We start from the raw sequence: 54,410 nt of genomic DNA on the forward strand, positions 1-54,410 counted from the left end.
GCGCTCCTGGGTGGGGGTGGTGGGCGGAATTACAGTGTGTGTGATTGGCCCCGGGCGAGGAAGGAGGGGGCTTGGCGGGATGTGCCGACGCGGAGTCTCCTCGCTGCGTCCGCTGGTTCTGCCGGAGGCACCTCCCCTGGTGGCGGGCTGCTGGCTGGCACGCGGTACCTTCCGAGGGGCTCAGCGGGGCTCAGCCCACGAGACTGGCGAGCACCGCCATCGCGCGCTCGGCCTCGCCCGGAGTGCCCTCCGCCAGCTCCAGGTACACGCGGCCTCCGGAGAAGATGAGCACGTCCGGGAGTTGCTCGATGCGCACGTCCCAGCGCTCACTCTGCGGGGTTGCCATCTCGACATCGGCGTAGAGGCGATGGAGGGCGGCATTCAGCGTGCGCTGGCGTGTGTCCTTCGGGAAGCGCACCTCGATGTACGGCTGGGGAATCCCATAGCGCGCGGTGCGCTGTCCCACCATCATTGTCTGCTGGCTCGTCGCGGCCATCGTCGTCCTCGCGTTCCGTAGGGAGTGTTGCCCGTTGCGAAAGACATACGCGCTCTTGTGGGCGCGTGATGCAAGTTGAGTCTTGAGAGTCGGCACTGGCACGCGGTGCGCCCGCGAGAGGGGGCGCTTTCGTGTGGCCGGGAACCCGCGCGGTGCTGCGGCGCGGACTCCCGCTGTCTTCTCTGCTCAGCACAGCAGGGTGTTGAGGAGCATCATCCCGCGCATGGCCTCGGCATGGTCCCCTTCGGCCAGCTCCAGGTAGATGCGGCCGTGGTTCGGCTCCGAGAGGCGCTCGCTTTGCACGATCCACCGCTCGCTGGCGGGCGTCCTCAGCTCCAGGTCGGCTGAAAAGGCGTGGAGCGCCGCACTCAGATGCCGGTGGGTGGAGCCGCTCGGGAGGACGATGTCCAGTTGCGGCTGAGGCGTGCCGTACCGATTCTTGGCAAGGACCAAGTTCAGGGCGGCGTTCTGGAGATCAAACACCGTTATTTGGACAATGTGGGGGGAGGGGTTGGTGGTCGCCATGGTGTGCATTCCTGCGGGTTGGCGCGGTGCTTTGTTGTCCGTCGCGAAAGGCATACACGCTCTTGTGGGCGGGCGTATCAAGTCCTCTGTGCTGTCTTTTGGGTGTATGTTCTGCCCGGGGCGTTGGCGTTTGGGCTGAGGGCGCTGTTCCTGATGGGCCATGTGTCTGGCGGTGAGGCAGGGCGAGCGCGCCCGGGTCCTATTTCGGCCGCTTCGAGTGGCTTGCCGGACGTGCCTGTCGCAGCCCGGCAAGGCCCTCGAATGGCGAGGGGCTGCGGCTAGGTTGCATCCTTGGAGGTCGGGGTGGGCTTCGTGTCCTCCCGCTCGGCTCGAAACTTCATGAGCTTGTCGATAATCTCGGCCTTCTTGGTTTCCCCCAAGTAGGGGAAGCTGTTTCCGGTGTCGATGACGTAGCGGCGCAGTTTCTTGACGGTCATCGTTTCCAATTCTTCGCGTGTCTTCATGTTGTTCCCGTGGGGACTGCGTTGAAGGAGGGGCCGGTCGAAGGTCTCGGGCGGTGTTTCACTTCACGGCGATGTTGGCGCCCGCCTCGCGTGTGGACGGCGGGGCGGAGCGCGTCCGGGTTGGGAGGGCCTCTCGGCCTATTCGGTGTCCTGCTGGGGCGAGTGGGTGCGGGCCTCACTCCTCTTTCGGAGCGAAGCGCGCGGCGGCCTCGGTGGCGCCCATGGCCGTGAGTTCTCGGTGGACCGCGCGCATGAAGAAACGAGTCCGGCTCGGGATGCCCGCGTCGCGCCAGGCCTTGTCCAGGACCGCCAAGTCCTCCGCGTCGAAGGAGAGGGGGATGACGCGCTTGCCGTCCTCGCGCACCTTCACCTCGCGCTCGGGACGGGGGCCCACCGGCACGCGTCCGGCCTCCGCCTCCCGAATCTTCCACTTGAGGTAGGGGATGTCGCTGCTGCCTGTCGGGCGTCCCACGACTTCGCGGTACTTCGCCTGCAACGCCTCCAGCGACATGCCGGCGAAGCGCCCGTGCTGGCTGGCAGGCTGCGTGCCCTCGTCCGACGTGGCGGCCCGTGCGGCAGGCGCCGGAGGCGCGCTGGGGGCGGCGGCCGTCGCCCGGCGGGTGGGGCTGCGCCGCTTCTGGGCGGCGAGGGACTCCTCGATGCGGCGGATGAGGAACTTCTTGTTCGGGCTGCGCGTCTCCTCGCCCACCACTTCGCGGTAGCGGGCGCGCAGCTCCGTCAGGTTCATGGACTCCAGCTTCTTCGTCTTCGGTGCGGTGTTACGGGGCATGGCGGTGTTTTCCTTTTCGGGCCGTGGGTACACGTCTGCCATTCACGAGGGCGGCCCGGCGGCCCTCATGCGCGGCTGCCCCGCTGGGCGGGGCGTCGGTGGTGAGTGGGGGACTACGTGCTGCGGGGGCTGTTGGCGGCGCGGATGCCGGCTTGGTAGGCCGCTTCGAGGGCGTCCCTCAGTTGCCACACCGCCACCTCGTGGATGTCGAGGCTGTCGCTGTTGCGTGTCTTCAGCGTTTCGATGTTCATCTCCTCGCGCACAATGCGCTCGAGGGTCTCTGCGGGCGCCTGGGCGGGCTTCGAAGCGTTGGCGGGGCGGGGCTTGCGGGGTGTCATTGTTTTGTCCTTTCGTGCGCCTTGGGCGGCGCGCGTGAGACATACGCGCTCTGTTTCGCGCGTATGGCAAGTCATTGTGCGCTGGGATTGCGCAGGTGCGCGAAGCACTCCAAGTCGACGGCGCGCGGGTCGACATGCACGAAGGAGGTGGTTCCGTCCGGGTGAATGGGAGCAGCGTCGATGCAGTCCTCGGCCGTGACGCCCCCGAGGCGCGCCAGCTTCTCGTCGTCATTCACGTAGTAGTCGTCCGCGTCCGGGTTGGCGTCTGGGCGGAGGCTGCCGCGCAACACCGCGAAGATGCGGACCTTCTGCCCCCGGAGGCCGGGGATTTCGTTGCCGAGGTAGGTGGTGTCGGTGCCGATAAGCATAGGTGTCTCCCTGGCGCGCAGTTGGGCGGCGCGCGAAGACATACATGCTCTGTCTTCGAGACATATCAAGTCGAGGAGAGAGGGATTTGGGACGCCCTGGGCATGGCGGGCGCAGGGGTGTTTGCTGGCGGTGTATGCCTATTGACTGGACTCTCCCGGGGCGCGGGGCTGCTCGTCGGGGGGCACCGCGATTCGGAGGCCCTGGGGGAACCAGCGCTCGCGAGTCTCCTGCGACAGGGGCCGCACCACCACCTTGCCGGCACCGCCCCCCTTGGGCTTGAGCACCGAGTGCAAGCGCCCGCGCTGGACGAGCTCGGCGTGGAGGTGGCCGACAAGGAGTCGGTGCAGGTGGCCGAAGCTGCCTGGCGCCGGATGCTCCGGCTCGCCCTCTGTCTCACGGATGAGGAACTCGGTGGAGCGGCAGGCGGGACAGGGAGGGAGTTGGACGAGGCCGTCGTCCACGTCCTCGCGACGGGCGACGCCCACCTCCAGGGAGTCAAGGGAGAGGCGATTGCCGCTGCCGCACCGGGCGCAGCGCTGAAGTACGTCCTCGGTGGTGACTTCGTGAATGGCCATGGGGGCGCCCTTACGCGACAGCGGTGTACGAGCCGAACCAGTACGTCGCGGCGAGGCCTGGGAGGGTTTGGTGGCTGTAGAAGGCGAAGCCGTCTCTGTCCGGCACCATGACGGTGGGATTGCCGACGAAGCTTCCGGCGAAGGCGTAGGGGCTGAGGGTGATGGAGGAGGGCGCGGTGGGGAAGCGACTGCGGAACGTCACCGAGCCGCCGCCGGACAGGTTGTCGTGCGCGACGGTATCGCTATTGCTGTACTGGAGGCCGAGCCGGCCCACCTCGCGGACGCTGCCCGCCAACTCGAAAGAGGTGTTGCTGGCGGTGCTACTCAGCGGGAGTCGCAACGTGCGCGTCCAGGAGGCGAAGGTGGCGGTGAGGCTGGCGTCATGGAGGAACTCGGCCTCGTTGCGTGAGAGGCGGAAACCGCTCGCCGCCGCCCCGGTGGTGTCGCGGGCCCAGGCGCTCCCATTCCAGGCGGCGTTGAGGGTGAACCACACCGAGTCGCTGTCGGCATAGAGGCGCAGCCGCGCGGCGGCGCCGCCCGCGCCCTGGGTGTCGAGGAGAAGGACACGACCGGCGCCGAGGACGGGCTGGAGGATGGCCCTGTGCTGGCCCGCCGACGTCTCGTTGCCGCGGAAGTGCCCGCCGCTGAAGGCCCCGAGGACTTCGGCGAGGGCGGCTTCCACGGTGCCTGCCGTGAGGAGGTCGCCCGTGTCCGCGACGGAGACGGCGGAGGCCGCGTGGGCCCCCGCTCCCTGGGTGACGTGCCCGTTGAGGAAGCCCAGCAGCGCGGCCACCTGCTGCCGCAGGCTGCTGGCGGGGAGGGCGTGGGGCGTCCCGGCCAGCGCGTCTCCTCCGACACGAGAGGCGCCGGGACTGTTTGCCGTTGTCTCTCCGAGGCGAGTGACGACCTCCTGGAGTTGAGCCTGCACGCTGGTGCTGCTGACGTAGCCGTGGGGGGTGGCGCCAATGGCGCTGGCGTGGTGGGCCCCGGTGGCCGCGCCCTGGTGGGCGTTGAGGAAGCCCAGCAACGAGGAGAGCTGCGCGTCCACGGTGCCTGCCGGCATGAGGTTGGGTGTGCCGGGCACCGCGTCCGCACCCACGCGGGAGGCGCCCGGTGTGCCAGCAGCGGCCGAGGAGAGCTTGTCCGCGACTTCGTCCACGGCCTCCTGCACGTTGGTGGAGGTGATGAAGCCGTGGGGCGCGTAGTCCACGGCACCGGCCCCGTGTCGCCGGGCGGCGCCGGAGAAGTGCCCGGCCAACTCACCGTCCACCTCGTCCAGCGTCGCCTGCACCGTCTCGGCGCTGGGGCTCAGGACGTCCCAGGTGCCGCTCTCCACGGCCACCGAGGTGCTCCTCGCGAAGATGAAGGCCTGGCGGCGAGAGGTGTCCAAGTCCGCGGCGAGAAGCTGCGTCTGCCCGGGGCGGCGCCGGACGTCACACAGCAGCAACTCGTCGGGCTGGAGGGCGGGCTTGGGCGCCTGGCCGACGGGGCCCTCCGGCGCCTGGCGCACCACCAGCTCGAAGGACTCGTCGCGGCGGAAGTACACCTGCTGGGAGTTGCCGTCCGTGCGCGGCTCCGACAGCAGGCGGGTGAAGCGCAGGAAGATGCCCACCCACCGCTCGCTGCCGGCCGTGGAGACGTCGGTGGGAATGCCGGAGACGTCCACGGCGCAGTCCACCGTCTGGCCGGTGCCGATGAAGATGCGCTGGCCGAGGTTGTCGTAGGCGCGCGCCGGGGCCGTCAAATCGACGGAGAGGCTGGCCACGGGAGAGTGAGGCGCAGGCACGGCCCCGGAGATGACGCCGTGGACGCCCAAGTCCGAGGCGAGGTTTCTGTCCGCCTGCTCCAACTGCGCGAAGGCCAAGTCGAGTTCGGCCTCCGTCACCTTCTGCCTGAAGAAAAAATCCAGCCTGTTGGCCATGCCTGCACCCTCCAGTGGAGGGCAAAGGCAGGCCGCGAGAAATCGGGGACATGCCGGGCGGACGTCAGTGCAGCGTTGTCGTCTCGCCCAGCTCGCTGAGTCCCAGTTCCCAGTGCTCGGGGACGACAGGGGGCAGGGGCTCCACCAGGTCCACGAAGTGGGTGTGGGCGGGCTTGAGGTACTCGACGAGGGTGCGCAGGCGCTGGCGCTCCGCGGGCGAGAGGAGGCGCTCCACCTCGACGTTGAAGGCGTAGCGGGCGAAGCGCTCCGAGGGGCCCAGCACCCAGTCCACGCCCAGCTCGGACTCACCCAGCACGAGGGTGTCCGAGGCGAAGGGGGAGATGGCCCTCACCTCGATGCCGAGGAAGAAGCGGATGGCGTTGCGCAGGCCCAGCGCGGTGCCCTTCTGGCGGTACATGTCCACGAGGACGGCGGCCAGGCGGCGCCGGGCGAGGACGTCCAGCTCGAAGGCGAAGGGGTTGCCCAAGTCCACGAGGATGGCGTCCAGGAAGGCCTCCGGCGCGCGCTCCAAGTCGAAGACGTCGGGGAAGGCGTCCAAGTCGGCGAGGAGCAAGTCCGTCACCTCCTGGAGGCAGGAGATGAAGCGGTGCAGGTCGCCCGTCACGTCGTCGCGGCGGTTGTGGCGGGGCAGCATGTCCCAGAGTTGGAAGCTCCGGGAGGGCGGCCGGGCTGGACGGAAGCCCGAGAAGGTGGCGCGGTGGTAGGGGGCCAGCACCGGGTTGCCGTGCGCGTCCGTCACGCCTTCCACACGCACCTCGTAGACCACGTCCGGCGTCAGCTCCGTGTCGAGGACGAGGTGGACGAGGAGGCCGTCCGCGGCAGCCTCAAGGGAGGCCACTGGGACTGCGGGCGCACCGCGTGGCGTGAAGGTGAAGCGCGCCGAAGGCGGCACTCGCACCGCTTCGTCGAAGGCGAGGCGCACGGACTTCGGTCCCACGGCCTGCGCACCCACGAGGCGGGGCGCTGTCCTGTCCTCCACGGTGAAGGTGTATGTCTCATCGAGGTGGTGCTCGCCGCCGGCCGTCGTGGAGTTGACGCGCACGGAGACGGTGGCCTGGCTGGCCAGCGGCACCGCCGGGTGGAGCACCACGCGCAGGGTGTCCGCCGTCTGAGTCACGTCCGCCAGGGGCCCGGCGAAACCAGGGAGCACCTCGACGCTGGCCCCACCCTCGAAGGCGAGGAGTCCGTCCACCCAGACGCGCGTAGCCGCCCGGGCAATGCCGTCCGCGCCGACATCCACCAGCACCAGCTCCAGCGTGGTGTCGACGGGGACGTCTGTCTCCCCAGTGGCCGGAGCGCGGTTGAGGAGGAGGGGGCGGCGCGTCTCGGCGAAGAGGGAGACGGTGTCGACGTAGAGGGTGGGCAGCTCAACCGTGGCCATGGGGCTTCCTCACGGGGAGACGAGCTCCAGGCGGACGCCCACCGTGTGGACGCCGGAGAGCTTCGAGACGTTGGCGACCAGGTCCGCGACGAGGCGCTCGCGGCCGGGGCGTCCGAGGAGGCGGGCGTACTTCACCCCGCCCACGACGAGGGACGCTTCCCAGGCCAGGCCCGCCGGGGCTGCTGAAGGCACACGGAGGCGCAAGGCGGTGCGGACCAGGTCCACGCCGGTGACGTCCACGGCTTGCGTCACCTCGGCGAAGTCCCCAGGGGCCAACTCGAATCGGCGCCCGGGCTCCTCGTCGCCGAGGACGAAGAGGTACTCGCCCGAGGCGGGCGTGGCCTGCTGGGGCCGGATGCGTCCCTGGCCCAGGCCGAGGCGGCTGGTGAAGGCGGTGAGGGCCATGGTCTTCACACCTGCCGGGACAACTCGAGCGAGTCGAAATAGGCGCGGCGCGTGACGTCCTTCACCGCGAAGCCGAAGCCGCCCCGGCCGGAGGTGAGGGGCTGGCTGCCGGAGTTGATGCCGAGGGCGTCGTCGATGAAGTCGGCCATGCCCGGCACGGGCTGCCAGTCGGGAGGCGTACCGAGCGGGTGCGCGGCCAAGTCATTGTGGAAGGCCTTGAGGACGATGTCGCCGTTGGCGTTGACGACGACGTCCAGCCGCAGGTGCAGCCAAGTGCCCTGGGTGAAGCTGGCCGAGGACTTCAACAGGACGCCGGGGCCGTCCGCGTCGGGCAGGCCCGTGGCCACCGCGCCCTTTCGCAGGACCACCCGGTGCGGCTCGTCGTCGGAGAGGCCCAGGAGGTAGGCGGAGTCGTTGACGGAGGTGCCCTGCCCGCAGAGAAAGAGGAAGGGGGAGAAGCCGGTAGGGCCGCCACCGGGCCCTCGCTGGAGGCAGCCGCGGATGCTGCCTCCCTTGGCCATGGGGGCGAAGTCGGCGAGGTTGGCGAAGAGACCCACTGCGCCCTGCGCGGCGGTGAGCGAGTTGAAGGCGAAGAGGAAGTTGCCGCCGCCCGGGGGACGGGCAATGCCCGCCGTCACCCCCCTGTCCACGGTGGCGATGTCCAGTCCGCCGTTGAGGTAGGTCCAGTCTGCGAGTGCCATGGTGTCCTCACTGCGTGGTGGCCGTGGGCCACCCGGTGTCGAAGTCCTCGGTGGGCTGCGTGGTGTTGAAGGGGGCCACGCGCGCCGTCACGTCCTCCCAGCGCCAGGCGTAGGCCTCGTTGGTGTGCCAGCGCTGCTCGAAATCCTCCCGCGGCGACTCGCTGAAGAGGCCCTCCACGGAAGCTGCGTCCACCCAGTCCGTGAGGAAGGGCCCCTGGCCCCACGTCTCGACGACGTTCCCCTCGAAGCGGTGCGGGACGAGCTGCGCGGGCGGCAGCTCGAAGAGGAAGCCGTCGTTGTCCCAACCTCGGGAGAAGTCCTCGAAGCCGTCGCGCTGGCCGAAGAAGGCGAGGGCCACGGAGACGTCGGAGAGGGAGGCGCGCCACACGTGCCAGCGCTCGAAGTCCTCGCAGGATTCCTCCGGCACACCGAAGCCTGCCAGGGCTTCGAGGCGCGTCACCGCCGTCAGCGTCCAGTGCGCAGCCTCGCCGGGCCGAGCGCCCGCGTCCTCGAAGCTGGGGTTGAGGAGGGCCATGTCAGAGCATTCCCCCGGTATCGCCGTCCTGGAGCGTGACGCTGCCCAGCACCGGCAGCTCGCGCACCGTCAGCTTCACATCCGCGGGCAGGCCGTTGAGTGCCAGGTCCATTCGCGCGTCGCCCAGCTTCCGTACTTCGGGCACATCGCGGATGACGTTGAAGACGTCGGACCAGGCCACTTCCCCGGCGGGGAAGCCCTGGGCGTCCTTGAGGTTGAAGCCGAAGTCGATGCGCGGGTTGGGCGTGCCGTCCGGCTCGCTGACGCGGAAGTACGCAGCCAGCGCTTGGCGGACACGCGAGGCGACGTCCTGGGCCGAAGCGCCCTGGCGCAAGAAGAGGCGGGCGGAGACGTCCACGCGCCGGTACACCGGCTCCTGGACTGCCACCTGGAAGGTGAGGGTGCAGGGGTAGACTTCCGTCACTTGGCGCAGCACCTGGGCCTTGAGCGCGGGCGTGGGGACTCCGCCGCCCTGGGGCACCACGTAGAGGATGCCGGCATTCTCCCCAATGGAGGCGTCCTCGTTGGACGTCAGCATGAGGGCGCGCGCCACGCCGGGCAGGCGCCGAGCGTTGATTTCGAAGTCCTCGCGGGACACGGTGCGCGTCAGGGCCCGGAGGCTCTCGGGGGCCAGCAGCTTCGCGGAGGCCACCGTCTGCCTGTCCGCGCCACCCGAGGCGGGGGCGGGGTTGTGCACGGACACCTGCACCGCGTGGCCGTGGGCGTCCCTGAAGCTGCCCTCGACGACGACGAGGCGGCCTGCGTCCACGTTGCCCGCCGCGCCGCCGCCCGTCTTGTACACCACCGCCACGGTGCCAGCGGGCGGCAGGCCGTTGACGCCGTTGCCGAAGCGGACGGTGGCCCTGTCTCCCTGATCCACCGAGACGAGGAAGTGGGCGTCGGGGACGCGGGAGTTGAGGAAGGTGTCCACCTCGGTGAAGGCGCCCTGGGCGGTGGACACGCGGGCGGAGCCGTCGAGGTAGGGGGCGAAGTCCAGGTGCGCTTCGAAGTCGGCGAGGCCGCGGGCGTCGAAGAGCTGGGTGTGCGTCTTCGAGTGCTCAGCCACAGCGAGGACTCGCGGCGGGTTGGCGCCGGCCGGAATGGTGACGGACGAGAGGAGCTGGAAGCGGACGGCCTCTGTCACCTCCTGCGTGCGGACGACGATGCCGGCGGGGAAGATGACGGGGGCTGCGGGAGGTTGGGCCAGGCGAAGCTCCACCTCGGCCGTGGCAGCCTGGGCACCATGAAGCCGGTAGCCCAGCATGCGCGCCAGGGCGATGACGTTGCGGCGCTGGGTGGCCGTGGAGAGGCGCGACTCACGGGCGAGGTTGTCCTGGTAGAAGCCGAGGACGTCGCCGATGAAGGCGTGCATCTCCAGCAGGACGTTGCCGAAGCTGGCGACGTCGAAGTCGCTCCAGTCAGGGAAGACACTCTTCGTCAGCGCCACGAGGCGCGCGCGCAGGGCGTCGAAGTCGCGGTGGGTGTAGTCGGTGGACGCGGGAAGAAGTGGCACGTCGGCGAAGGCCTCCTCCGGGAGACAAAGGCCTTGGGCGAGAAGGCTTCGGGGACATCCCAGCTGGCTGCGGGCGGCGCCGCTGCGGCAAGACAGTGAGTCGGAGGGGACTCGGCAATTCTCCCGCTTCTATGTTTTCTGTGGGGCGGTCAGACTCATTGGCGACATGACGCTTGCCCTCTTCAGTCGCCGTCCTCGTGGATTTCCTGTTGCCGCTGTTGCTGTCTCCACGCTCGGGCTGGAGGAGGCGCCCCGATTGAAAAGCATCTCCGTCGTCGTCCCTGTTCGTGACAACCCACATGGACTCGCTCGGTTGGGAACTTGGTGGCGAGGACTTGGTAATGACCAACGGCCGCTAGAGCTCATCGTTGTGGATGACGCCTCTCGGGTGCCTGTTGAGTTCGTGGCCGAGGAGGTTCGCATCCTCCAGGGGGGAGGGCGTGGTCCAGCATGCGCTCGCAATGTGGGGTGGCGCGCAGCGAAGGGGCCGTGGGTGGCCTTCCTTGACTCGGACTGTCTGCCTGCTGCCGGGTGGCCCGCTTGCTTTGCGACAGGGTGGAGGGGAGAGGTAGCTGTCCAGGGTGCCGTCCGTGCGATGGGAACGGACTGGCTGTCGAGTTACTACGAGAGTCAGGGCGTCCTCCGTCCCATGGCTTGGACCGAAGATGGCCGCCCTCAGTACCTCATTTCGGCGAATTGCCTCGTGCACCGGGACACATTGGAGCGCATAGGCGGGTTTGGAGAGCGTTTCCCTCTTGCTGCCGGGGAGGACGTAGACCTGGGCCTGCGGCTGTCTCAGATAGGGGCGTTGAGGTGGTGTGCTGACGCCAGTGTGGCTCATGACTTCGAGCCTTCAATGCGCGCCTTCGTCAGACGCTTTCTTAGGTATGGACGAGGCAATCGGATGCTGGCGGAAGGGCAACCGAAGTCCGCCGGAGATTTCTTCAGCCCGAGACCATTCCTGCCGTTGTTGCGTAGGCCAGAGAATTTTCTGCTAGCTGGGATCGCGTTCGCGGCGCTCGGTGCGGGATGGCTCCTTGGAGGCCACGGCACCAAGCCTCCTTCCAAAGGTTCTCTGTGGGGGGACTGAGAATCATCTCGACCGTGGCCGCCTGGGCGCCGTAATGCCGGTAGCCCAGCATGCGCGCCAGGGCGATGAGGTTGCGGCGCTAGGTGGCCGTGGAGAGTCGGGCCTTGCAGGCGAGGTGTCCTGGTAGAAGCTGAGGACGTCGCCGATGAAGGCGTGCATCTTCAGGATGAGGTCGCCGAAGCTGGCGACGTCGCAGTCCGTCCAGTCCGGAAAGACGCTCATCACCAGCGCGATGAGGCGTGCGCGAAGGGCATCGAAGTCGCGGTGGGTGTAGTCCGTGGACGCGGGAAGAAGTGGCACGTCGGCGAAGGCCTCCACCGGGAGACAAAGGCCTTGGGCCCACTTCTTCAGGGGACATGGGGGACTGGGGGACACCTACCGCGTGCGGTGGCGTCCCAAGCTACAGTTCAAGACTCTCGAACGGGTTCTAGCGGCGGCCGAACTCACCCTCTGGAAGGAGCGATCTCTGGGGTGTCCGTTACGAGCAGCAGGCTGGAGTGGACAGACACTGCATGAGACGGTCGGCGGGTCGATAGTGGTGATTGCGGCATGACGAGGTCTTTCTACTGGCCCCAGGCGGTTGGCCGGTGGGTAGATCTGCGCCATTGCCCAACGTGCAGCGCATCCGCCCCAGGAGGGTCGCGCGGCACCCTCGTTCAATGAAACGCCGAGGGGCCGCATACGTAGTCGCAGTTTACGTCGATCGGCATATGCTAGATTTGCCCTAGGTCTAGACAGGTCAACAGTCTCCTGTTGATCTGTAAGCTGCCACGTCTTCAGTGATTCCATCGAAGGAGCGCTAACGTGTCCAATCAACAGGACGACCTCATCCTTGCTGCGCAGAAGCTGGTGCCGGTCCATAAGTTAAGCACATCCTTGGCGGCCGTCAGCGAGCCGTTGGCTGCCTTCCTGCACGGCGCCAATCTTCCGACAGAGGGCGTGCTGGTAGAGGCATCCGAGCGACATATTGTGCTTAATGCATTCCATGATGCCATCTCTATTCTGCCGGATGGGGATAGAAAGGGGTCGTTCTATCTCAGTAAGTATGTTGTTGCGATTAGCCTCGGTCTTTTTGATGCAGCGCTCAATTATTTATGGAACGAGACTATTGCTGCATTGAGAAGGCTTGTTGCGCGCACGGATCTTGAGTATTTTTATGATGCCGTTGAAAAGCGCCCCGATGTTCGAAAGAAATTGCAGACTGTGGATGATCTTCCGGAAATTGGCGAGGCATTGCTGATTGAAGGGTGCTATCGAATTGGGCTCCTTACGAACGTCAATCATGAGCGCCTGAAGCATGTTAACTTCATGCGAAATCATGCGAGTGCCGCGCATCCGAATCAAAACGAGATAAATGGCGCCGAGATGGTTGGCTGGCTCTCCAACTGCCTGCGGTATGCAATTACGGCTGAGCCCAGTCACGAGGTCGTCCAGGTTAAGAAGTTGCTGGAGCAACTCCGCGCGAATCCGATCCTCCCTGGTGATGCTCCTATAATCAAGAATGGAATCCTTCATCTCCCCAGAGAGCGCATTGATGATTTGTTGTGGACCCTGTTCGGGATCTACTGCGACATGAATCAGACGGCGCAAACCAGGGCCAATATTGAGCTGATCGCGAAGACTGTCTGGGGCGCGTCGGCGGAGGCCCGGAAGTATGAAGTCGGTATTCGGTATGCGTCTTTTGTTAAGCATGCTGAGAACGGCAAGAAAGCGCTCGCGCATCAGTTTCTTACTGCGACGGACGGTCTTGCGTATCGATCGGAAGATGTTCTTGTTGTCGAGTTGATCGACAAGCTTCGCACGCTGTATGGCGCTCATGTCGAGTATAATAATTTTTACAGTGAGCGCAGCCATGCTCGGTCGCTGGAACAGTCTCTTCCTCCCAATGGACAGGTGCCGGTTGCAGTTCGAAGTGAGTGGGTTAAGGTCATATGTGTTTGTTATTTTGGAAATGGCCTTGGGTACAAGGAGGGAGTCGACGAAGCTGCCGTGCCATATTATGTGGTCCACATTAAGAATTTCTCGGAGACTGAGGTTGTTGAATTTCTTCATCTTTTCGGCGATGCTCAGTTTGTCTCTGACCTTCACTTGCCAAAGCCCGATAAGCGTGCGCGCGATGTGGCGGCATTTCTGAAGGCGCGCACAAAGCATGTTCACGCTCTCTTGGCGCTCGATCAGATTGTTAATGCTGCACCCAAGATTCTTGGGAAGATACATAGCGCAACTGCGTTCCAGCAGGCCCTTGCTCAGCTCCCTCGGTGAGTTGCTGCTCGAAGCTCCCAAATGAGGATGGTGGGCAGTCAATTGGGGGCCGGGAGACGGCGCGGTAGATGCGCTCTCCGGTCAGCTCTGTGTGCAGAGAAATCTAGGTGCTTGGGAATGAGAGCAATTGCATTCGTGCCACAGGCAGAGGGGTGCTTCATGTCTGGAGTGTCTAGACTTGTGCTCCGAAGAAGGCCTCGGATCGGGTTTAGCGCGTGGCTGTCTTTGACTGCTCAGGCTTCGTGCCGAAACGGTATGATCAGCCTCGCCGTTGTGGTCCCCTCTCGGATGCGGAGGCGCACTGCAAGGGCCTCCCCGTCCTGTTTGACGTCCACCTGCACCAACTGCACGCCGGGCAGCCAGCGAGCGAGGGCGTCACGGACGTACACTCGTGCCAGTTCTGCCAGCACGGTGTCATTGCGCTGATGGCGAAGGCGCGAGAGGCCCGCGCCGAAGCTGGTGCGCCAGGGCAGCTCGCCGGTGGAGTGGGGCGTGGCGCCTTCCGTCAGCAGCACCTGCCGCACCTTCGAGGTGAGCAGCTCGGCCCCGGTGCCTGAGGCGAAGTCGCGCTTCTTGTCTCTGCGGAAGGGGACGAGGAGATTCTGGGGCGCTCGACTCATGACGTCCTCCTCACGGTATGGGGATGGCCGCGCGCACCTGCTGCAGCGTGCGGACGATGGCGTCGAGGGGCGCAAGGGCCTCTTCCAGCGCGCTTCCCTCGAGGCTGGAGAAGTCCGGCACCTGGGGGCCGCCCACCAGCCCCAGGAAGACGTTGAGGAGGGCCATGAGCTGGGAGAGGGCCGCCAAGGTCTTCCCGACGTTGACGGCCTCCTGCGCGACGTTGGCTTCCGCGCAGCCGGCCACCGCCAGGAGGCCCGCGTCCCCAAGCTGCGCGGCGCGTTGCCGGGCCCGCGCCACACTCGATAGGCGCAATTGCAGGTGCATGAGCTGGCCACGGGCATGGCCCAACTCGCCCAGGACGATGTCGATGACACCCACCACTGCGAGTGGCACCGAAAGCTGAGGGACGAGGCGAAGCAGCTTGGACACCTTCTCGGCCAGGTTCGGCAGGGCCGCGGCGATGGCGGTTGGGTCAGGCGGGGGGCCCAGCGCGTCAGGTATCGCTTTCACGACTTCGACGAGTGCCAGCACCGCGCCGATGATGTCGAAGAGAGGCGTGAGCGGCGCGAGTGCCGGCTGGACAGCCTGCAGGATCTGGTGGTGCTGCAAGGTGGCGCCGCCAGGCAGGGTGAGGGTAGGCGCCTCGGGAAGCGGGGGGATGTGGATGCAGATGGGCAGCGCCATGGGCTTCCTCAAATCGGCTCGGCGATGGGGCGCACGACGCGGCCGGCGATGGTGACCTGGGCTGCCTCCAGCGAGATGGCGCCCACCGCGCGCAGAGTGAGGGCGGTGGTGGCTTCCAAGGTAACGGTGTTCTCCTCTGCGTCGAAGGTGAGGCAGTCGCCCGTCTTCCGGTTGGTGAGCTTCAGCTTGCGGTGGCTCGCGGACTCATCGAGTTCGACGCGGAAGGTGGGCGTGGCGAGGACGCGGTTGTCGGGCGGAGACACCTGGGCTTCTTCGGGCACCTCGCTCTGACCGCCCGGCTTCCCCCAGTGCGCGCTGAGGTAGTAGGGGGCGTCGACGTCGCCCTGGTTGAAGAAGACAGCCACCTCGGCGCCCACGTGCGGCACCGCGAAGAAGCCAGTGTCCTTGGCGCCGCCCCCGGAGGTGCCGAGGGGCCAGGCCCAGGCGGACTCGGGCTCGAGGACGCCGGGGATGCACACGCGGACGCGGCCGAGCTGCGCCTCGTCGTCGCGGCTGGTGACGTAGCCCACGTACATGCCGAGGAGGCGTGTGTCGTGGGTGAGGATGTCGTCGTCGAAGGTGCTCATGGTGGGCTCGCTACCTGGGGAAACTCATTCCAGCTTCCGGGTCCTCGACACCGATGGGCTGCCCGTCACGGTGGTACTCGACGTACCGGGTGCCGGTGCGCTTCTCGAATGCCTCTACTTCCTTCAGCGCCCCCGTTGTCGAGGGGGCGGTGGTGTTGGACTGGCCGCCTTGGGGCTGGCCCTGCTTCTCGGCGCTGGCTTGCTGACGCCGTCCGGTGCCGTCACGCGACAGCTTCAACTCGCAGGTGTAGCCGGAGGAGGAGAGGACGTGCTTCGCCTCGGTGACGTAGTACCGGCCGGACAGGAAGCTGGAGATGCCGCGCACCTCCACGACGGACTTCGCGCGCAAGCTGGGGTTGCCCACCACCTGGAGGGACAGCTTCACGGTGCCGGCTTCCGCGCGCCGGAAGCGGGCCTCCGACTCGCGCTGGGCTTGGGCAGGTGTCGAAGCCGAGGTGGGCTGGACGCTGGTGGTGCTGTTGCGAAGCTGCAGCGACGTGGTGCCCGTGCGCTTGTCCACCACCTCGAGGTAGTCGGCGAGCGTGGTGCGCTCCACGGTGGCACTGCTCGCCTGGGCTTCGATGTTCGCCTTGGCCATGGCGTCCCGGCCACGCACGTCCACCTTGCCCACTCGGCGGCCCAGCTCCGACTCGACGTTGACCGAGAGGATGTCGCCCCTGCCTGAGTCGGCGTACCACCACAGCACATGGGTGGGCGCGGCGGCCTGGTTGCGCGGGCCGAAGGCGAGGCCCCTGTCGTCGACGTGGAACTGGAACTCCTCCCGCGCGGCCAGGCGCCGGAGGAACCTCGCGTCCGTCTCCCCGGCCTGGTGGATGGTGTCGAAGGACTCGCCGGTGTCCTCGACCTGGATGGAGTCCTCCTCATAGCCGTGCTCGGCGGCCACCTCGCGCACTACCTGGGCGCGCGTCTTGCCCTTCCAGGTGCGCGTCTTCGCTTCGCGGTGCATGAGGGCGCTGAGGGCCTGTCCCTCGACGGTGAGCACCTGAAAGCCCTTCAGCTTCTTCACCACCACTCGCCGCGGAGGCGCCATGAGCCCCGGGTAGCCCCAGGACACCTCCAGCACCGCGCCGCCCACCAGCTCCGCCCTGTCGAAGAGGGACAAGTCGAAGTTGTCCAACTGGAGGGACAGCTTGTCGGCCTTCGTCGCGGAGTCCTCGAAGGTGAGGCCGAGGACCCGACCCTCAAGCGAGAGGAGCTCGCCGCCGCGGGCCCTTTCGTGTGCCAGCAGCGTGAGGCGCACGCCAGGCGCGCTCCTGTCGAGGGGCCGCGTCACTCGCTGGCCCTCCGCCGCTGCTCGCTGAGGATGACGTCGGTGAGGACGCGCAGCGAGGGGATGTAGACGCGCCGCCCGGTCTCCAGCTCCAGCGTCGCGTCGATGATGGGCTCCGGCTGGAAGTCGGCGATGGCCCACCAGAAGCCGCAGGCGCGCGGGAGGGGCGCGAAGTAGCGGCCGGCCAGCCCCCAGAGGGAGTCGCCCTCGGCGACGAGGTGGACGCGCGTGTCCACGTGCGGCTGGAAGCCGTAGGGGACCCTCTCGGTGAGGAAGAGGTGGCCAGCCTCGTCCCGGAGGCCGAGGGAGAAGGAGTAGCGGCTGCCGGCGTGAGGGGCCACTACGGCACCTCCTGGCGGAGCTGCTCGGAGGTGACGCGCGTGTCCAACACCTCCTCGAAGGTGACGGTGGCGGTGTAGACGAGGACGCGGCCGTCGACGGCGAGCTGGCGGTACTGGAACTCCACGCTGGCGACGACGCACTCCACGGTGAGGACGCCGGGCCAGAGGACGAGGACGCGCGGTGGCGCCGTCGCCAGCACACCCTCGGTACCCGCCGGAGGCACGGTGAGCGCGCGCAAGAAGGCGCGGAACGCCATGATGTTGGACGTGTCGGCCTGCTGCGTGGCGAAGAAGGCGTCGAGGTAGAACTCCACGCCCGAGAGCTGCCGGTTGGAGGTGCCCTGAAACTGGAGCACTTGGTGGGAGAGTCCCGGCACCGTCAGGCGGTTCCAATTCACCTGGCACTTCTCGGTGAGCTGCGTGGGGTTGAAGAGGCACTCCATGGCCTCGCCGGTGAGGACATTCACCAGCACGCAGCGAGGAGGACGGGCGAGGCCAGCAGCGAAGGACACGCGGGGCCTGCCTTTCAGTAAGACGCCATGGGGGAGAAGCTGCGGGAGGCGGCGTCCCTCTCAGCGCGCGCCGTGGCCTGGGCAAGCACCTCTCCGTCCACCTGGACACTCACGAGGACGGGCGGCGCGGGAGGCGCGTCCGGCTGCGAGGAGAGCACCTCTGCCTGGGGCAGCGAGGCCTGGAGGGCGGCCACCGCCGGCATGGACGAGGACTCCAGGGGCCACTCCACCGGCGAGGTGGAGGCCGTGGAGGCGACGGGCGCCGGGGCCGAGCCGGGGGAGTCCTCGAGGCCGAAGGCGACGGACAAGTCCCGGTGGAGGGTGAGCCGGGCCGTCCGCAGCGCCTGCTGGAGGCCTGTGTCCTTGCCGAAGAGGCTCGCCACGGCGTCCACGACACCGAGGATGGCGCCCACCAACTCCAAGAGGACGCCGGAGATGGCGTCCACCACCCCGAAGACGATGAGCTTCAGGCCCGTCCACGCCTCGGCCCAGTTGCCGGTGAGGGCTCCGCTCAGCGTCAACACCACGCCCCAGAAGACGTCGACGATGCCGGAGAAGGCCGCCAGGGCCGCGTTGAGGATTCCCCCCACCACCGACACCACGAGGGAGACGGCGGACACCAGCACGCCCACGACGGTGGTGATGTTGCCGATGGCAAACCCGATGGCTTCCCCCATGAGCGTCCACCCACTGGTGCCCTGCTGCACAGCGGAGGTGGTGCCAAAAAGGCCCGAGAGTGCCCCGCCGAGGACGCGGCCCAGGTGCGCCAGGCTGCCCAGGAGGACGTCGACGCCGGCCTTCATGTAGCCCCACTGTCCCGCCAGGCCTTCCACCACCTCCGCGGCTGCCGTCATGCCGAGGACGACGAAGTCGAAGACGCGGGCGAGGGCGCGGCCCACCGTGGCCCCCGCGTCGCCGAAGGCGGCGAACTTCGCCGCTGCTGTGGCCGCGTCGTCCCTCTCGGAGAGGAAGCCCAGCGCTTCGCCCACCCGCCCTAGCGTCGCCTGGAAGGCCTCGAGGGTGGGGCGCGCGGCTTCGAGTCCGGAGGAGAAGCCGTCGGCGAGGCCCGAGAAGAAGCTGTGGATGCGATGGCCCCACAGGTAGAGGTTGATGAGGAAGTCCTTCAGGCCGGCGTTTTCAGCGCGGCCCAACTCCTCGCGCGCCGCGCCGGAGAAGCCTCCGTCCTCGAAGAGCTGGACGAGGCCGCGGAAGGCGAGCGTCACCTGCTCCTGCACACGCCGCGCGAAGTCGCCCAGGCCCCCGAGGTTGTGACGGAAGGCGTAGGCGAGGCCGGCCACGGCGACACCCAGGAGGACGACAGCGCCCACGGCTGGAAGCACCGTGGCCAGGAGGCCGCCCAGGGTGAGGCCCAGCACCTTGAGGCCCACCACCATCAGCGCCAGGCCCACCTTCGCAGCGATGACGGCGCCGACGAGAGTGAGCAGGGCACCAGCTCCGAGCGCGAAAGCTGCGAAGGCGCGCTTCACCGGGCCGGGCAACGCCTGGAAGACACCCAGCACCTGCTGCACCGCGCTGGCGACGAGGGTGACGAGAGGCTTCAAGACTTGGGAGAAGGGCTCCCCGAGGACGATGGCCAGCGTCTCCAGGTTGCCGGACAACAGCGTCTTCTGGCCCTCGAAGGTGTCCAGCATCTGCTCGCGGAACTTCGTGGCCGTGCCGCCCGCATTCTCGAACTCATCGCGCAGGTGCTTGAGGGCCGCGGCGCCGCGGACGACTTCGCCAGTGTCCTTGCGGATGCCGTTGCTGAACTGCGTGAGGATGGCATTCACACCGCCGAGTGCTTCGCGGCCGAAGGCCTTCAGGAGGAAGGCGCTGCGCTGCGCCGCCGTCATGCGCTCAAGGGCGGGGGACATTTCGTTGAGGATGCCGAGGAAGCTGAGGAAGTTGCCTTTGGAGTCGGTGACGGCGACGCCCAGGCCGCGCAGGTGCTTCTGCACCTGTGGATCCGCCATTCGCTCCATGGCGACGGCCACGGCGGTGGAGGCGCGCTCCACGCCGGGGACGACGTTCTTCACGAGGCCCAGGGCGATGAGCGTCTCGGGCAGGGATTGGTTGAGGGCCTGCGCACCACGCGCGGCGGTGCCGAGGGCCAGGGGGAGTTCATTGGCACTGAGGGCGAAGACGTTGACGGCCTGGAGCATCTGGTCGACGGAGAGGGCGGCCTTGTCGGTGGAGATGCCGAAGGCCTTCATCGCCTGGGAGGCCAAGCCTGCGGCGCCCTGGGGCGTCAGCTCCCCCAGCGAGCCACCGGCCAAATCCAGGACGGGCTCCAGCAGCTTCATCGCCTCAGCGGCGGTGAAGCCGGCCTGGGTGAGTTCGCGCAGGCCCAGCACGGACTCGGTGGGAGTGAACTGCGTGGCGAGGCTTGCCTTGATGGCCGCGTCACGTAGCTGCCCAAGCACCTCGGCCGAGGCGCCAGAGACAGCGGCCACGCCCGCCACGGCCTGCTCGAATTGGCCGGCGGTGTTGGCCAGGGACAACGACGCGCCAATGGTGACGGCGCCCGCCGAGAAGAGGGCCATGGCGACGCCGAGCCGCTGGAATGCGCCCTCGATGCGCGCGGTGCCCAACCCCACACGCCTGTCCAGGCGCGTGAAGTTGACCTCGAGCTGGGTGAAAACGCCGGAGGCCAAGTCTCTCGCGGTGAAGATGAAGCCCAGGCCGAGGTTGTTGAGCACGCGCTACCTCCGCTTCGCGGACTTCTCCAAGGCCTTCGCCTCGCGACTGCGTTGCTGGCCGATGCGCTCAAGGAGCCAGTCCCTGTCCGAGGTGGGCAGCTCCAAGGCGTCACCGAGAGGAACTGCGAGGCCGCTGCCGCCGTGCTGGTGCCAGCACAACTGGAAGAGGCCCTCGCGCCACGTCTCCAGCGTCACGCCGGGGAAGAGGTGGAGCGCTCCCGGCGCCTCGTCGTCCGCTGCTTCCCCGGAAGGAAGAAGCCCCGGTCGAAAGGGAGCTCCACCTCCTGGCGCATGAAGCACTCGGGGCACTCGACCTCGAGCGTCGTATCCACGCCGCAGTCGACGGCGTCAAACTCGTCAACGAGGAAGTCCGCGTCGCGCAGGCTCAAGTCCTCGAGGAAGCGGCGCTTGTCGCGCGCATCCACACCGTCGACGTCCAGCACCCGGTAGGCGAGGACGGAGGACAGCAGCTTCTCGGGCGCCGCGCGCTGGAGCTGCGGCAGCCGCCGCTCATCCTCACCCGTCAGAAGCTTGAAGCGCACGCGCTTGCTGGCGTCGGGCAGGCTCGTCTCGAAGCGGTTGCCGGCCATGAAGGCCGCGCGGCTGGCGTCCGAGAGGACGCGCACCGGCAGCTGCGTCAAATCCAGCTCCCAGTCGATGCGGGCGCGGCAGGCGGCATTCTGGCATGGGACGGCGAAGACGTACTCGGGGCCGTAGGTGAGGACGCGCACCTGGAGGAGTGCGTAGAATCGGTCCCCCTGCAGCACCTGGCCCCAGTCCACCTTCCCGTCGGCGAAGGCGTAGGGGCCTGCCTCCAGCATCTCCTCCCAGCACGCAGAGAGCAGCTCATCCACTTGGCCGCCGCTCTTCGCCAGCTTCCTGTCCGCGAGGACGCGCTCCTCCCGCACTCGCATGCCGCGAACGCGGCCCGTCAGCCCCGAGGGGCACGAAATGGTGTCCGCCATGTCCTTCCTCCGGGAAAGACAAAGCCTTCGGGATATGGATCGGGGACACGCGCTTCGCAATATAGGTAGAAGGTGCGATAGTTGATCGAATGAGATCTCCTATTGCAGTTATTCCCCCCGTCTGGGCGCTGGCTCGTAGATGGGGTGCGGTTGCTCTGTCGATCTGGACGGATAGACGGAGTTGGAATCTTGAGGCGCGGCGCTTTCCACCCCACTCTGGTGTGTCAATCCCTGCGATCGCACATGCTCCTTTGGTCCGTCTGCTCCTTGAGGCTGGGATTGCGCTTACTCCCCCGCAGTCCATCTTCTCGCCTGCAGCATCATTCGCGATACTGCGCTACGCCGAGGCATTTGCATCGCGCTCTCAGAAGTTACGCTTGGTTGCGAGCGCAAGAGACTGGGATCCTCGCTTGACGACCATTCTTGCAGAGGAGATCGGTGTCGGAGTTGCAGTGCATCTCGCACGCACCTTTCTTGATGTGGTTCATGTTGCGGACGTAGCACCCTTGCTCCAGGCTGGTGACTTGGCATTCACAACTCCGCCCGTATCGCCAATGTCCCCTGAGGCTCGGCCCGACTACTTGGGAGTTCTCAAGTCCGGAGAGTGCATCCTATTTGAGGCGAAGGGTGCTGTTGGAACTGCGGGTCGATTGAAGAAGCCGCTTGAGAAGGCCGAGATCCAGGTCGACAATGTGCAATTCGTTAAGCACTCTCCTCGCACAGTCAACGGGCAGCCTTGTGGTGATCGAATTGTGATGGGTACACACTTTTGTGTTGATGGGGCCCATGCTAAGTCAGAAACAACAACCATTCTGATCGACCCGCCCGGAAGGGGACGAGTTGGTGATGACTTCCCACCTAGCGATCTTCCGTTGCGTGTGGCGTATGCCAAGGCGTTCAATTTTGGAGAGAGACCGTTGGTTGCGGACGCGCTTGTTCGTCGGGTTGACCTTTCTGGAGTATTTGGGGCTCCGGAGTTTGAGGTGAACGGGTTGTCGGTTCGAGCGGTTGGGCCATTCTTATGGGGCGGGGTGCTTGTAATTGATGCAAGGCTCGCTGCGATCCTTGAGCAGGGCGCACGGGGAAATCTCAGTGCTGCTGTTGCAGAGAGGACGAATCGCCTCCAGGAGGAGCTCAGCACTCTGGAGGAGACGCCCTATTTTGTGATGCTCAATAATGGCATTGGCGTGCTGTTGGATGGTTGAGCTGATCTGAAAGTGAAAGCTAAAACGTCAGCTCGAAGAAGTCGTAGGTGAGCGTGACGGACTCGATGACGTTCTCGTCGGACTCGTTGTCCCACTCGCCCGCGACGAACTTCACCGGCCAGACGCGGGAGAGGCTCCACCGACGCAGCGTGGTGCCGTCCCTGTCTTGCTGGACGATGTCGAGGTTGCGCTTGTAGAGCGCATCGGGCAGCCCCAGTCCGCTCGTGGTGTGCACGACGTCTTGGAACCAGTCGAACAGTTCGTGATCCTGCGTGGCGCCGCGCTCGAGGGTGACGTCGGAGAACGTGAGGCGCCCCGGGGACTTGTTGGGGATGAGGCTGCCACCCTCGAAGTATTGGACGTTGGCGACCTCGACGGACAACTCGCTGCACTTCTGGAAACCGGAGTGCCCGAGGCCGTCAGCCTCACAGAGGAACTTGAAGCGCTTATGGAAGCTGCGCGGCTGTCCGATGATGGCCATGGCCAGTCTCCTTAGAGGCCCGCCGAGGCCAGCTCGGCTTCGAGGGCGCGGGTGTCCTGGGCGATGCGCAGGACGATGAACTCGGCCGGCTTGTTGGTGGCGAGCCCGATGCGCGCCACCAGTTTGCCGGCGAAGACCACGGACGGCGGATTGAGCGCGTCCGAGACGTCAACGAAGAAGGCCTTGGCGGGCTCCTGGCTGCGGAAGGCGCCGTTCTTCATCTGCGCGAGGAGGAAGGCGGCAATGGAGCGCCGCACCTGGGCGCGCAGCCCCTCGGTGTTGTTGCGGTGCCGGGCGAATTGCAGCCCCGACTTGAGGCTGCGCTCGATGAAGGACACCCCGCGCCGCTCGGCGACGTAGGGGAAGTTCCCGCTGGCCTTCAGCGTGCGGCTGCCGTCGATGAATCGCGGCAGGCCGGGGCCGGTGGTGAGCGGATTGATGCGGCGGGGGTAGACGATGTCCCGCTTCTTCTCTTCGAGGCACTCCTTGGACTCGAAGCCCAGGACGCCGAACATGCGCCCGGCCTCGATGCCCGCGGGCGCTTCATACACACCCCCGGAGCGCGCCCCGTCGTTGCGTGCGAAGACACCGGCGATGATGCCGGAGGGCGGGACGACGAGCTGCTCCACGTTGCCGAAGACGCCGCGGGCGGGGTTGAGCACCTTGACGCGGGGCCAGTAGAGGGCCGCGTGCTCAGAGAGCCCTTCGAGGGCGGCCTCCTGCGAGACGTAGGACACGATGTCCGTGGCGCTGTAGCCCGCGGGTGAGTCGAGGACGGCGAAGACGAGGCCGTCGCGCGCCACCTCGCAGTAGCGCACCATGGCGTTGTGGACGGCGGGCGTCGCCCGGCCGGGCACCAGGAGCACCGTGAGGTCCTGCACGGCGTCGAGCGCGTAAAAGACCACTCCGGCCAGCCTCGGAGCCGATGAAGTCCGTGTCGTCCAGGCCGACGAGGCCGTCCGCACCACCCGAGAGGGCCACCGTCTGTACGTCCGGAATCGCGTCCGGTTGCACCATGAAGGCCCGGACGTAGGTGGAGCCGGTGCGCTCGTCATTGAGGACGCGCTCGACATAGCGTGCGTCGCCCTGGGCCGAGGAGAGGTTGGGGAAGGACTCGCGGTAGGCGCCGTCCTCGAGGACGAGGACGTCGAAGGTGTCGGGAGCGCCATTCGTCTGGGGCCGCACCTCCACCTCGAGGCGGTTGGCGTAGGCGCCTGCATCCCTGGCCTCCAGGTGGAGGACGTCGGTGGCGCCGGAGGCGTCGCCCGTGTGCAGGAGCGCGTCGAGTCCGAGTCCGAAGCCCGCGTCTCCCTGCACTCGCAAGGAGGCACCAGGCCCCGTGGACTGGGTGAGCAACTGCAGGGCCCCCAGGGAGGAGGGGGCCACACGGACGCCCGCCACCGCCGCCTCCACGAGGGCGCGCACCTCGGCCAGCTCGACGGCGCGCAGGCTCTGGACGTTGCCGCTCCCCACCTGCGGGCCGCCCGCGAAGCCGAAGACGGTGTTGGCCACCGCGTCGCCCACTTCCAGGCGGCTGGAGGCGCCCTGGGTGTCGCTGGCGATTCTCAGCACACCGGCCTCCACGGTGGCGCGTCCGCCGACGAGTCCCGCGTTGAGGACGGCGGCCACCTCCTGGGCAGTGGCCTGGGTGATGTCGCCGAAGTCCTCCTCGCTGAAGGGGATGAAGACGTCCCGGCCATCGTCGACGCGCACCCGGAGCGACTGCCCGGCGGTGAGGGTGTAGGGGCTGGGGCGGCCCGCGGAGACGGACGCCGCGGTGCCGGAGAAGACGACGTCCACCGCCTCGGCGCCGTTGGCGGACACCTCCAGGCGCTGGCCGTCGGCTAGGGTGAAGGGGGGACGCAAGGTGCCGCGCACGACGGCGGGCGTGGGCCCGCCGCCCGTGGTGAGGGCCGCCGCAGCAGGCGTGGCCGTGTGCGACTCGGGGTTGGAGGCGTCCTCGTAGTGGGCGGTGCGGACCGCCCACAAGTGAGTCCCTCCGTTCTCGAAGAAGCCCATGGCGGCGAGAGCCAAGTCCGAGTCCGGCGTGAAGCCGCCGAAGGTGGACTGGTACTCCTCGAAGGAGGTGCACAGCACCGCCTGGCCGATGGGGCCGCGCTCCGCCAGGCCCACGGCGCCGGCCACGGAGGTGGGCGCCGAGGGAATGCCACGGACGCGCGGCTCCTCCTCCTCCACGACGATTTTCGACGACAGCAACTCACGACTCATGAGGCACCTCGCTTCTTGCGGGACGCGCGCGCCGACACCTCCGGCGCGGCAGAGGGTGGCGACGACGGCGGGGCCGTGGGGGCTTGCCGCTTCAGGGCGACGTCGCCCCGGCGAATGGCAGCCGCCACCGCGGGCGCGGAGAGCGCGGCCTCGGGCACGTCCTCCAGCGACACACCCGAGGCCAGGGTGAGAGAGGAGGGCAGGCGCCGGCCGCCACGGCCTGGTTGCACGCTGCAGGCACACTCGCCGCGGGCGACGCAGTACGACTCATGGGGCAGGAGGAAGGTGACGAGCCTGCCCAGGGCATTGGTGAGGGTGATGCTCATGAGGTGCCTCCGGAGAGAGAGTCCGTGTCGAGGTGAGTGCCGGCGACGGCCTTTCCGATGTCGAGGGGCAGGCCCTCGTCCACGTCGAAACCGCGCACGAGGAATCCCCAGGTGAAGGCGCGCACGTCGTCGCGGCTGCCGAGCTGCGTGCGCGCCTCGCCGTCCGCGTCCATTTCCCAGCGGACGGTGCCGCGCGAGGCGTCCTCCGTGTCCCGCGCCATGGAGAGCCAGCGGTTGCGGTTGAGGAAGGTGGCCACGGCAGCCATGAGGTTGAAGAGTTCGGCGGTGCGCTCGGAGGCCACCGTGAGGGTGAAGGCCAGGTCCACCGTGTACGCGGGGCGCCTGCGCACCAGCTCCGCACCGGAGGGGCCCTGCACGACGTCCTCGTGCAACACGTTGGTGGAGTAGCGACGACTCTCGCGCAGCATGGGGCCTGACAGCACCACCGAGGGCAGCGCGGCCATGGCGATGACGTTGAGGCCGTCGGCCACCGTGTCGTCGTAGTCGACGGAGACGCTGGCGCTGACGTTGGCCACCACCTGGCGCTTCAGCTCGCGCAGCAGCGTGCGCACGAGGCGGGTGAGGTCCGCTTCCTTCGCGACGCGTGGGCGCAGGTAGCGGTACGCCCCCGGAAGGGCAGCGGCCTCGCCTGGAATGGGGCATCCGTCCGCGGAGAGGTTGAGCAACTCCGCGTCGGCGGTGCCCACCTCGTGGGCCGGCGTCCGCACGTCCACATAGGCAGCGCCTGCCTCTTCACGGACGGCGAGCACCTCTGCGTGCAGTCCGCCCAGGCGCACGGCGACCTGCGCGGCGAAGCCAGTGCCGGCGAGGCGGAGAATGTCGCCGCCGCTGGTGGGCCCCGACGAGGGCGTCACGGAGGTGAGGGAGGGGACGGCCATTACCCGGGCCCTCCGAGGCCCAGCTCCTTCGCGACGCGCGCGAGGAAGCGGCGGCTGGCGCCCTGTCGAAAGCGTGCGAAGGCCGGCCGCAAGAAGGGCCGCGCGGGCGTCTGCGTCACAACCACTCCGCGCCCCCTGCCGCTGCTACGCGACTGGCCGGCCAGGCCGGCCTGGCGCAGCAGCGCGAAGAGGTAGCGCCGCATCTTCGGCGTCATGGGGATGATGACGGGTGGGCCCCCGTACTCCTGGAGCTGCGCCACGTCGACGAGGGACTCGCCGTCCGGGCTCTTCGCCGAGCGCGAGACGCCAATGAATGCCTCGTCGCCCTCCAGGACGACGGAGATGGAGTTGCGTAGCGCGCCTGAGGCGAGGAGGGCCTTTGTCCCGTTGAAGCCGGCCATTTGCCGCGCTGCCAGGGTGAGGGGAGAGAGCGGGCGGAGCGGCTCTCCACCCGGTGCCTGCTGGGTGAGGCCCTGCACCACCTCCTTGCGCAGGGCGTGCGCCTCCTGGCGCAGCGCCGTCTGGAGCGCACCCTCAAGGCGTGACGAGCCCGCCGCCAGCAGTTGGCGGGCCCGTTCCCAGTCCCCGGTGCGCGAGACGGCCATGGACGCCTCAGCCCTGCTTGGCCCGCAGGTGGGGGACGTGCGAGTTGAGCCACTCCAGGGCCACGTTCGTGGCTTCACTCACCACCGCGCCGTGGCGGACGGACACCGAGGTGAGGGCCAGGGTGTGCGCGGCGACTTCGACGTCCTCCGGTCGGCAGCCGTAGTGCTTGAGGCCCTCGGCGATGGGGCGCACGGCGGGCAGGGTGCCGTAGCGCCAGTAGTGCAGCTCCAGGTTGCAGGTGTACGCCTCGGCCTCGTAGCGGGCGCGCGAGGAGGCGCTGGTGAGGTAGGCCAGCTCGTAGCTGGGGCCCTCCTCGTCGTGCTGGACGACGTGCTGGTGCTCGTGGACGCACACCACCACCTGGGCCCACAAGTCCCAGTTCCCCTTCGGCACGCCCACCTCGAAGGGCAGGTAGAGGGTGCGGCCCACGGTGGTGGCGTACTTCTCCAGGAAGCGCTGCCTGTCGAGGATGCCCATGCGCTGCAGCGCCTCGGCCGCCAACTGCATCTCGAGGGAGTCGGCCTTGTTGGCCGTCTTGGTGCGCAGGCGCGACTGCATGTGCTGGTAGAAGGCCCACACCTCGGCGGGTTGAATCTCGCCGCGCTGGAAGAGGGTGCCCACGCCGGGGAGGGACTGGAGGTAGCCCTTCACAGAGCACCCCCTTCCTCGACACCCGCGTCGACGGTGCCGGCGTCCACAGTGGTGGGCAGGCACGTGTGGCCGGTGACGCCCTCCTCGTTGACGTAGGCGCAGGTGAAGGCGGCGTTGCTGTGCTCGCTGACGGCGTCGCAGTCGGCGAGCACCTGCCAGTTGCCGTCGCCGTTGCAGATTTCGGCGACATTGCCGGCGCAGCGCGTGGACACCGGCGCGCAGCCGTCCGGCGCGCGGCAGCGGGTGAGGAGGGCGGTGGCGAGAAGAGAGGTGAGTAGCAGTGCTTTCATGCGAGTCCTCGGGCTTGGGGCCTGTCGTTGAAGGTGACGAGAAGGAGGTTTCTGCGAGGCCTCCGGCGGTGGAGTCCGAAGCCCGTGGGGCGCGCCTCCGTGACGTACAGCCCGGGAGGCGTCCTCACGGCCTGCACGAGTGCGCCCATGACGTCGTAGAGGGCCCCCAGCCTGTCGCTGGGGCGGATGAGGGCGTCACCCGTGGCCGCGTCGACGAGGCCGAGGCGCTCCAAGTCGCGGAAGTGGAAGACGAGTTCGAAGCTCGTCCTGGGGCTGTTGCCGGAAGGGGCCATGCGCAATGACTCAAAGGCATCCGGCTCCACCTGGCAGGGGACACGCACGGGCGGAAATTCGCGACGGAAGGCTTCGGCCAGGCCGTCGTCGTCCGCATCCACCAGCACCGGCTCGCGAAAGTCCGCGTCGTACCCGCTGGCATGGGGGCCCGGACCGGGGCCCGCCATGGCGGTGGTGTCCAGGCGGTGCAGCTCCGCGAGGAAGGGGAAGATGAGCCTGCCCCTCATCAGGCCGCCCCGGGCAAGGAGGGCTTCACGTAGGGGGCGAGGAGGGTGTCCACCTCCGGCTCTCCGGTGAGAGGCCGCACGGAGGGGCGGACACTGTCGAGGCGGTAGCTCTGCTCGCGCGTCCTCTCTTCCACCACGCGCCAGCGCGTGCGCTCCTCCAACGAGTCTTCGTCCGCCAAGGGCGAGAGGCTGCGCAGGACGAGGAGCATGCACGCGCGGCGGATGGCGAGCGGCGTGCGCCCCTCCGGCGTCCCGTCCGCCTCGGTGTAGCCCCAGCGTGCGCCCACCGTGACGTTGCCCTCGCCGCGCGGGAAGACGCGCCCGTGGCGAAAGGTGAGGCGGGGCCCATCAAAGCCCGGGCCCACCGGAGCACCCACCACGACCAGGTGCTCCCGCGAGAAGGACACGTCCGCCCCGTGGAGTGCCAGGCGGTAGAGGCGAATGGGTGGCACCGGCAGCCAGAGGGACGGAGTGCCGCGCCCGTCGAGTTGCAACGTCGCCGAGCGCGGCTCGAAGTGCCACCCCGTCACCTTGTCGATGGTGCGCGTCGCCTCCTCGAGAAGGAAGGCCAGGCGGGTGTCGCCCGCCATGGCCGGTGTGACGCCCTCGGCGCGCATGTCGGCCACCGTGGCGTACACGTCAGTCCTTCTCCCGCTTGGCGCGGCGCGTGTCCTTCTCCTCGCTGGCCTTCGGCAGGTCCTCCGTCGTCAGCGTGCCGGCGGGCCGTGCCGCACTCAGCTTCAGCTCGTCGCTGGCGCTGCGCTTCACGCGGGCCTCGTCGGCCTCGGTGGCATCGAGGGACTTCGCCTCGGCCTCCGTGCACACGTCGAAGGCGAGCGGCGAGTAGGTGTCACCGGGCAGTTGGTGCACGGCGCGCAGGTAGTCCGCCACCGGCTTCTCTACTCGGTACCAGCCGCGCTCCTCCTGGAACTTGATGCCGGCATACGTGTAGCGCCTCAGCACGTGGCCGCGGCGCGCGTCGTAGGCCTTGAGTCGGACGAGATAGGAGTTGTCCATGGTGAGCCTCACAACTGCACGTTGATGGCCTTGGCCGTGCCGGACTCCTCGGCGAACTTCGCGTCGAAGCGCAGCGTGGCCACCACCTTCAGCGTGCCCTCGGAGATGTCGCGCGCCGACTCGATGCGAATCTGCCGCCAGATGCCGACGTGGATGTTCTTGGGATTGGTCAGCAACACCGCCGTGCGGTCATTCGTCGCACCGAGGTTCTCCGGCCAGAGGGGGATGGGCCGCACCGGAACGCCCGAGTAGAGGACCGGCGCATCGCCCTCGAGGAACTTGTCGCCGACCGCCGTGGCCCGCTCCGCGAGCGAGTTCCGGTAGTCCAGGTCCGCGTCTACCGAGGTAAGAGGAACCCCATGCTGCTCTTGTCGCGGAGGTGCTCCGACGGCAGCGACTTGAGCAGGTCGCCGAGGACGTCCTTGCTGATGGGCGCGCCGGCCGCGTCGACGACGTTGCTGGTGGCCTGCTTCAGCACGCCATCCATCGTGGCGAGGAAGGGGTCCGCCGAGGCCGTGTCCCCGTTGACGAGGATCTCCTCCATGTCGCGGCTGATGGCATCCGCGAGCATCTCCATGAGCGTCTGCCGCAGCTCGCCGCGCTCGATGCTGTCTTCGAGCACTTCGTCGGAGAGGCGCACCTCGCCCTTGAAGAGCTTCGCGTCCAGCTCCACCTGGGAGAGGTCCGGCTTCACGCGCTGGGCGGCGGGGACGGCGGTGGCCTCCTGGCCCGGGCGGAGGATGCGGCTGCCGAACTTCAGCTTGGAGAACTGCTGCTTGGGGGCCGCCATCGGGATGACGGTGCACTGCTGCAGCAGGACGGACTGCTTGATGAGCAGGCGCAAGAACTTCTGCGCCTGGGCGGGCTGGAGGATGCCGCCGCCGGCCGTGAGGTCGGCGAGGGCCAGGTCCGCCTTGGCCAAGAGGGTGCTGTTGTCGATACGACTCATGGGGATTCCTTCGGCGTTGAGGCTTCCTGGTGGCGGGTGGGGACGTCAGACGTCGTGGAAGGAGAGGGCCTTGTCGACGCTCTCCCGGTTGAGGGGCTTGTTCATGTCGAGGGGCCAGCCGACGTCCTCGACGGCGGGCTTGGGCGGGCGCTCCGCGGGGGCGCTGCTGTTGGGCAGGCCGAACTGCTTCTCCACGCGCCCCAGTCGCTGGTGCTGCTCCTTCACGGAGCCCTCCAGCGCGCGGACGGCGTCGGTGAGCTTCGTCAGGCCTTCCATGACGCCGGAGGCGTCGGAGCTCGGCGCGGGCGGAGCCGGCTGCGGAGGCGGCGCGGGGTTGGCGGCCTTGGCGCGCGCCTCGACGTCCTCCTCGTCCTCGGAGTCGTCTTCGTCCTCTTCCAGGGCGTCGGCGAGCGCGCGCAGGTGCTGGGCCACCTCCACCACGCGCACGCCGTCGATGCCGTCCGTGGAGGTCAACGCCTCGACGAGTGCCGTCACCGCTTCGAGGGCCTGTTGGGCAGCGGCGAGGACTGCGTCATTGGCCTTGGAGGTGTCCGAGGCGGTGCGGTTGTCGCCCTCGGCCTGCGAGGTGTCCTGGGGAGCGTCGTGCATGGTGTCTCCGTCTCGCTTCACCAAGAGGAAGCGGTGCTTGTTGGCGGCCCTGTCCACGAGGGACACCTCCTCCACCACCATGTCGACGAGGCGGTGGACGGAGGCGGGGCCTTGGGTGGTGCTCGTCATGTGGCCTCCGGCTGGGAGTCAGCGGCAGGTGTGTCGGAAGGGGGCGGATCGGTGGCGGGGGAGGCCTCGGGGAGACGGCGCGCGGTGCCGCCAATGCTGAAGCCCGTCAGTTGCCCGTCCTTCACACGCCCCCAGAGCTCGTCGGAGAGGACGCGCACCGCGAGCAGCCAGGTGCCCTTGCGTACCGGCACCTCGCCCAGGTTGAAGTCGACGGGCGCCAGGTAGCTCTCCAACACCTTGACGTGCCCGTTGACGCGCATCTGGTGCATGAGGCCCAGGCCGCCGAACTCCTCCATGAAGCGGTGCGCGGCCTGGCGAATCTCCGCGGCGGAGTAGATGTCGCCCTGCGCGTCCACCGTCTCCGGCTCCAGGACGACACCCAGGACGTACCGCTCGTCGTCGGGCTCGACGCCCTTGAGGAGGGACGTCGTGGTGGCGAAGGGAGCGGTGCCGGGCGGCTCCTCCGGCTTCCAGTCGTCCACGGCGAAGTGGCCGTCACCTTCCAGCGCCTTCGCGGCGGGCTGGTAGTTGCTGACGAGGAGCTGCGTCAGCACGGAGGAGCCGCCCACGCCGCGCATGGCGGCAATGGTGCGAGGGGTGCGGATCCGCTTCACGAGGAAGCCGGAGCCCTTCAGCATCCCGGGCAACTTCCCCCGGATGCCATACGTCATGAGCCAGCGGCCCTTGAGCGACTTGAGGACGCCGTAGAAGCGCTCCTCGTCGAAGTCACCCTCGCCGACGTCGACGTTGTAGCCAGGGTACGGAGGGTCGAGAAAGAGGACGGTGTCCTTCCCGTCGTACTTGCGGACCACCTTCTCGTAGTCGCCGCCGTACACCTTCACGCGCTTGAGGCGCGGGGCGAACTGCTCGATGCGCGCGAGCGTCTTCGCCTCGACGCCCATGCCGTTGGGGCTGAAGCTGCGCCCGCGCAGTTTTCCGTAGGAAAAGTGCGTCAGGTAGAGGAAGCGGTGCAGGCGCGCCACGTCGCCCTGGGGCTTGGCGTCGAAGAGGTTCTTGAACGTCTTCTCGTCGCCCACCCACGGCAGCTTCTTGAGCTTGGCCAGGTTCGCGGGCGTCAGCTTCTGGATGAGCCGATACGCGTCGGCGATTTCGGTGTCCGCGTCGTTGATGGCCTCGACGTCCGAGGGCGCTTTCTCGAAGAGGACGGCGGCGCTGCCGGCGAAGGGCTCCACGTACGTCTTGTGCGCGGGCAGCATGGCCACCAGGCGCTTCGCCAGGCGCTTCTTGCCTGCGGGGGAGCCCCAGATGGTCTTCTCCACCGGCTCACCGCGCTGGAGGGACTCCAGGACGTGACGGGCACGAGCGAGGGCCTTCGTGAGGGGGTTACCCATCGCGCAGTCCCTCCGGGTCGAAGCCCCACGCCAGCTCTCCCGAGGTGGGGAGGTTGAGGTCGCGAGGCCAGACGACGGACGTCGCCTCGGCCTTGGCCGTGGAGGTCGACTCCTGCGTCGTCGCGTTGCCCTCCGGCGTCGGAGGTGAGGTGGGGGTAGGTGTCGAGGTGGCCTGCATGGCGTTTCGTCTCCGGAAGAGACAAAGGCCTGCGGCGCGAAATCGGGGACATCACTTAAGTGACGGCGAGCGTCGTGGTGCGGCAGAGGCCGTGGTACGGCGGGAAGCCCACGCCAGCGTCCGCGAGCTGCCTGTCCGAAGCGAGGGAGCGAAACTCGCCGACGTCGTCGCGGGTGCCGGCGGCCGAACGGAGCACTTCGGCCAGGCGCGTCTCCTGGCCTCCTCGGTTGACGTAGAGGAGCGCGCGCCCCGTGTCCGCGTCGAGGCGTTCGCGCACCCAGGGCAACTCCTGCTTCACATCCTCCGGGCGCTCGAGGGACTCCAGTCGCTCGAAGCGCTGGAGAGCCTCGCCCACTGAGAACGTCTTCCCGTGGAGGAAGCGGCACACCTGGGTGGTGGCCTCGTCGAGGACGGCCTCGATGCGGTAGCGGCGGATGCCGGCCTCGGCGTAGCTGCTCACCTGGGCGAAGGAGCGCCCCTGACCAATGAAGTGGCTCGCCACCACCTCCCAGTAGAAGGGGGCTCGCTCGATGAGCGCGCCGCGCGCGGCCCTCTCCAAGGACTCGGCGATGTCGCTTCGCGCAAGGCCTGCCTCCAGCCCCTCGGCCACGAGCCGTCGAGCCTCCTGGCCGAAGGCGTCCAGCCGGCGCCCGTACTCGTCCCGCACGAAGTTGCCCTGGGTTCGGACGATGTGTTGGGCCACGCGTCTGTCGACGGCGTTGAAGCGGGCGGCGAGGGCGAGGCCCTGCTCTCTCCGGGCGTGGCTGCGGGTGGATGCCACCACCTCCTCGGCTGCGTCGCCGAGGGGCGCCTGGATGCGGGCAGGGATGAGGGCTGTCCGCCGGCCCGCGGCCTCCAGCGACTGGGCGACGAGGCGCCTGCGCTGGGCCGCCGTCGTCTTCCTCCAGTCCACGTCGAGGACGGCCACCGCCTCTCGCATGGCATCCACGTCCGCGCGCCCGACGGCGCGGCGAAGGCGCGCGGCAAGCAGGGCCACGGCGCGGTCCATGCCGGCGGCGGTGCCGACGTCCAGCGCCTTGGCCACCGGCAGCCGCAGGACGTCCCCCAGCAGGGTTTCCGCCACCGCCCGCGCCTCGTGCAGGAGGAGGAGGCTGTCAGCGGGGGCCGTGCACATGGGGGGGCTCCTGCGTCACCAGCTCCACGGAGCTGCGGCGCCTGGCGCGCACCTCGACGCCAGCCGGAGCGGGGGAGAAGACGACGTCGTGACTGGCCGCACACCTGTCACACAGCGCGAAGACGAGGAGGCCGTTGCGCCAGAGTGTCGTCGTCTCCTCGATGGGACTGCGCCTTCGGCACATGCGGCACTCCAGGACTCCTCGCTCGGCGTCGGCCTGGGCCTGGAGCACCCACGCGCGCTGAAGCTGCTCAGGCGTCATGTGAGTTGCCCCGAGAACCAGGTGTCGAACTCCTCGCTGGGGACGGGGACGTGCTCGGTGTCCATGTACCGGCGGGCCAGCGCCAGGCGTCCTTGGGCCAGGCGCTCCTCCTCGGCCCGAAGCTCTTCTCGCAGCCCCAAGAGGCGCTTGGCCTCGCCCAGCAGCGAGCCCTTGTCCTTCTGGGACTTCAAGTCTTCGACGCCCGTCTGAATGCCCGCCAGCGTGAGGGTGATGGGGCGCTTCACCCAGTCGTCCCCAATCTTCCGGAACTCGCGGTGGAAGATGTCGCCGGCCAGGTGGCGGCCCTCCTCGGGAGTCAGCACACCCACGCGCACCAGGCGCTCCACCATCTCCGTCATGCGCTCCGGGTCTCGGGTAGCAGTCGTCTGGCTGCGGAAGCGCCAGAAACGCACGCCCATGTCCGCGAGCACCTTCCGATTCAGCAAGAAGTCGAACTCGTCTCGCTCAGGCTGAAACACCTGGTCCTCCGCGAAGCGCAGCTGCGCTTCAGCCACGGAGCGATTGAAGTCCCGGCCGTCTCCGCGCAGCAGCGGCGGCAGGCGGAAAGCGCTGCCCACCTTGTCGATGTTGCGCTGGTCGTACTGTTGGAAGAGCGCGTCCTGCTGCTGGGCGTCCGTCAGGGGGCGCAGCTCAATCTTCGCGCGTCCTCCGTCGCCGGTGCCGCCGCCGTCCGCCTCGAGGATGAGAATCTTGTGGAAGTTGGCCTTGCCCTTGAGGTTCTCCTCGATGAAGCGCTCGATTCTCGGGACCGAGGCGTCAGAGAGCCTTCCGCCCGAGACGAGCAGCGCCAGAGGGGGAACGCTTTTGTTATTGAAGTAGAGGTAGTTGACCTCCTCCATCTGCCGAGAGCCGAGGACGGACAGCAGGGTGCCCACCCAGCGGGGAATGCCGTAGGGCGAGCGCGGCGAGTGGATGGCGAAGTGGATGAGCTCCGTGGCGGGGCCGTCCGAGGCGTCCGCTGCCTTGAGGGCGGTGACGTCCCGGAAGACGCGGCCGGTGAGGCGGGAGATGACGCGCGAGTCCCCGAAGGCTTTGAAGTACACCCGCTCGCTGCCCTGCACCTGGAGGTAGCGGCGCAGGCGCCGACGGGTGGTGACGGTGTCGGAGCTGACGGCGGAGATGCGCACGCGCTCGCGCACCTCGACGGCCTCCTTGTCCAAGGGGAGGAGTCGCACCGTGTACGAGGGGACGTAGACGAAGCGGGCGATGTCGCCCTTGCCGTCGCGCAGCACCTCCCAATAGGCGTTGCCCGTCACCTCTACGTCGTGCCGGGTGCGGCGGCGCAGCTCGACAAAGCTTCCGTCGAAGCAGCAGAAGTCGAAAAAGGACTCCAGGCGGGCCTTCTCGACGCGGGCCTGCTGGCGCACCTCCTCTGCGTGGGTGGTGACTTCCTCGTCCGTTGGGCGCAGGGGCGTCCCTGGTGGCAGCGTGCCCGCGTCACGCGCGGCCAGGCGCTCCAAGGCCATGGCGTCGGCCACCTTCTCCCGGGCCCCGTCGGCGTCGAAGTCGATGGCGGGCTCGAAGCGGTACCCGAAGCCGTCGATGTTCGTCGCGTAGGCGTCGACGTTCTGGCGAAGGGAGTTGGAGTGCTCAACGAGGAGGCAGAGGGCATCCGGCTCATACGGGGGTTGGAGGGCACCGGCCTCGCTGAAGGCCAAGGCGTCCTCTCCACCGGGGCGGCTGGCGGGCTCGTCGACGCGTGCGCCCACCACCACCGCCTTCAGGATGGACTGGAGGCGCTCCTCGGCCTGGTGGACTTCCGCAGGCACCGTCACGGGCGGTCCTCCACGTAGGCCAGGAGGCCCGTGGGGGTGTGGGAGACGGCGCGCACGCGCTGGCCGCGCGCCGCCAGCTCGGCGTGGAGCGCCTCCAGCAGGCCGTCGTGGGTGTTGGCCTCGACGGTGAACTCCGGCCCGGGGCGTGCCGCGCCCGAGGGGTAGGAGAGGACGAAGACTCTGACGACGCTCTGCACACGGGCCTCCCGCACCAGGTGGAGGCAAGGCGCGCGGTGGGAGGGGCGCCCTCGACGTGCGAGGGCGTTGGGGGCCGCGCGCCTCACCTCCAGCGAGGACAAAGGCTTCGAGCCCAATTTAGGGGACATCCGGTGCGCGCCTTTTTTCGCTCAGCGCCTTCGCATCAATGAGTTGCCTTCGTCGGAGGACAGAGCGCTATTGGCGACACCTGCGGCTGACGCGGGAGCCCGCGCGCCGGCCGAAGTGCATGCGTGGAAACGCCTACCGCTGCCGCGACTCACTGCGATGTCTGGGAGGGAATTCCGATGAATCCAAGCCAGGAGTGTGTGATGCGCGAAGTAGACACGCGGGGCGTCGCACCCGCCGGTGACGTTCCCGCCACGGCGGCTGAGGTGACGACGTGCCCATGTCCGTGCTCCGAGCGAGACGACGAGGCGCACCATCCGAACGGCTACCTCGTGATGGCCGAGGAGTACCCCGAGCACCCTGCTGCCCAGGCTGGCTACGAGGGCAGGAAGTTCTGCATCCACTGCGGCGCGTGGCGCGCTGACGACGATGACGCGCCCGAAGCGGACTGGACGCACTGACGCGCGTTGCGTCGGCGCGCTGCGCTGCGCGCACGAACCCAGCTCCTCATGACAGGAGCGGGTCGGTCGCGCCGTCCATGGTGAACACGTTGAAGCCCCTCTTCAACGCGGAGGAGACACCATGGACACCTACCGTGTCGCGAGACTGCCCGCGCGCCTGTGTGGTTTTGCGCTGCCGGACACGAGCAAGTCACCCGAGAGCTATGTCGAGGCAGGCGACTATCTCGTGCTCGAGGAGCGGCTTCGCCATCCCACGCCCGACACTGACTACGCCCGGCTGGTGGTGCCGCAGTTGAGCGGGCTCGACACCTGGATATGCACGCGCTGGCAAAGCCAGCGTTACGCGACACTCGTCACCCAGGAGCGCGCTCCTGCCATGGCCCGGCTGTCGTTCGACGGAGAGCCGCTGGCCATCTCGGAACAGCGACTCTCCACGCTCCTGGGGGCATTCCACGCCTACAGGTACGACGTGAGCCGGGAGTACTACCCATGGGTGCTCTCGGGCGTCCGAGTCCCGCTGGCCTTCTTCGCGCGTGGCCTTATCCCCACCACCACGTGGGAGGTGCTCCGAGACTACCTACTCACCATCGGCAAGGACGAGGCCCTTGGCGGTATGGCGTAGACGCGTGGGTTGTTGCAGCTTCTGAGATGGAGGCTCCCAGTCCGTTCGGAATGGAGTTGTCCCTCATTTACCAGGAAGCGAGAAAGAGAGGATGCTGGTTAGTATTGGTGTTGCGATTGCGACTGTGTCGCGAAAGATGTCCGCTGGATTGGCATCTAGTCCGTATTGCGTGGATAGCTCTTGGTGGTGCGCAAGCCATGCTTTGGTATCGAGTCCTCCAAGCATGGAGAGTCCGAAGTCTCGACAGCTTTCACCTACTCTCTGGATGTGGGCGTACGCAGGGATAAAGCAGAGCGCGAGGATGAAAGCGAAATATCCGCCATGGGCGAGAACGAGTTCGTGAGGGAATGTCTTGGTAGCGTTGGCGTCGGTGTCAATAATCCACGCCCGTAGCGCTCCGGTCGAGAGTGTTGCCGCGCCAACCTGGAGCGACATGAGCCACAGGAGATTTCGCAGGCGCGCTCGTGCGACATTGAGGCGAAAGACATTCTCTAGGGCAGGGGCTCCAGCTACGCGACGTATGCCAAGCGCTGTACTCCACATCGTAAATACCGCAAGAATGGACGGAGCCGAGAATGACGCGGCGAGAACGATGATGATGAAGTCGTGCTGGGCGCCCAAGGGGGCCTGCCACTTCCGTTTGAATAGACTAGGCGCGACACCTGTGGCCAGGAGGAGGAGGCATATTACGCAGACCGAGATGGCGAGCGCGTAGGGCCATTCCCGGAGGCGATTCTCCTGATGGGTTTGGGAAAGCATCCCAGTGACCATTGCGAAGGAGAAGCCAGCGATTGCTCCCTGGGTGCCAATTAATACAATCCAGACGAGCAGTTTGGGTGATGCATTATATGCGTCCGTGGCTGTGTCTGCAAGGGCGATGAGGAACATTGACGTCGTGGCCCCTGCTGCGGCGCAGACGAATGCAGCAAGGGTTAATGTGCGATGATCTGTCATATTTCAATTGGGCAATGTCTAGTTCGGGGGGCTGCTTCCGCGCCGAGGCATTCGGAGTAGATGAGTATATCGTAGCGAGTGAGTCGGTTGCCGTCTGTGCGTGCGTGTGTGTGGTTGGTGGACATTGTCCTCGTGGGCTCGGACGATGCCCGGCAGTGTCCTCCGCCGCTCCCCCTCGCCCCAGCCTCCGCGAAGACATCGCCCGCAACGGGGAGATGCTCGAGGCCATCGGCGCGCGCTTGCGACGTTGCCGTCACGACGGTAGGCATGACGACGTGCCCGTGCTCGGAGCGAGAGGATAAGCCACATCATCCAAGCGACTACCTTGTGATGGCCGAGGAGTACCCCGAGCACACCTCCGCCCAGGTCGGGTATGAGGGATGGGTGTTCTGCGTCCACTGCGGCGCGTGGCGCGCCGACGCCGATGATGTGCCCGACGCGGACTGGATGCCCTGACGCGCGTTGAGTCCGCGCGGAGAGCTGGCCGCACGAACCCCGCTCCTCATGGCAGGACCGGCTCCGCCTCACCGTCCATGGCGAACACGTTGAAGCCGCTCTTCAACGTGGAGGAGACACCATGGACACCTACCGTGTCGCGCGGTTGCCCGCGCGCCTGCGTGGCTTCGCGCTGCCGGACACGAGCACGCAGCCCGGAGGCTACGTCGAAGCGGGCGACTTCATCGTCCTCGAGGAGAAGGTCCGTCACCCCACGCCCGACACCGACTACGCCCGGCTGCTGGTGCCGACGCCGGGCGCGCTCGACACCTGGGTGTGCACACGATGGCGCACGCAGCGCTACGCGACGCTCGTCTCCCAGGCGCGCGCGCCTGCCATGGCCCGGCTGTCGTTCGAGAGCGAGCTGCTGGCCGTCCCGGAGGAGCGTCTCTTCGCGCTCCTGGGCGCGTTCCACGGCTACAGGTACGACGTGAGCCGGGCGTACTACCCATGGGCACTCCCGGGCGTCCGTATTCAGCTCGCGCCGCCCCGGCTGAACAACTGCTGCACCTTAGTCGAGGGCTTGTTGGTGAAGGCATTCTCCGAGGCGCACGGCGCGGCCTTCTCGTGGGACATGCGCCGCCACCGGCAGATGATGATCGCCTCCACCCAGGACTACTTCTCCCCAGTGACGGCAGCCGTCGAGTCCGGCATGGCCCTGCAGGCGCCGTCGGCGGACGTGCCGCCCCACCCCTGGACACTCATCCAGGGGTGGCGCAGCCAATGGGGCTCGGGGCACACCTTCCTCGCCGTGGACTACCACGCTGAGACGGACAAGGCGTTGGTGCTGGAGTCCAACGCTGGTTTCGGGCTCGACGGCGTCGGCTACCGTGGCCTCGGCAACCTGCGGGACGTCGGCCTCCAGCCGCCTGAGCAGTGGTGGATGCGGAGCGAGGTGTGGACGTGGCGCCGCATCTGCTCGACGTACCCCTTCCGGCGCCAAGCGTGGCTGAAGGTCAATGCCTGAAGTCCTCTGGCACGCCGAATTCGCGTAGGGGCGTCTCTTGTGGCGCATGCCTCACATACATGGAAGGGCTGGTGAACCCCGCTGTGTGCGCGTATGCGTGTAAGAACCCTGGAAGGTCTCGGCGTGCCATTCATGGTGCCGTGTGGGGCGCTTGGGTAGATTTGGATACCTCTAGAATGGCTGACTGGAGCAGTCGACTGTCTAGGGACTCTGGGCCTTGCGCGTTTGGGCTACCCATAGTCAGCTTGCCCTACACCGAAGGTTTGCATTCGGGTGCGTTCGGAGACGGCATATGGCAAAAACACCGCCAAAGAGTGGTAACGCGTGGACCCCGTCGGATGTGAAGCAGCTTCGCGAGTTGGCGAAGGGAAACACTCCGACGGGGCTCATTGCGCACAAGACTGGGCGGAGCGAGGCTGCAGTTCGTAGCAAGGCGAGCGAAGAGGGAGTCTCGCTGAAGCCTACTAATCAGTCGCCATACAACCGTAAGAAATAGTCGCCGAGTCCAGGCTTCCTCGGCTGGCCACGTTCTTCCATAAGGAGCATGGCCAGCCTCGAAGCATGGTTGAGCTGCCTGTCATCGCTGGATGCCCATCCAGGAATGGCAAGGTCCGCAGTGCTCTGGGTACACCTTCCTCGCCGTGGACCACCACGCTGAGACGGACAAGGTGCTGGTGCTGGAGTCCAATGCCGTCGTCGGGCTCGACGGCGTCGGCTACCGTGGCCTCGGCAGCCTGCGGGACGTCGGCCTCCAGCCGCCTGCGCAGCTTCTCCTCCGGCGTCGACTTCTTCGGGCCAGCGGGCTTCTTCTCCTCGGGCCGCAGCATCATCGCCGCTACCCTACGCATCTCGCACAACCACTGCGAAAACATCGGCTGGGAGCCCCTCCACCTTACGTGCAAGCGCAGCCGCGCTCACCGCCCCTGGTCTCACTATCCGCTTCACCATCTCAGCATTGAATGCATCCGTGTACGACACGGCTACCTACCTACACTCGCCCCGTGGGGTGGTCAGCTCGGCCAGTCAGCCGAGGCGACAACTTCCCAGACACAGGGGGCTCCGGGCACGCCTCGTGGTCGACCCGCGGGTTCTCCATGAGGTGAGTCTCTTGGAACCCGTCGGTCCGGCAGCGATCCATCTTGCTCAAAGCCGAAGGACGGGGCTCTCCAAAGTGGCACGCAGTATATTCCGATTCCATTGGCGCCGGAGCGCTATGTCCATCTGTGATTCAATCGCTGGTGCCATGGATCTGGAGGCTGTGCCGAAAACTCGAGGCGAAGCACCTAGACGACGCGGCAATAAACAGGAGCCGAAATGGTGACAGCTTCAAGCAGGCAGGCATTCATTGGAGTGCTCGTTGCGCTACTGGCAACATTCAGCAGGGCTGACACGAAAGAGTGTTGGGGCTTCGCATTCACCAACGACAATAAGCCGCCGCCTGGCTACGAGCACGACCACGATTGCGTAAGCGTAGACGAACCCTCCGATCCGCACACGTGGAATGATAATCAATTCTGTGCGCCAAAGGGCATTGGTCTGCAGTGGTCGAATAGTGGCCCAATTAAAGGCATGAAGTGCACCCAGATCAAGGAAGACGCGGAGCCCGGAGAGCACACATGGTTTGACAATTTTATCTGTATTGATCGCGATGCCCAATGGGACTTTGAGTGGTCAATGACGGGGCCGATTGAGAACAAAGGCTACAGGTGTGTCGGATGGAACGAGCCGGCAGACCCACACGCATGGAGCGATAACTACTTGTGCGCGAGGCCGCATCGGCCGACTGGAACGACCACCCAGCAACTGCCGCTTAAGGGAGGGACGACAACATCCAGTCAGCCTGCTGTTGGTCGTATGGAATTCCACATGGATGGTTGGTCTAAGTATTGTACGGCGACCCTGGTTGCGCCGCGTATCGCACTGACCGCTGCACACTGTGTTGGCTATAAGTCGACCGCAATCGGAACATACGGCACTGTAGATTTTGGCGCTAGTGGCAAGCGCACCGTAGTTCAAGCAAGGCCATTTGGCTCTAATACTGGGAAATCGGATGTAGCCCTGGTCGTGCTCGACAAGGCATGCTCCAAAAAGATTACGCCAGTTCCAATCGGCACTGCAGTTCCTTCCGATGGTACTGAAATTAGCATCTTTGGTTTTGGCTGTGCATCGGAGTCCACTACGTGTGTGCGCGCCGGTGGCAACACGAAGCAGGTCGTGACCGCGACGATAGGCGAATCGGCAGTTCTGTGCCCCGGAGATAGCGGCGGACCGGTCCTTGTGGCCGGGAAGATAGTTGGTGTTAACTCGGCAAGGTGGTGGTTGGAGCAAGGGGACGTGTTTGGGAATCCAACCACTGCTAGTATTAAATATGCGATGGAGGTGTTGCCGAAGGATTTTCCGTGCGCGAGTTCCCATGGCTGCGCCGACGGCACGTCCTGGTGTAACCTCGGCGTCGGCCAATGCATGCCGGCAGGGCAGTGTCTGGAGTTGAAGCGCCAAGGCGATGATGCCTGTCTCCCTCCGAAGGTAAAATGCCTGTGTCCAGATCATGCTTCGACGTGCACGGACAAGTCAGTTAAGTGTGCGTCGCTGTGTCCGCCGCGTAAGATTCTGACGCCCAAGGATTAGTCTGATACTATTCAAGAGTAATTGGGGTTGGAGGGGACGAAGGATTCATCAATCCCCATTGGGGCGCGGCGCTGTACTGGCTCAAGAGCCTGGCGCCGCGTCGCACGGCGCTGGATAGCGGAAACGGGCGTGCTCAGCCAATCACCCGCACCCCAATCTCCCCGCTACCTCGTCGCTCCGGTACTCGCTCGCGCTGGCACGCAAGGACCACGGCCCAGAACTTGTCCGCGTGCCCGCGGTTGGCGCGCTCGGCGTCGAAGGACACCTTCCCCGAGGGCAGCACGCGGCGTTTGATGGAGTGAATCTGCCCGACAAGCTCACGCTCTCGTGGCAGGGTGACGTCCCTTCGCTGGAGCAGAATCTTGAAGTCGGTTGCCCAGCGCTCCTTGGACTCGTTCGTGAAGTTCTCCGCCACCACCTGCGGGAAGTCGCGGGCCAAATTCTCCGCGAGGTTCATGCCGATGCCGCTCTTATCGACGCTGAGGCGCGCCACGGGCAGGACGGAGAGGAGGCGGCGTAGGTGCGCCTCCTGCTCCGCGAAGGGGACGCCCTCGAAGCTGCGAAGCATGCGGCACGTGAATCGGCCCGCCACCTCCTCGAAGACGGCCAGCTCGGAGCGGTCTCGGGTTCGGCCCACGTCGAAGCCCGCGACCAGGCGCCCCTGGGGCACGGGCACGTCGGATGCGTCCTGGGCCAGCGGCAGCTCGTCGGTGGTGCACGGGAGGATGAGCTCGTAGGGGAGGAAGGAGTACGACTCGTCGACGTAAAAGGCATTCGAACTCCTGCTGGAAGTCCTCCTGCGGCAGGGAGTCGAACTGCTCGGTGAGGACGGGGCGCCCGAAGTGCGCGACGCGCTCCTCGGTGGACATGAAGGGGGCCTCCACCGAGGCACGCTTCACGTCCAGGCTGAAGAAGCGGCACAGCCACCAGGGCACCTGCTGGCGCGTGTGGTGCGGGTACTTGCGCAGCTCCTGCGAGGCGATTTCCCAGAAGATGCCGCGCCGGCCCAGTGGAGTGCTGCAGCCCGTGAGCTGCCCGTGCGAGCGGAGGATGAGCGCGGTGCTGCCCGTGTAGACCTCGCGGTCGTTCACGTAGTGGGCCAGCTCGTCGAGGTACGCGTCGCCCCGCTTCCCGCGCGGAGGCTTGGAGGGCACGGAGATGATGCGCGAGAGGCGCCGGCCCTTGGCGTTGGACTCGAAGGCCAGCTCCGTCTTCGCGTCGGTGACGAGCTTCTTCTGGAAGGCTGTCGGCAGCTCCTCGTACACCTGCCGGGCGATGAGCACCTTCTCGACGGCGTCGCTCAGGTTGTACGAGACGAACACCGCCGTGTGGCCGTCACGCAGGTGGCAGCGAGCGAGGGCCTCGAGGGCGAACAAGAAGGAGAACCCCACCTGGCGGCTCTTCGCGATCCACCGGAAGCGAGAGCGGTTGTCCAGCAGCGCCTGCTGGTACGGCTCCAACACCACTGGCTCGCTGTCGTAATGGCACAGGCCGGAAATGAATCCGGACTCGGTGGCCAGCCACTGGGTGAGGTCATCCTCGGTGCGTTTGACGATGCCGAGCGTCACGCTGCCCTCCCTGCATGTTCCGTTGCTTTCTCGCGGCACCAGAGCGTGCATGGCCACGTCCTCTTCACGACGGAGTTGCCATGTCTGCCTATGCCGCTGTCACCCGCCCACCTCGCACCCTCACGCAGAAAGAGGTGGTGCTCCTGCTGCGCGCCACGGGGGAGCACAAGGAGGGATTCAGGGACCACTGCCTCTACAGCCTCGCGCTGGCCTCGGGCCTGCGTGAGCACGAACTGGTGGCCCTCAACATCGGCGACATCTTCGACGAGCGCGGGCGCGCACGCCGGCACGTGATGCTGCACGTCTTCAAGGGCTGCCGCCGGCACCCGCGCCCCCAGGAGGTTGTCCTCTCGGACACGGTGCGCGCGAAGCTGGAGAAGCTGCTGCGGCTGAAGCGCTCGCAGGGGCACGACGTGGGGCCCCAGGCACCGCTCTTCCTGAGTCGCCTGGGACTGCGCCTGTCCACGCGGCAGGTGCGCCACGGCTTCGGAGTCTGGCAGCAGCGCGCGGGCCTGGAGAGGCACCTCAACTTCCACGCCGTGCGCCACACCGCGTGCACCGGGGTGTACCGGCGGACGAAGGACATCCGCCTCACCCAGCGCTTCGCGCGGCAGCGCAGCATCGACTCCACGGTCATCTACACGCACCCCTCGGACGACGAACTGGTGCGCGTGACGCAGGACCTGCCTTGCTGATGGGGCGTGCCGCCTCCGCGTCGAGCGCCTGCGAGAGGCCCTGGTTGGGCCGGGGTGCCGCGCGGAGGCGGTGAGGGGCGGCTGTGCGCGGGGCCCACGTGGGCTGCCCCATGCTCGGCCGGGGAAAGTGAACAGCGCGAGGTGTTCACTTACCGGGTGCAAATGAACGGGCGCGGGGTGTTCACTTTTTCGGGGCTGACCCTCTCGAAAAGGGCCCCAGGTACACGCCCCGGCGGCGCCACCCGCACGAAAGATCGCACCACCCCCCACCCTGGCGTCAAGGGTAGGCGGGGTAGGCGTGCTGGCGTCATCGGTAGGCATGGTTGCGCCCGGCCTGGGCAGGCGGTGAAGGTGACTGCGGAGGAGCTGGGCCGCGCGACGGGCGGCAGGTGGCCCCAACAAGCGGAAAGCGGCCATTGGCCTCGGCGCTTCGGCCCGTCAGGAGGCCTCGTAAGCGCGCGAAACAGTGTCGGGGCGGTGACGCCGAATGGCCGCCTTTACCCATTTTCGGCCATTCGGCTCGGCCCTGGTAACGGCACGCGCGCCCAGGTGCGCGCGGGGAGGAGGGCCGGTGCTTCGAGGGCAGCTCGGGGGCTCGTGGGGCTCACGAGGAAGACAAAGGCCTGCGACGCGAAGCGCGCGGGGACACGCGCGCACGAACGGGGCGCCACGCGGCGACAGGCGCGGTGCGCGGGGCCAACCGGGGCCGAGCGCCAGGTGGGCCACGTGGCGGCCAGCGGGGCGCAGCGGAGCAGGTCGCCCCGGGCCGGGGAAGTGAACGGCGCGCTGGCGTCCGGCCCGCTGGACGGAGTGTGCTTCCGGGCGCGAGTTCAGGCCCGAACTCGTACCGCGGCGCTCATGGACCTGGTGGCTGTCCGCCCTAACCTCGCGAAACTACGAAGGCTATGGGGCCAGGCGTGTGCTTCCGCGCGCCTGGTGGAGCTCCCGGGGGACTGTCACCAGGCCTGGCCTGGCCGGCGCGGCGAAAGTGAACGGCGAAACTGAACGCGAAAGTGCCCGCGTTCACTTATCGATGGGCACTTTCAGACGGGGTCAGCGGGGGCCGCGACGTCCGTTGGAGGAGTCACGAGGGCGTCGTCCTTGGGGCTTTCCGAGGAGGCCGTGTCGAGGTCTTCGCCATCGCTCGCTATCACCTCCGCGTCCACCTCGCCGCGCTCGGTGGGCGTCGTCTCGTGCGCAGCGCCTGGGCGTGCCGCGCCTGCAAACCCTCCAGCGAGAAGGTGGCGGGCAGACTCTGCCGCGAGTTGGTCCCCCCGGGCGGGAATCGAAGGTCCGCACGTGTTCGCCGTTTCCGGATGTGGCCCACCGTAGGCGCGCGGCAGGAGGCACGAAGAGGGCGTCGGCGACTGCCGCGCACTGTGTTGCCCAATCAAGTGCCTCAGCAGTAAGTCAGGCAGAGGTGCGAATTGCATTGGTGCGGATTGCAGAAGCCAGAATAGCAGCGCCCGTTGGGGCAGTTGGAGTCAAAGTTGCAGGCACGGCCATCGTAAACGCCCCCCGAGCACGTCTTGCCACAGTCTGCGTTATAATTGCACTCCTGACCAGCGTAAGAACCACCCGAGCACGTCTTGCCGCAATTGGAGTTAGTGCTACATGCTAGGCCAGCGTAAGAACCACCCGAGCACGTCTTGCCGCAATTGGAGTTAGTGCTACATGCTTGGCCAGCGTAAGAACCACCCGAGCAACGCTTGGCGCATGCTTGAGCAGACGCCTCGTCTGCTGCTCCTGTGGATTCCATCTGACTCCACGCTTCTTCTTGGACGTCTGCTTCCTCGTGTGTGACCGCCTCCAGCGAGTCCTCGCGCTGCACGGCCTCCGGCGAACCGCACGCAATCAGCGAGAGAATAAGGCAGGCGAAGGATAGGTGTTTCATGTGTGTGTCCGGGTTTGTGGTTGTTGTTTTGGCCGAGTGATTGTGCCGTGAAGTTGCGAGCTGGTCATGTTGCCCCTTGGGCGGGTGTTTTTTGGGAGTAATGAACAGAGCTACGAGGAGTGGGGTGGAGGTTTGTTTGGAATAGGACCTCTTCCATGCGGGCGTTCTAGTTTGGTTTCGGGACGGTTGAGAAGAAGGAGAAGCCACAACGGAGGTCGGCTAGGGCGACTCGTCTTTGGCGCTGGTTGACGTCGCGGTGTCGGGATGTTCCTCACCCGTCGATTTCGACACCTCCGTGTCTTCGTCGCTGCTCTCTGCTTCAGCGTCCACCTCGCCGCGCTCGGCGGGCGTCGTCTCCCGTGCGGCGCGCAGGGCCTGGGCGTGCCGGGCCTGCAAGCCCTCCAGCGAGAAGGTGGCGTGCAGCTCCTGGCGAGAGTCGGCGCCGCCCTGCACGAACTCCTTCAGGCGCACCATGGTGTTGAAGTCGGTGGGGTTGTCGACACGCACGCGCCCTTCCGCCAGCGCCTCCTCGAAGCCGAGGAGGTAGCCGTCAATCATCTTCAGGGCGTCGTCTTTGGAGACGGCGATGGCGTTGGCGCGCAGTTCAATCAGCTTCTGGTCCGCCTTGGTGGCGATGCGCGTCTTGGCCTCCTCGCGGCGGCGCAGGCAGTTGTGCTCCCTGGAGTAGTTGGCGACGAGGGAGGTGGCGACACCGAAGCGCTCGGCCAGCTCGCGGTACGAGGCGTAGCTCGTCATGGTGGAGCCGTCCGGCAGCGTCTTCACGTCGCCGAAGACGAGGGCGCGGTCCAGCTCCTGGCGTGGGAGGGCGGGCTCTTCGGACTTGCGTGGCCGCCCCGTCTTGCGTTTCGAGGCAGGGGGCGGAGCAGGTGGTTCCTCGGGTGACGCAGGTGGCTCCGAAGCCGGGTGGCCCGCGAGGAGGCGCTTTCGCCGGCCAAGGCAGTCGTGCTGCTGGGCATACTTGGCGACGGCGCTGTGGGCGACACCGAAGCGCTCGGCCAGCTCGCGGAAGGAGGGGAAGCGCCTCTTCACGCGGCCTCGCGTGGTGGGCACCTCCTCACCTTCGACGAGGAGCCTGTCCACTTCATCATGGGGAAGCCGGGGGCCTTCGGCCTTCGTGGGGCGCCCCAGCTTCTTGAGGGCCTTCTTCTTCGCCATGGCCGTCCCTCAGCAGCCTCCGGAGAGCTGGGCCACCGCGTCGCCAGCCTGGGCGCGCAGGCGCTGCATCAGCCGCGTGCGCTGGCGCTTCAGCCGCTGGTACGTCCTCTCGGCCTCGGCGGCGTCGCCTTCTCCGAGGCGGCTGACGTAGGCACGCAGCTTTTCGCGCCGGACGACGGTGGCCATGAGGACGTCGACGTCGCTGCGAGGCAGGGTGGCCCGGGCCAAGTGCACCAGCACGGCGTCCCGCTTCACGAAGCTGCGGCGGACGCTGGGCCGCCTTGGGTTTTCCACCTGCGTGGCTTGGCGGGAGTCTGGCAGCCACTCGGCGAGCTGCTCCTGCGTGTACGTCTCGTGCTGCTCCGCGCGCTCCTTGCGCAGGAAGCGGAACACCTCGCGCGCCGTCTGCTGGCGCAGGCGCACCGCCGTCCAGTCACCCCAGCGAGAGAGAGGGAAGCTGCGGGCGACGGAAAGGAAGGTGGTGAGGACGAGCTGGTCGAGGTCCTCCCTGGGCACCGCATTGCCTAGGATGCGGCGGCGCAGGCGATTCAACATGGGTGCGTAGGTGGTGGCGAGGGCAGCCGTCCACGCGGGGCTGGAGGAGGCCTGCATTTCGGCCAGCAGAGCCCGGGTGAGGGCCTCCCTCGCTGGGTAGGTGTCCTCGCGCGTGTCAGCCAAGGCGGCCAGCACGGACGTGAGGCACCGGTGGTGGGCAAGGGCCGGCTGGCGCAGACGCCCCGTCTCGAAGAGAGACTGGTGCCGAGGGGAGAGCGCCTCCACACGCAGCAGGCCCAGGAGGTGGCCGAAGAAGTCACTCACCGGGGCCGTGCCTCCCACCACTCGCGCACCAACTCCAGGAAGTCGTCCAGTTGCATGGCGACGAGGGGCGTCTGCCCGTCGTCCTTGCACACGGCGAGGGGCCAGCGGCCCGGCGGGCACGTCTCCACCGCCTGTCGCATGGCCTCCCGGACGTTGGTGCGCTGGTGGGCCTTCGACTCCACCCAGAAGCAGGGCACCTCGACGTCCGGTACCTCTTCACCACTGCGGTACTGGAGGCCGCGGCGCACGAGGGCTTCAGGCATCGCTTCGCGGAAGCGGTGGACGAGGGCTCTCTCGAAGTCTGCACCCTTGCGACGAGAGTGGGCGCCGCTCATGGCTGCACCTCACGCCAGATGAGGCCGTGCACAATCTTCGAGATGGTCGTCATGCTGACACCGAAACGATTCATAAGTGTCTTGAGTGAGGCTCCGTCTGCTCGTTGACGGCGAATGGTGCGCACTTTTTCTTCGTCGAGCGGGGAGAAGCTTCGTGGGCCGACGCGGCCTCTCACCCTCCCTTGCGACACGGCGTGGCGAAGGTTCTCTGCGGCGGTGACCCAGCGCAGGTTCTCCACGCGGTTGTCGGACGGGGTTGAGTTGATGTGATCGACCACCATGAGAGCGGGCCTGGCGCTGACGAATGCGGCGAGGACGAGTTGGTGGGTCCCTACATCCATGACACCAAACACTGGGTGCGTGAGCTTCACCAAGTGATAGCCGAGTTCTGTAAATGTGCCGCGAAGCAGTCTTGGAGTCGCTCGCCGGACCTCGGGCGCACCAGTCCGTCTCCAACTTCGGACGCGTCCGAGATTCGAGACTTCGTACCAACCATCGAAACCTGGAACGGGGCGCCACTCTTCGAGCGGCTGTTGTGGAGAGAGCGTGCTCACGAGACACCTCCCGACTCCTCCAGCAGCCGCTCCATGTGCCCGCCACGGGCCATGCGCACGGCAAGGCAGCGGGCCACCTCCAGCGCGCAGCGGGCGTCCGCCATGGCGCGGTGAGGTGTGGGGCGGTGGAGGCCGAAGCGCTTCGCCAAGGCGTTGAGGGAGAGGGACTCCACCTCGCCCGTGGCGAGCAGCGGCCACGCGAGGCTGGCGGTGTCGAGGCGGTGGTAGTCGACAGAGGGCAGGGTCAGCTCGGTGCGGCGGTAGCCCTCGACGAGGAAGCCCCAGTCGAAGCTGGTGTTGTGGCCGGCCACGAGGGTGCCCGCCAAGAGCGGCGTCACGGTGGCGAGAACCTCCTGCAGGGGCAGGGCGTCTCGCCACTCCTCGTCGGAGTAGCCGCACACGGCCAGGGCTTCGGGGTGGGCGTCGGCCAGCCGGGTGGGCTGCACGCGGGCCTCGTACTCCGCCAGCACCTTGAGGCTGCGGGCGTCGACGCGGAGGACGGCCACCTCCAGCACTTCGTGCCGGGAGGCGTCCAGCCCCGTCGTCTCCAAGTCGATGAAGGCGAGCGTCCGCAGGTGCGGCGGGAGGCCGGGGAAGATCGGCTGGTGGAGAGCGGAGACAGGGGTGGTGTCGGAAGCAGGGTGAGCGAGCAGCACTATGCGACCTCCTTGGCCCAGAAGCGGGGCGAGTGGTGTTTGGTGGCGAGGGAGTCCAGCTCGGCCTTCAGCAGCGCGACGCGCGCGGCGCCCAGGCGCTTGCCCGCGTCCTTCAGCAGCGCGTCGAGGGCCTTCTTCTCGACGCTGGCGAGGCGCTGCACCAACTCCTCACGAGGGATGCCGGTGGCCTGGGCCAGCACCGCAACGGTGGGCTCCAGCGGGTAATCGAGGCTGGTGGTGTTGAACATGCGGTAGCGCGTGCCGGCGAGGACGAGTTCGTCCTGCTCAGCAAGGTGGGCTCGGAGGACGCCCTCCAGCTCCGCCTTGCGCGCGCCGAGAATCTTCGCGAGCTGGGCGACTTCCTCACGCTCGCGAGCGACGGACTCCAAGTCGGACATGTCCCTGCAGACGACTTCACGCTGGCCCGTCAGCGCGCGGGCGTAGGTGGGGCAGTCGCGTCGGTGGTCGCAGTACGCGCAGTTGGGGTTGAGGCGGGCGGGGAAGTCCTCCGCCCTCTCCATCTGCTGGCCCAGCGTCTCGACGTAGGCGAGGGCGGCGTCCAACTGCTCTTCGGTGCGCGTCGTCTCCTGCAGCGCGCCGTGGCGAAGCATCCACATGGACAGGCGCACCTGCTTCGCCCAGGGCCACATGCGGCGCGCGGCGAGGGCGTAGAGGCTGAGCTGGAGGCTGGAGTCCAGCTCCTCGCGGGTGAAGAGCTGGTGGTTGGACTTGTAGTCCATGACGTGGACCGTCTCGCCGTCCACCCAGTCAACGCGGTCGATGAAGCCCAGGACGGTGAAGGGCCCCACCGGCAGGCGGAACTCCTTCTCGATGCCGAGGATGTCGCGGGAGTCCACGCGGCCTTGCTGGCGGACGAAGTCCTGGAGGATGCCGAGGCCCTGCTGGAAGAGGTCCAGGCCGGAGAGGCCCTCGGCAGTCCACGCTTCACGGTAGAGCTGGAGGGCGCGCTCCTCGGAGAGCGGGCCCACGTACTCGGTGTCGACGACTTCCTGGAGGAGTCGCTCGAGGACGGCGTGCAGTGCCTTGCCGAAGCGCAGGGGGACGCCGGGCTCGGCGGTGCGCTTGTCGAGGTAGTGGAGCCTGTAGGACAGCGGGCAGGCCTCGAAGCGGCTCAGCCGGCTGAACGAGAGGTGTTCGTTTCGCAGTCCGCTCATGGCGTGGGCCTCCGGGCCGATGCAGTGGCGTGTCGCGAGACAGTCATCACGCTCTTTCCGGGCGAGACATCAAGTTGAAGCGGGTACAGGGAGCGGCCCCATGCGTGTGTTTCACAGGCGAAAGCCACGCTCATGGCTCCCCCTCGTCCGCAGAGGCAGGCCGCTTTTCGAAGGACATGACGCGAGAGCCCGGGAAGGCAGACAGGACGCGCACCAGGGTGGCGGCGTGCTCGAGGGTGAGCTCCTTCCGTGCTTGGCCGGTGTAGGCCGGCACGAGCCACAACTCGCCGTAGGTCTCGGAGCGGAAGCACACCTCGGCGTTGAGGGCCTTGAAGCTGGCGATGTCCTCGTCGGTGATGCCGCGCAGGGCGGAGAGCGGGGCATCTGCTTCCGGTGCCTTCACATCGAGAGACGGAGCTGGCGGCGAGGGCTTGGAGGCGGGGGCCGGCGCGTGCTTCTTCGAGCCGGCTTCGGTCAGCGGATGGCCGAAGAGATCCACCGCAGGCGGAGCGGACTTCGCCGGGGGCACGGGGGCAGGGGGCGTGGCCACGTCCCGATGAGGCTGGGCCTGCCCATTCACCTTCAGCCACTCGGTGCAGGTGCCCACGCTGGCCAGCGTGCAGCCGCCGCCAGGCCGGTAGTGCAGGCAGCGCTTGCCCTCGTCGCGGACATACGCTTCGCACGTCACGCCGGACGGACGTTGCTGGGCGGGGGATGGCTGGAGGTGGTGTGTAAGGGCCATGCGCAGGAGTCGGCGGCGCGTGATTGCCGTTACACCCTAAAAGCACCCCATCCCTTCGATTTGGGACAAGAAATCATTTCACCCGATTTTATTTTTGGTTTTCCCGCGCGTATGCCATGCGGGCGTAAGGCATAGCAAAGGCCTTCGGCGCGATTTCGGGGACACCTGTATCGACGCTTTTTTGTTCGCGAGCTTCAAAAGCCAACGCGAAACTGAAGGGTGGCAGCCGTGGCAGGCGGGGTTCAAAGGACTGCCACGAAATTCCCCAGTGAAATCGCCGGAGTGGCGGAGGTGGCGGTGGTGGCAGTGTTTCCTGGGGTAATGCCGCTTAGGGAGAGTGTTCTCTTGACCCCCTATTGAATAGTGCCATTCAAATATGCGCGCGCCCGCTACGTAGGGGTATTTTTTGAAACACTGCCACCTCTGCCACTTCAAGATAAGATATTGAATTTATAGAAGAAGAGAGTGGCAGATAGGGCTGCCACCACCCGCCACCGACTGCCACTATTGAGACGTCAAGTGAAGTCGCTGCGGCTGGTTGTGAAGGCGCATGCGAGCGGGCACCTGTCGAGGGGGGAGCACGTCCATGCCATGGCCTGTGAATGCCCACAGGACGGCCGGAAACGGCCTCCAGGCTCGTGGAAGGGGTGGTGCCGCCCCCAGGGACTGGGGGTGACGTTTTCCGCGTCACCTGCGGCCTTCCAACGCCGTCGCTCCCCGGTGCGAGGTGCGCAGGATGCGACTGCTGCCGGGTGCGCTCCTGTGGAACGATGGGCGATGATACGGAGAGAGAAAATGTTTCACTCGGTGCACGTCCGGATGTGTGGACGGCTCAGTCCCTCTCGTGAAGGCGGAGCCCGAGTGGCAACGCCCAGGCATGAAAGTCGCAAGACGCGCGGTGCTGTGTCCCCGACTTCACGCCACCCGACTTTTGATGCCTCCGCTGTTGGAGCGTGTCGTGCGTCTTGCGTGAGGGCATGTCTCAGTGATGTATCGCCCCTGGGCTGTGAGGAAGTTGCTTGAATTTCAGAATTGAGAGGGTGTGCAGATTTGTTGTGATTGGCCTGGCTCTGCCGGTGGTGCCGACGGGTGGGGGCGTCGTTCGACCTGGGCTCGGCCTGCGTGGAGGTGGCATCCCCGTCTTCTTGGGGACACCACTTTCCCGTTGCCGGGCCCCCAGTCGGAAGGGCGCTCGTCCGTTACCGTAGCGGAGGTCTCGGAGGGGCTTGGACGCGCGTGTGGCGTCCTCTCTCTTCCTTCGATTGGCTCGCCGCAGCCTCGAGTCCCCCGCCAAAGGAGGGACACCGCGGAGGCGCTGGCGTCATTTCCTCCACCGGGGCTCGGCCTTCTCTACCCACTCACCTGGCTTTCTCTGTGCGCCGAGCGCAGGGCCGGGGCGGCATTCATCTGTGAGTCGTAGCTGGAATGCTCTTCATCAAGAGCTTGGCGTGGCCATCCGGACGGCTGAGGCGAGGCGCGCCTACCGCTTGGTGCGGCGCAACTGGGAGGCACTCTCCGACTTCGAGGAGCCGGAGGCCCTTGTTTCATTTCTCACGGCGCGCGAAGGCGACTCTCACGTCAAGGATGGGCTGCTCGCGGGCCTCGTCACGTTGGTGCAGATGGGAGCCTCGGCCCGCTTCTTCGTGGCCCTGTTGTGGCTGGGCCTGTGGCCGGGGTTGGACGGCGTGTATCACCGATGTCTCAGGCGAACGGGCCACCCGCCCGCGGAAGTGGTTTCCTCGATTGCCGCGTCCTTCATGAGTCTCGTGGCGCGCGTCAGCTTGGCCGGTGTCCAGCGCGTAGCTGGGACACTCGTGCGTGGGACGGAGCGCGACGTCCTCAAGGCCTGGCACAAGGAGCTGGTGGAGCAACGCCACCGCGCGCGCCTTCAGTTACTTGCGGACGCGGACGGCGGGGCGCTCTTGGTGCCGTGGCTCACCCCCTCTGCCTCTCGAGCCCGCTCCTTCAACGCCGAGGTGGAGGAGCTGCGTGCGTGGCTCCTCCCGCTGACGGGCGAGGACACCGACTTGGTGGTGTCCGTCCTTCTTCGCGAAGAGGACTATGTCGAGGTGGCAGCGAGCCGTGGGCTGTCGCCCGAAACGGCGCGCAAGCGCGTCCAGCGGGCCCTGGGGCGTCTGCGGAAAATGAAGAAAAAATGCCCAGAAAAGATTCCTTGTCCCAAATCGGCGGGTGGGGGTGCTTTTTAGAGTTTGTGGATTCCGAAACAGCCGAGAGGGCAGCGGGTGGGGACGACTGACGGGATGCGCGAATCGCGTGTCCCCGGCTCGCGCCACCTGGCTTTGAGGGAGTAGAGGGGCCGCCTCGCGCCCCAATCCAATCTTGCTTCGAGACGCCCTGTCCGTCCCGGCGGACAGCAACGCCACTGTATTGCCAACAACCTGGAAGGACTCAGTGAAAACAGCCGCGCGAAACAACTTCGAGCACGATGAAACATTCGTGCGCTTCGTCGCTCGCATTGACGGACACCGCCTCCGGGTGGTGAGCCGGGGTGACTCTGAGCCGAAAGCGGAGGTGCGCAGCGCGTGCCTCTGCTGCGAGTGCGACGAGGCCCAGGCCCATGACTACATCCGCCTGCCGGGACTCTTCCGCCGCTGGGAGATTCA

At 67.1% G+C, this 54,410-nt stretch carries 61 protein-coding genes and 1 pseudogene (1 of these 62 running past the window's edge); 10 read left to right on the forward strand and 52 right to left on the reverse strand.

Translation table 11 applies throughout. From position 1 onward, the window contains the following. Positions 1-190: 190 nt before the first annotated feature. The 13 genes from D7W82_RS03585 to D7W82_RS03645 form a co-directional block, all read right to left on the reverse strand. Positions 191-496, reverse strand: coding sequence for a hypothetical protein (locus tag D7W82_RS03585; protein ID WP_233587275.1), 306 nt, complete (start codon positions 494-496; stop codon positions 191-193). A gap of 186 nt (positions 497-682) precedes the next feature. Continuing rightward, entirely contained in the window at positions 683-1,021 is a 339-nt protein-coding gene (locus tag D7W82_RS03590) for a hypothetical protein (RefSeq protein WP_120616975.1), read from the reverse strand. Positions 1,022-1,299: 278 nt separating this feature from the next. Beyond that, on the reverse strand, positions 1,300-1,485 hold the full coding sequence (locus D7W82_RS03595) for a hypothetical protein (protein ID WP_120616976.1): 186 nt from the start codon (positions 1,483-1,485) through the stop codon (positions 1,300-1,302). A 175-nt stretch (positions 1,486-1,660) separates the two neighbouring features. Next, positions 1,661-2,275: a DUF2924 domain-containing protein gene (locus tag D7W82_RS03600; protein WP_120616977.1), complete on the reverse strand. Its 615-nt coding sequence runs from the start codon at positions 2,273-2,275 to the stop codon at positions 1,661-1,663. Between the two features lie 113 nt (positions 2,276-2,388). Beyond that, complete coding sequence (locus D7W82_RS03605; protein WP_120616978.1) at positions 2,389-2,613, reverse strand: hypothetical protein; 225 nt, start codon at positions 2,611-2,613, stop codon at positions 2,389-2,391. Between the two features lie 71 nt (positions 2,614-2,684). Further along, positions 2,685-2,981 (reverse strand): hypothetical protein, encoded by a 297-nt coding sequence (locus tag D7W82_RS03610; RefSeq protein ID WP_120616979.1) that lies wholly within the window; start codon positions 2,979-2,981, stop codon positions 2,685-2,687. A gap of 138 nt (positions 2,982-3,119) precedes the next feature. Further along, positions 3,120-3,557 carry a hypothetical protein gene (locus tag D7W82_RS03615; protein ID WP_120616980.1) on the reverse strand — a complete coding sequence of 146 codons (438 nt, stop codon included), beginning with the start codon at positions 3,555-3,557 and terminating at the stop codon, positions 3,120-3,122. 10 nt (positions 3,558-3,567) lie between these two features. Then, positions 3,568-5,478, reverse strand: a complete 1,911-nt coding sequence (locus D7W82_RS03620) for a hypothetical protein (RefSeq protein ID WP_120616981.1) — start codon at positions 5,476-5,478, stop codon at positions 3,568-3,570. A gap of 64 nt (positions 5,479-5,542) precedes the next feature. Next, the gene (locus tag D7W82_RS03625) at positions 5,543-6,880 is read right to left on the reverse strand and encodes an Ig-like domain-containing protein (RefSeq protein ID WP_120616982.1); all 1,338 of its coding nucleotides are present in this window, start codon (positions 6,878-6,880) and stop codon (positions 5,543-5,545) included. Positions 6,881-6,889: 9 nt separating this feature from the next. Beyond that, entirely contained in the window at positions 6,890-7,285 is a 396-nt protein-coding gene (locus D7W82_RS03630) for a hypothetical protein (RefSeq protein WP_120617055.1), read from the reverse strand. 5 nt (positions 7,286-7,290) lie between these two features. After that, positions 7,291-7,986, reverse strand: a complete 696-nt coding sequence (locus D7W82_RS03635; RefSeq protein WP_120616983.1) for a hypothetical protein — start codon at positions 7,984-7,986, stop codon at positions 7,291-7,293. A gap of 7 nt (positions 7,987-7,993) precedes the next feature. Continuing rightward, positions 7,994-8,521: a hypothetical protein gene (locus D7W82_RS03640; RefSeq protein WP_120616984.1), complete on the reverse strand. Its 528-nt coding sequence runs from the start codon at positions 8,519-8,521 to the stop codon at positions 7,994-7,996. Between the two features lies 1 nt (position 8,522). Next, positions 8,523-10,034: a baseplate J/gp47 family protein gene (locus D7W82_RS03645; protein WP_120616985.1), complete on the reverse strand. Its 1,512-nt coding sequence runs from the start codon at positions 10,032-10,034 to the stop codon at positions 8,523-8,525. A 166-nt stretch (positions 10,035-10,200) separates the two neighbouring features. On the opposite strand from D7W82_RS03645, the gene D7W82_RS42505 reads away from it, so the two are divergent. Continuing rightward, a complete protein-coding gene (locus tag D7W82_RS42505) occupies positions 10,201-11,124 on the forward strand; it encodes a glycosyltransferase (RefSeq protein ID WP_120616986.1) in 924 nt (307 codons plus the stop codon). Between the two features lie 804 nt (positions 11,125-11,928). Continuing rightward, on the forward strand, positions 11,929-13,386 hold the full coding sequence (locus tag D7W82_RS39940; RefSeq protein WP_147439215.1) for a hypothetical protein: 1,458 nt from the start codon (positions 11,929-11,931) through the stop codon (positions 13,384-13,386). A gap of 233 nt (positions 13,387-13,619) precedes the next feature. On the opposite strand, the gene D7W82_RS03665 is transcribed toward D7W82_RS39940, so the two are convergent. The 8 genes from D7W82_RS03665 to D7W82_RS03705 form a co-directional block, all read right to left on the reverse strand. Beyond that, the gene (locus D7W82_RS03665; protein ID WP_120616988.1) at positions 13,620-14,006 is read right to left on the reverse strand and encodes a GPW/gp25 family protein; all 387 of its coding nucleotides are present in this window, start codon (positions 14,004-14,006) and stop codon (positions 13,620-13,622) included. A 10-nt stretch (positions 14,007-14,016) separates the two neighbouring features. Continuing rightward, complete coding sequence (locus tag D7W82_RS03670) at positions 14,017-14,691, reverse strand: hypothetical protein (protein WP_120616989.1); 675 nt, start codon at positions 14,689-14,691, stop codon at positions 14,017-14,019. 8 nt (positions 14,692-14,699) lie between these two features. After that, a complete protein-coding gene (locus tag D7W82_RS03675; RefSeq protein WP_120616990.1) occupies positions 14,700-15,278 on the reverse strand; it encodes a phage baseplate assembly protein V in 579 nt (192 codons plus the stop codon). Positions 15,279-15,288: 10 nt separating this feature from the next. After that, complete coding sequence (locus D7W82_RS03680; RefSeq protein ID WP_233587276.1) at positions 15,289-16,539, reverse strand: phage late control D family protein; 1,251 nt, start codon at positions 16,537-16,539, stop codon at positions 15,289-15,291. 29 nt (positions 16,540-16,568) lie between these two features. Beyond that, positions 16,569-16,910 carry a hypothetical protein gene (locus D7W82_RS03685; RefSeq protein WP_120616992.1) on the reverse strand — a complete coding sequence of 114 codons (342 nt, stop codon included), beginning with the start codon at positions 16,908-16,910 and terminating at the stop codon, positions 16,569-16,571. Next, on the reverse strand, positions 16,910-17,422 hold the full coding sequence (locus D7W82_RS03690; protein ID WP_120616993.1) for a peptidoglycan-binding protein: 513 nt from the start codon (positions 17,420-17,422) through the stop codon (positions 16,910-16,912). Before D7W82_RS03690 ends, D7W82_RS03685 begins: the two co-directional genes overlap by 1 nt. A 14-nt stretch (positions 17,423-17,436) precedes the next feature. Further along, positions 17,437-20,121, reverse strand: a complete 2,685-nt coding sequence (locus tag D7W82_RS03695) for a phage tail tape measure protein (RefSeq protein WP_120616994.1) — start codon at positions 20,119-20,121, stop codon at positions 17,437-17,439. A gap of 191 nt (positions 20,122-20,312) precedes the next feature. Further along, positions 20,313-21,086: a hypothetical protein gene (locus D7W82_RS03705; protein ID WP_120616996.1), complete on the reverse strand. Its 774-nt coding sequence runs from the start codon at positions 21,084-21,086 to the stop codon at positions 20,313-20,315. 410 nt (positions 21,087-21,496) lie between these two features. On the opposite strand from D7W82_RS03705, the gene D7W82_RS39945 reads away from it, so the two are divergent. Further along, the gene (locus D7W82_RS39945; RefSeq protein ID WP_147439216.1) at positions 21,497-22,291 is read left to right on the forward strand and encodes a hypothetical protein; all 795 of its coding nucleotides are present in this window, start codon (positions 21,497-21,499) and stop codon (positions 22,289-22,291) included. 19 nt (positions 22,292-22,310) lie between these two features. Here D7W82_RS39945 and D7W82_RS03710 read toward each other — a convergent pair whose 3' ends face one another. From D7W82_RS03710 to D7W82_RS41275, 20 genes are all read right to left on the reverse strand, one after another. Next, the gene (locus D7W82_RS03710) at positions 22,311-22,772 is read right to left on the reverse strand and encodes a phage tail protein (protein WP_120616997.1); all 462 of its coding nucleotides are present in this window, start codon (positions 22,770-22,772) and stop codon (positions 22,311-22,313) included. An 11-nt stretch (positions 22,773-22,783) separates the two neighbouring features. Next, positions 22,784-23,575, reverse strand: coding sequence for a phage tail sheath family protein (locus tag D7W82_RS03715; RefSeq protein WP_233587286.1), 792 nt, complete (start codon positions 23,573-23,575; stop codon positions 22,784-22,786). Beyond that, a complete protein-coding gene (locus tag D7W82_RS03720; protein WP_120616998.1) occupies positions 23,466-25,001 on the reverse strand; it encodes a phage tail sheath protein in 1,536 nt (511 codons plus the stop codon). Before D7W82_RS03720 ends, D7W82_RS03715 begins: the two co-directional genes overlap by 110 nt. After that, positions 24,998-25,327 (reverse strand): hypothetical protein, encoded by a 330-nt coding sequence (locus D7W82_RS03725; RefSeq protein WP_120616999.1) that lies wholly within the window; start codon positions 25,325-25,327, stop codon positions 24,998-25,000. The genes D7W82_RS03720 and D7W82_RS03725 overlap by 4 nt, the downstream gene beginning before the upstream one ends. Then, positions 25,324-26,226, reverse strand: a complete 903-nt coding sequence (locus tag D7W82_RS03730) for an IPT/TIG domain-containing protein (RefSeq protein WP_120617000.1) — start codon at positions 26,224-26,226, stop codon at positions 25,324-25,326. The genes D7W82_RS03725 and D7W82_RS03730 overlap by 4 nt, the downstream gene beginning before the upstream one ends. Further along, positions 26,226-26,831: a phage virion morphogenesis protein gene (locus tag D7W82_RS03735; protein WP_120617001.1), complete on the reverse strand. Its 606-nt coding sequence runs from the start codon at positions 26,829-26,831 to the stop codon at positions 26,226-26,228. Before D7W82_RS03735 ends, D7W82_RS03730 begins: the two co-directional genes overlap by 1 nt. Positions 26,832-26,838: 7 nt before the next feature. Further along, positions 26,839-27,483, reverse strand: a complete 645-nt coding sequence (locus tag D7W82_RS03740) for a hypothetical protein (protein ID WP_120617002.1) — start codon at positions 27,481-27,483, stop codon at positions 26,839-26,841. Continuing rightward, positions 27,480-27,773: a hypothetical protein gene (locus D7W82_RS03745; RefSeq protein WP_120617003.1), complete on the reverse strand. Its 294-nt coding sequence runs from the start codon at positions 27,771-27,773 to the stop codon at positions 27,480-27,482. The genes D7W82_RS03740 and D7W82_RS03745 overlap by 4 nt, the downstream gene beginning before the upstream one ends. Further along, a complete protein-coding gene (locus D7W82_RS03750) occupies positions 27,770-28,294 on the reverse strand; it encodes a hypothetical protein (protein ID WP_120617004.1) in 525 nt (174 codons plus the stop codon). Before D7W82_RS03750 ends, D7W82_RS03745 begins: the two co-directional genes overlap by 4 nt. Continuing rightward, entirely contained in the window at positions 28,294-28,932 is a 639-nt protein-coding gene (locus D7W82_RS03755) for a hypothetical protein (protein ID WP_120617005.1), read from the reverse strand. Before D7W82_RS03755 ends, D7W82_RS03750 begins: the two co-directional genes overlap by 1 nt. A 1-nt stretch (position 28,933) precedes the next feature. Beyond that, the gene (locus tag D7W82_RS03760) at positions 28,934-29,311 is read right to left on the reverse strand and encodes a hypothetical protein (RefSeq protein ID WP_120617057.1); all 378 of its coding nucleotides are present in this window, start codon (positions 29,309-29,311) and stop codon (positions 28,934-28,936) included. An 8-nt stretch (positions 29,312-29,319) separates the two neighbouring features. Continuing rightward, entirely contained in the window at positions 29,320-29,547 is a 228-nt protein-coding gene (locus D7W82_RS03765) for a hypothetical protein (RefSeq protein WP_013375286.1), read from the reverse strand. A 101-nt stretch (positions 29,548-29,648) separates the two neighbouring features. Further along, complete coding sequence (locus tag D7W82_RS03770; RefSeq protein ID WP_120617006.1) at positions 29,649-30,260, reverse strand: phage major capsid protein; 612 nt, start codon at positions 30,258-30,260, stop codon at positions 29,649-29,651. 45 nt (positions 30,261-30,305) lie between these two features. Further along, complete coding sequence (locus tag D7W82_RS03775) at positions 30,306-30,998, reverse strand: hypothetical protein (protein WP_120617007.1); 693 nt, start codon at positions 30,996-30,998, stop codon at positions 30,306-30,308. After that, complete coding sequence (locus D7W82_RS03780; RefSeq protein WP_120617008.1) at positions 30,995-32,350, reverse strand: XkdF-like putative serine protease domain-containing protein; 1,356 nt, start codon at positions 32,348-32,350, stop codon at positions 30,995-30,997. Before D7W82_RS03780 ends, D7W82_RS03775 begins: the two co-directional genes overlap by 4 nt. Then, a complete protein-coding gene (locus D7W82_RS03785; protein WP_120617009.1) occupies positions 32,343-32,528 on the reverse strand; it encodes a hypothetical protein in 186 nt (61 codons plus the stop codon). The genes D7W82_RS03780 and D7W82_RS03785 overlap by 8 nt, the downstream gene beginning before the upstream one ends. A 55-nt stretch (positions 32,529-32,583) precedes the next feature. After that, complete coding sequence (locus D7W82_RS03790; protein WP_120617010.1) at positions 32,584-33,663, reverse strand: head morphogenesis protein; 1,080 nt, start codon at positions 33,661-33,663, stop codon at positions 32,584-32,586. Then, a complete protein-coding gene (locus tag D7W82_RS03795) occupies positions 33,644-33,925 on the reverse strand; it encodes a hypothetical protein (protein ID WP_120617011.1) in 282 nt (93 codons plus the stop codon). The genes D7W82_RS03790 and D7W82_RS03795 overlap by 20 nt, the downstream gene beginning before the upstream one ends. Beyond that, positions 33,922-35,721 (reverse strand): phage portal protein, encoded by a 1,800-nt coding sequence (locus D7W82_RS03800; RefSeq protein ID WP_233587277.1) that lies wholly within the window; start codon positions 35,719-35,721, stop codon positions 33,922-33,924. Before D7W82_RS03800 ends, D7W82_RS03795 begins: the two co-directional genes overlap by 4 nt. After that, a complete protein-coding gene (locus D7W82_RS41275) occupies positions 35,718-35,918 on the reverse strand; it encodes a hypothetical protein (RefSeq protein WP_233587278.1) in 201 nt (66 codons plus the stop codon). The genes D7W82_RS03800 and D7W82_RS41275 overlap by 4 nt, the downstream gene beginning before the upstream one ends. Positions 35,919-36,248: 330 nt before the next feature. On the opposite strand from D7W82_RS41275, the gene D7W82_RS03810 reads away from it, so the two are divergent. Both D7W82_RS03810 and D7W82_RS03815 read left to right on the forward strand, forming a co-directional pair. Next, entirely contained in the window at positions 36,249-36,506 is a 258-nt protein-coding gene (locus D7W82_RS03810) for a hypothetical protein (RefSeq protein ID WP_233587279.1), read from the forward strand. A 121-nt stretch (positions 36,507-36,627) separates the two neighbouring features. Then, complete coding sequence (locus D7W82_RS03815) at positions 36,628-37,128, forward strand: hypothetical protein (protein ID WP_233587280.1); 501 nt, start codon at positions 36,628-36,630, stop codon at positions 37,126-37,128. Between the two features lie 63 nt (positions 37,129-37,191). Here the strand turns inward: D7W82_RS03815 and D7W82_RS39950 are convergent, their stop codons facing one another. Next, positions 37,192-38,016 carry a hypothetical protein gene (locus D7W82_RS39950; protein WP_147439217.1) on the reverse strand — a complete coding sequence of 275 codons (825 nt, stop codon included), beginning with the start codon at positions 38,014-38,016 and terminating at the stop codon, positions 37,192-37,194. Positions 38,017-38,659: 643 nt separating this feature from the next. On the opposite strand from D7W82_RS39950, the gene D7W82_RS03825 reads away from it, so the two are divergent. Next, positions 38,660-39,544 carry a hypothetical protein gene (locus tag D7W82_RS03825; protein WP_120617016.1) on the forward strand — a complete coding sequence of 295 codons (885 nt, stop codon included), beginning with the start codon at positions 38,660-38,662 and terminating at the stop codon, positions 39,542-39,544. Positions 39,545-40,008: 464 nt separating this feature from the next. Here the strand turns inward: D7W82_RS03825 and D7W82_RS40890 are convergent, their stop codons facing one another. Further along, a complete protein-coding gene (locus D7W82_RS40890; RefSeq protein WP_199727671.1) occupies positions 40,009-40,374 on the reverse strand; it encodes a hypothetical protein in 366 nt (121 codons plus the stop codon). Positions 40,375-41,218: 844 nt separating this feature from the next. On the opposite strand from D7W82_RS40890, the gene D7W82_RS42510 reads away from it, so the two are divergent. After that, on the forward strand, positions 41,219-42,172 hold the full coding sequence (locus tag D7W82_RS42510; RefSeq protein WP_370450930.1) for a serine protease: 954 nt from the start codon (positions 41,219-41,221) through the stop codon (positions 42,170-42,172). A 133-nt stretch (positions 42,173-42,305) separates the two neighbouring features. Here D7W82_RS42510 and D7W82_RS41280 read toward each other — a convergent pair. Both D7W82_RS41280 and D7W82_RS41285 read right to left on the reverse strand, forming a co-directional pair. After that, positions 42,306-42,758: pseudogene (locus D7W82_RS41280) on the reverse strand (terminase); the annotation flags it as partial. Continuing rightward, complete coding sequence (locus tag D7W82_RS41285; RefSeq protein WP_158617580.1) at positions 42,643-43,740, reverse strand: terminase large subunit domain-containing protein; 1,098 nt, start codon at positions 43,738-43,740, stop codon at positions 42,643-42,645. The pseudogene D7W82_RS41280 and the gene D7W82_RS41285, both read right to left, overlap by 116 nt. Before the next feature lie 80 nt (positions 43,741-43,820). Here D7W82_RS41285 and D7W82_RS03855 point away from each other — a divergent pair, with 80 nt between their 5' ends. Beyond that, a complete protein-coding gene (locus D7W82_RS03855; protein WP_120617020.1) occupies positions 43,821-44,435 on the forward strand; it encodes a tyrosine-type recombinase/integrase in 615 nt (204 codons plus the stop codon). 2,113 nt (positions 44,436-46,548) lie between these two features. Here D7W82_RS03855 and D7W82_RS03865 read toward each other — a convergent pair. From D7W82_RS03865 to D7W82_RS03895, 7 genes are all read right to left on the reverse strand, one after another. Next, the gene (locus D7W82_RS03865; RefSeq protein WP_120617021.1) at positions 46,549-47,505 is read right to left on the reverse strand and encodes an AT hook motif domain protein; all 957 of its coding nucleotides are present in this window, start codon (positions 47,503-47,505) and stop codon (positions 46,549-46,551) included. A gap of 9 nt (positions 47,506-47,514) precedes the next feature. Further along, positions 47,515-48,324 carry a hypothetical protein gene (locus D7W82_RS03870; protein ID WP_233587282.1) on the reverse strand — a complete coding sequence of 270 codons (810 nt, stop codon included), beginning with the start codon at positions 48,322-48,324 and terminating at the stop codon, positions 47,515-47,517. Continuing rightward, positions 48,321-48,659 carry a hypothetical protein gene (locus tag D7W82_RS03875; protein WP_120617023.1) on the reverse strand — a complete coding sequence of 113 codons (339 nt, stop codon included), beginning with the start codon at positions 48,657-48,659 and terminating at the stop codon, positions 48,321-48,323. Before D7W82_RS03875 ends, D7W82_RS03870 begins: the two co-directional genes overlap by 4 nt. Beyond that, positions 48,656-49,213, reverse strand: coding sequence for an NUMOD4 domain-containing protein (locus tag D7W82_RS03880; protein WP_120617024.1), 558 nt, complete (start codon positions 49,211-49,213; stop codon positions 48,656-48,658). The genes D7W82_RS03875 and D7W82_RS03880 overlap by 4 nt, the downstream gene beginning before the upstream one ends. Beyond that, positions 49,210-49,869, reverse strand: coding sequence for a 3'-5' exonuclease (locus D7W82_RS03885; RefSeq protein WP_120617025.1), 660 nt, complete (start codon positions 49,867-49,869; stop codon positions 49,210-49,212). Before D7W82_RS03885 ends, D7W82_RS03880 begins: the two co-directional genes overlap by 4 nt. Further along, positions 49,869-51,044 (reverse strand): PD-(D/E)XK nuclease family protein, encoded by a 1,176-nt coding sequence (locus D7W82_RS03890; protein WP_120617026.1) that lies wholly within the window; start codon positions 51,042-51,044, stop codon positions 49,869-49,871. Before D7W82_RS03890 ends, D7W82_RS03885 begins: the two co-directional genes overlap by 1 nt. Before the next feature lie 130 nt (positions 51,045-51,174). Continuing rightward, positions 51,175-51,786: a hypothetical protein gene (locus tag D7W82_RS03895; RefSeq protein WP_120617027.1), complete on the reverse strand. Its 612-nt coding sequence runs from the start codon at positions 51,784-51,786 to the stop codon at positions 51,175-51,177. Positions 51,787-53,234: 1,448 nt separating this feature from the next. Between D7W82_RS03895 and D7W82_RS03900 the strand changes: the two genes are divergently transcribed. Next, a complete protein-coding gene (locus tag D7W82_RS03900; RefSeq protein ID WP_120617028.1) occupies positions 53,235-53,993 on the forward strand; it encodes a sigma-70 family RNA polymerase sigma factor in 759 nt (252 codons plus the stop codon). A gap of 205 nt (positions 53,994-54,198) precedes the next feature. Next, a protein-coding gene (locus D7W82_RS03905; RefSeq protein ID WP_120582197.1) for a hypothetical protein crosses the window boundary here: on the forward strand, positions 54,199-54,410 show its 5' portion. It continues 130 nt past the right edge of the window; only the first 212 of its 342 coding nucleotides appear in the window; the start codon lies at positions 54,199-54,201; its stop codon lies beyond the right edge, outside the window.

It is taken from the genome of Corallococcus sp. CA049B (assembly GCF_003611685.1).
GTDB lineage: Bacteria > Myxococcota > Myxococcia > Myxococcales > Myxococcaceae > Corallococcus > Corallococcus coralloides.

Bases quoted from the DNA above. Each gene is read 5' to 3' on its own strand.
- D7W82_RS03815 (WP_233587280.1), top strand. From the start codon at position 36,628: ATGGACACCTACCGTGTCGCGAGACTGCCCGCGCGCCTGTGTGGTTTT.
- D7W82_RS03590 (WP_120616975.1), bottom strand. From the start codon at position 1,021: ATGGCGACCACCAACCCCTCCCCCCACATTGTCCAAATAACGGTGTTT.
- D7W82_RS03785 (WP_120617009.1), bottom strand. From the start codon at position 32,528: ATGCAGGCCACCTCGACACCTACCCCCACCTCACCTCCGACGCCGGAG.
- D7W82_RS03635 (WP_120616983.1), bottom strand. From the start codon at position 7,986: ATGGCACTCGCAGACTGGACCTACCTCAACGGCGGACTGGACATCGCC.
- D7W82_RS03760 (WP_120617057.1), bottom strand. From the start codon at position 29,311: ATGGACAACTCCTATCTCGTCCGACTCAAGGCCTACGACGCGCGCCGC.
- D7W82_RS39950 (WP_147439217.1), bottom strand. From the start codon at position 38,016: ATGTTCCTCATCGCCCTTGCAGACACAGCCACGGACGCATATAATGCA.
- D7W82_RS03675 (WP_120616990.1), bottom strand. From the start codon at position 15,278: ATGAGCACCTTCGACGACGACATCCTCACCCACGACACACGCCTCCTC.
- D7W82_RS03640 (WP_120616984.1), bottom strand. From the start codon at position 8,521: ATGGCCCTCCTCAACCCCAGCTTCGAGGACGCGGGCGCTCGGCCCGGC.
- D7W82_RS03865 (WP_120617021.1), bottom strand. From the start codon at position 47,505: ATGGCGAAGAAGAAGGCCCTCAAGAAGCTGGGGCGCCCCACGAAGGCC.
- D7W82_RS03605 (WP_120616978.1), bottom strand. From the start codon at position 2,613: ATGACACCCCGCAAGCCCCGCCCCGCCAACGCTTCGAAGCCCGCCCAG.
- D7W82_RS03795 (WP_120617011.1), bottom strand. From the start codon at position 33,925: ATGACGCCTGAGCAGCTTCAGCGCGCGTGGGTGCTCCAGGCCCAGGCC.
- D7W82_RS03855 (WP_120617020.1), top strand. From the start codon at position 43,821: ATGTCTGCCTATGCCGCTGTCACCCGCCCACCTCGCACCCTCACGCAG.
- D7W82_RS03875 (WP_120617023.1), bottom strand. From the start codon at position 48,659: ATGAGCGGCGCCCACTCTCGTCGCAAGGGTGCAGACTTCGAGAGAGCC.
- D7W82_RS03600 (WP_120616977.1), bottom strand. From the start codon at position 2,275: ATGCCCCGTAACACCGCACCGAAGACGAAGAAGCTGGAGTCCATGAAC.
- D7W82_RS03890 (WP_120617026.1), bottom strand. From the start codon at position 51,044: ATGAGCGGACTGCGAAACGAACACCTCTCGTTCAGCCGGCTGAGCCGC.
- D7W82_RS03775 (WP_120617007.1), bottom strand. From the start codon at position 30,998: ATGACGAGCACCACCCAAGGCCCCGCCTCCGTCCACCGCCTCGTCGAC.
- D7W82_RS03595 (WP_120616976.1), bottom strand. From the start codon at position 1,485: ATGAAGACACGCGAAGAATTGGAAACGATGACCGTCAAGAAACTGCGC.
- D7W82_RS03615 (WP_120616980.1), bottom strand. From the start codon at position 3,557: ATGGCCATTCACGAAGTCACCACCGAGGACGTACTTCAGCGCTGCGCC.
- D7W82_RS03725 (WP_120616999.1), bottom strand. From the start codon at position 25,327: ATGAGCATCACCCTCACCAATGCCCTGGGCAGGCTCGTCACCTTCCTC.
- D7W82_RS03620 (WP_120616981.1), bottom strand. From the start codon at position 5,478: ATGGCCAACAGGCTGGATTTTTTCTTCAGGCAGAAGGTGACGGAGGCC.
- D7W82_RS03790 (WP_120617010.1), bottom strand. From the start codon at position 33,663: ATGTGCACGGCCCCCGCTGACAGCCTCCTCCTCCTGCACGAGGCGCGG.
- D7W82_RS03780 (WP_120617008.1), bottom strand. From the start codon at position 32,350: ATGGGTAACCCCCTCACGAAGGCCCTCGCTCGTGCCCGTCACGTCCTG.
- D7W82_RS03720 (WP_120616998.1), bottom strand. From the start codon at position 25,001: ATGAGTCGTGAGTTGCTGTCGTCGAAAATCGTCGTGGAGGAGGAGGAG.
- D7W82_RS03665 (WP_120616988.1), bottom strand. From the start codon at position 14,006: ATGAGTCGAGCGCCCCAGAATCTCCTCGTCCCCTTCCGCAGAGACAAG.
- D7W82_RS03750 (WP_120617004.1), bottom strand. From the start codon at position 28,294: ATGAGGGGCAGGCTCATCTTCCCCTTCCTCGCGGAGCTGCACCGCCTG.
- D7W82_RS03705 (WP_120616996.1), bottom strand. From the start codon at position 21,086: ATGGCGGACACCATTTCGTGCCCCTCGGGGCTGACGGGCCGCGTTCGC.
- D7W82_RS42510 (WP_370450930.1), top strand. From the start codon at position 41,219: ATGACGGGGCCGATTGAGAACAAAGGCTACAGGTGTGTCGGATGGAAC.
- D7W82_RS03710 (WP_120616997.1), bottom strand. From the start codon at position 22,772: ATGGCCATCATCGGACAGCCGCGCAGCTTCCATAAGCGCTTCAAGTTC.
- D7W82_RS03895 (WP_120617027.1), bottom strand. From the start codon at position 51,786: ATGGCCCTTACACACCACCTCCAGCCATCCCCCGCCCAGCAACGTCCG.
- D7W82_RS03630 (WP_120617055.1), bottom strand. From the start codon at position 7,285: ATGGCCCTCACCGCCTTCACCAGCCGCCTCGGCCTGGGCCAGGGACGC.
- D7W82_RS03610 (WP_120616979.1), bottom strand. From the start codon at position 2,981: ATGCTTATCGGCACCGACACCACCTACCTCGGCAACGAAATCCCCGGC.
- D7W82_RS03735 (WP_120617001.1), bottom strand. From the start codon at position 26,831: ATGGCCGTCTCGCGCACCGGGGACTGGGAACGGGCCCGCCAACTGCTG.
- D7W82_RS03585 (WP_233587275.1), bottom strand. From the start codon at position 496: ATGGCCGCGACGAGCCAGCAGACAATGATGGTGGGACAGCGCACCGCG.
- D7W82_RS03625 (WP_120616982.1), bottom strand. From the start codon at position 6,880: ATGGCCACGGTTGAGCTGCCCACCCTCTACGTCGACACCGTCTCCCTC.
- D7W82_RS40890 (WP_199727671.1), bottom strand. From the start codon at position 40,374: ATGATGCTGCGGCCCGAGGAGAAGAAGCCCGCTGGCCCGAAGAAGTCG.
- D7W82_RS03730 (WP_120617000.1), bottom strand. From the start codon at position 26,226: ATGGCCGTCCCCTCCCTCACCTCCGTGACGCCCTCGTCGGGGCCCACC.
- D7W82_RS03810 (WP_233587279.1), top strand. From the start codon at position 36,249: ATGCGCGAAGTAGACACGCGGGGCGTCGCACCCGCCGGTGACGTTCCC.
- D7W82_RS03670 (WP_120616989.1), bottom strand. From the start codon at position 14,691: ATGGCGCTGCCCATCTGCATCCACATCCCCCCGCTTCCCGAGGCGCCT.
- D7W82_RS03825 (WP_120617016.1), top strand. From the start codon at position 38,660: ATGGACACCTACCGTGTCGCGCGGTTGCCCGCGCGCCTGCGTGGCTTC.
- D7W82_RS03770 (WP_120617006.1), bottom strand. From the start codon at position 30,260: ATGAGTCGTATCGACAACAGCACCCTCTTGGCCAAGGCGGACCTGGCC.
- D7W82_RS42505 (WP_120616986.1), top strand. From the start codon at position 10,201: ATGACGCTTGCCCTCTTCAGTCGCCGTCCTCGTGGATTTCCTGTTGCC.
- D7W82_RS03745 (WP_120617003.1), bottom strand. From the start codon at position 27,773: ATGAAAGCACTGCTACTCACCTCTCTTCTCGCCACCGCCCTCCTCACC.